At 63.1% G+C, this 57,671-nt stretch carries 52 protein-coding genes (1 of these 52 cut by a window edge); 16 read left to right on the top strand and 36 right to left on the bottom strand.

The window, feature by feature from the left end; all coding sequences use genetic code 11:
- On the top strand, positions 1-281 hold the end of the coding sequence (qcrA, locus tag EKH49_RS07195; RefSeq protein WP_128470288.1) for a cytochrome bc1 complex Rieske iron-sulfur subunit. Its footprint begins 769 nt before the window's first position; 281 of the gene's 1,050 nt are visible here — the last part of the coding sequence; its start codon lies beyond the left edge, outside the window; its stop codon occupies positions 279-281.
- A 2-nt stretch (positions 282-283) separates the two neighbouring features.
- On the top strand, positions 284-1,951 hold the full coding sequence (gene qcrB, locus EKH49_RS07190; RefSeq protein ID WP_128470287.1) for a cytochrome bc1 complex cytochrome b subunit: 1,668 nt from the start codon (positions 284-286) through the stop codon (positions 1,949-1,951).
- Positions 1,952-2,558: 607 nt separating this feature from the next.
- Here the strand turns inward: qcrB and EKH49_RS07185 are convergent.
- From EKH49_RS07185 to EKH49_RS07160, 6 genes are all read right to left on the bottom strand, one after another.
- Positions 2,559-3,341 carry a GntR family transcriptional regulator gene (locus tag EKH49_RS07185; protein ID WP_038991078.1) on the bottom strand — a complete coding sequence of 261 codons (783 nt, stop codon included), beginning with the start codon at positions 3,339-3,341 and terminating at the stop codon, positions 2,559-2,561.
- Between the two features lie 113 nt (positions 3,342-3,454).
- Entirely contained in the window at positions 3,455-3,856 is a 402-nt protein-coding gene (locus tag EKH49_RS07180; protein ID WP_038991079.1) for a cytochrome c oxidase subunit 4, read from the bottom strand.
- Between the two features lie 2 nt (positions 3,857-3,858).
- The gene (ctaD, locus tag EKH49_RS07175) at positions 3,859-5,577 is read right to left on the bottom strand and encodes an aa3-type cytochrome oxidase subunit I (RefSeq protein WP_128470286.1); all 1,719 of its coding nucleotides are present in this window, start codon (positions 5,575-5,577) and stop codon (positions 3,859-3,861) included.
- A 2-nt stretch (positions 5,578-5,579) separates the two neighbouring features.
- On the bottom strand, positions 5,580-6,461 hold the full coding sequence (gene ctaC, locus EKH49_RS07170; RefSeq protein WP_128470471.1) for an aa3-type cytochrome oxidase subunit II: 882 nt from the start codon (positions 6,459-6,461) through the stop codon (positions 5,580-5,582).
- Between the two features lie 214 nt (positions 6,462-6,675).
- Positions 6,676-7,050 (bottom strand): HesB/IscA family protein, encoded by a 375-nt coding sequence (locus tag EKH49_RS07165; protein ID WP_038991082.1) that lies wholly within the window; start codon positions 7,048-7,050, stop codon positions 6,676-6,678.
- Positions 7,051-7,183: 133 nt separating this feature from the next.
- Positions 7,184-8,593, bottom strand: coding sequence for a dipeptidase (locus EKH49_RS07160; protein WP_128470285.1), 1,410 nt, complete (start codon positions 8,591-8,593; stop codon positions 7,184-7,186).
- Positions 8,594-8,662: 69 nt separating this feature from the next.
- On the opposite strand from EKH49_RS07160, the gene EKH49_RS07155 reads away from it, so the two are divergent.
- Complete coding sequence (locus EKH49_RS07155) at positions 8,663-9,256, top strand: DUF3043 domain-containing protein (protein WP_038991084.1); 594 nt, start codon at positions 8,663-8,665, stop codon at positions 9,254-9,256.
- Positions 9,257-9,661: 405 nt separating this feature from the next.
- Here the strand turns inward: EKH49_RS07155 and EKH49_RS07150 are convergent, their stop codons facing one another.
- Positions 9,662-10,726: a quinone-dependent dihydroorotate dehydrogenase gene (locus EKH49_RS07150; protein WP_128470284.1), complete on the bottom strand. Its 1,065-nt coding sequence runs from the start codon at positions 10,724-10,726 to the stop codon at positions 9,662-9,664.
- 60 nt (positions 10,727-10,786) lie between these two features.
- Between EKH49_RS07150 and EKH49_RS07145 the strand changes: the two genes are divergently transcribed.
- A complete protein-coding gene (locus EKH49_RS07145) occupies positions 10,787-11,824 on the top strand; it encodes an alpha/beta hydrolase (protein ID WP_236641070.1) in 1,038 nt (345 codons plus the stop codon).
- A 5-nt stretch (positions 11,825-11,829) separates the two neighbouring features.
- Here the strand turns inward: EKH49_RS07145 and EKH49_RS07140 are convergent, their stop codons facing one another.
- From EKH49_RS07140 to leuA, 3 genes are all read right to left on the bottom strand, one after another.
- Positions 11,830-12,636 (bottom strand): isoprenyl transferase, encoded by an 807-nt coding sequence (locus EKH49_RS07140; protein ID WP_073706233.1) that lies wholly within the window; start codon positions 12,634-12,636, stop codon positions 11,830-11,832.
- A complete protein-coding gene (gene recO / locus EKH49_RS07135; protein WP_066138376.1) occupies positions 12,633-13,382 on the bottom strand; it encodes a DNA repair protein RecO in 750 nt (249 codons plus the stop codon). Before recO ends, EKH49_RS07140 begins: the two co-directional genes overlap by 4 nt.
- 249 nt (positions 13,383-13,631) lie before the next feature.
- On the bottom strand, positions 13,632-15,374 hold the full coding sequence (gene leuA, locus EKH49_RS07130) for a 2-isopropylmalate synthase (RefSeq protein ID WP_128470282.1): 1,743 nt from the start codon (positions 15,372-15,374) through the stop codon (positions 13,632-13,634).
- Positions 15,375-15,671: 297 nt separating this feature from the next.
- Here leuA and EKH49_RS07125 point away from each other — a divergent pair, with 297 nt between their 5' ends.
- The gene (locus tag EKH49_RS07125; protein WP_128470281.1) at positions 15,672-16,844 is read left to right on the top strand and encodes an FAD-dependent monooxygenase; all 1,173 of its coding nucleotides are present in this window, start codon (positions 15,672-15,674) and stop codon (positions 16,842-16,844) included.
- A gap of 42 nt (positions 16,845-16,886) precedes the next feature.
- On the opposite strand, the gene EKH49_RS07120 is transcribed toward EKH49_RS07125, so the two are convergent.
- From EKH49_RS07120 to EKH49_RS07100, 5 genes are all read right to left on the bottom strand, one after another.
- Positions 16,887-17,465, bottom strand: a complete 579-nt coding sequence (locus EKH49_RS07120) for a hypothetical protein (protein WP_128470280.1) — start codon at positions 17,463-17,465, stop codon at positions 16,887-16,889.
- A gap of 209 nt (positions 17,466-17,674) precedes the next feature.
- The gene (gene era, locus EKH49_RS07115) at positions 17,675-18,637 is read right to left on the bottom strand and encodes a GTPase Era (protein WP_128470279.1); all 963 of its coding nucleotides are present in this window, start codon (positions 18,635-18,637) and stop codon (positions 17,675-17,677) included.
- The gene (locus EKH49_RS07110; RefSeq protein WP_201739577.1) at positions 18,630-19,916 is read right to left on the bottom strand and encodes a hemolysin family protein; all 1,287 of its coding nucleotides are present in this window, start codon (positions 19,914-19,916) and stop codon (positions 18,630-18,632) included. Before EKH49_RS07110 ends, era begins: the two co-directional genes overlap by 8 nt.
- Before the next feature lie 4 nt (positions 19,917-19,920).
- Complete coding sequence (gene ybeY, locus EKH49_RS07105; RefSeq protein WP_128470278.1) at positions 19,921-20,394, bottom strand: rRNA maturation RNase YbeY; 474 nt, start codon at positions 20,392-20,394, stop codon at positions 19,921-19,923.
- The gene (locus EKH49_RS07100; protein WP_128470277.1) at positions 20,391-21,419 is read right to left on the bottom strand and encodes a PhoH family protein; all 1,029 of its coding nucleotides are present in this window, start codon (positions 21,417-21,419) and stop codon (positions 20,391-20,393) included. The genes ybeY and EKH49_RS07100 overlap by 4 nt, the downstream gene beginning before the upstream one ends.
- Positions 21,420-21,759: 340 nt before the next feature.
- On the opposite strand from EKH49_RS07100, the gene EKH49_RS07095 reads away from it, so the two are divergent.
- Entirely contained in the window at positions 21,760-22,641 is an 882-nt protein-coding gene (locus EKH49_RS07095) for a GerMN domain-containing protein (RefSeq protein WP_161567467.1), read from the top strand.
- A 269-nt stretch (positions 22,642-22,910) separates the two neighbouring features.
- Here the strand turns inward: EKH49_RS07095 and EKH49_RS07090 are convergent, their stop codons facing one another.
- From EKH49_RS07090 to hrcA, 3 genes are all read right to left on the bottom strand, one after another.
- On the bottom strand, positions 22,911-23,684 hold the full coding sequence (locus EKH49_RS07090; RefSeq protein ID WP_128470275.1) for a 16S rRNA (uracil(1498)-N(3))-methyltransferase: 774 nt from the start codon (positions 23,682-23,684) through the stop codon (positions 22,911-22,913).
- A 3-nt stretch (positions 23,685-23,687) separates the two neighbouring features.
- The gene (dnaJ, locus tag EKH49_RS07085; protein WP_128470274.1) at positions 23,688-24,809 is read right to left on the bottom strand and encodes a molecular chaperone DnaJ; all 1,122 of its coding nucleotides are present in this window, start codon (positions 24,807-24,809) and stop codon (positions 23,688-23,690) included.
- 66 nt (positions 24,810-24,875) lie between these two features.
- Positions 24,876-25,889, bottom strand: coding sequence for a heat-inducible transcriptional repressor HrcA (hrcA, locus tag EKH49_RS07080; RefSeq protein WP_128470273.1), 1,014 nt, complete (start codon positions 25,887-25,889; stop codon positions 24,876-24,878).
- A gap of 127 nt (positions 25,890-26,016) precedes the next feature.
- Here hrcA and EKH49_RS07075 point away from each other — a divergent pair, with 127 nt between their 5' ends.
- The gene (locus tag EKH49_RS07075; protein ID WP_073706225.1) at positions 26,017-26,886 is read left to right on the top strand and encodes a DUF3097 domain-containing protein; all 870 of its coding nucleotides are present in this window, start codon (positions 26,017-26,019) and stop codon (positions 26,884-26,886) included.
- A 91-nt stretch (positions 26,887-26,977) separates the two neighbouring features.
- Entirely contained in the window at positions 26,978-27,379 is a 402-nt protein-coding gene (locus EKH49_RS07070; protein WP_128470272.1) for a DUF4870 domain-containing protein, read from the top strand.
- A gap of 16 nt (positions 27,380-27,395) precedes the next feature.
- On the opposite strand, the gene hemW is transcribed toward EKH49_RS07070, so the two are convergent.
- Both hemW and lepA read right to left on the bottom strand, forming a co-directional pair.
- A complete protein-coding gene (hemW, locus tag EKH49_RS07065) occupies positions 27,396-28,625 on the bottom strand; it encodes a radical SAM family heme chaperone HemW (RefSeq protein WP_128470271.1) in 1,230 nt (409 codons plus the stop codon).
- On the bottom strand, positions 28,626-30,473 hold the full coding sequence (lepA, locus tag EKH49_RS07060) for a translation elongation factor 4 (protein WP_038991100.1): 1,848 nt from the start codon (positions 30,471-30,473) through the stop codon (positions 28,626-28,628).
- 112 nt (positions 30,474-30,585) lie between these two features.
- On the opposite strand from lepA, the gene EKH49_RS07055 reads away from it, so the two are divergent.
- The 5 genes from EKH49_RS07055 to rpsT all read left to right on the top strand — a co-directional run bounded on the left by EKH49_RS07055 (position 30,586) and on the right by rpsT (position 34,125).
- Positions 30,586-31,119, top strand: a complete 534-nt coding sequence (locus EKH49_RS07055) for a type II toxin-antitoxin system PemK/MazF family toxin (protein ID WP_038991101.1) — start codon at positions 30,586-30,588, stop codon at positions 31,117-31,119.
- A gap of 451 nt (positions 31,120-31,570) precedes the next feature.
- Entirely contained in the window at positions 31,571-32,260 is a 690-nt protein-coding gene (locus EKH49_RS07050) for an AraC family transcriptional regulator (RefSeq protein WP_128470270.1), read from the top strand.
- Between the two features lie 105 nt (positions 32,261-32,365).
- The gene (locus tag EKH49_RS16690; RefSeq protein WP_201739576.1) at positions 32,366-32,767 is read left to right on the top strand and encodes an acyl-CoA dehydrogenase family protein; all 402 of its coding nucleotides are present in this window, start codon (positions 32,366-32,368) and stop codon (positions 32,765-32,767) included.
- Positions 32,768-32,818: 51 nt separating this feature from the next.
- Positions 32,819-33,601, top strand: a complete 783-nt coding sequence (locus EKH49_RS16685) for an acyl-CoA dehydrogenase (RefSeq protein ID WP_201739575.1) — start codon at positions 32,819-32,821, stop codon at positions 33,599-33,601.
- A 263-nt stretch (positions 33,602-33,864) separates the two neighbouring features.
- Entirely contained in the window at positions 33,865-34,125 is a 261-nt protein-coding gene (gene rpsT / locus EKH49_RS07040; protein WP_038991103.1) for a 30S ribosomal protein S20, read from the top strand.
- Between the two features lie 178 nt (positions 34,126-34,303).
- On the opposite strand, the gene holA is transcribed toward rpsT, so the two are convergent.
- Genes holA through leuS form a run of 5 tightly spaced genes read right to left on the bottom strand, consistent with a single transcriptional unit; the run spans position 34,304 to position 41,695 of the window.
- Positions 34,304-35,296: a DNA polymerase III subunit delta gene (gene holA, locus EKH49_RS07035; protein WP_073706221.1), complete on the bottom strand. Its 993-nt coding sequence runs from the start codon at positions 35,294-35,296 to the stop codon at positions 34,304-34,306.
- Between the two features lie 34 nt (positions 35,297-35,330).
- On the bottom strand, positions 35,331-37,598 hold the full coding sequence (locus EKH49_RS07030; protein WP_128470269.1) for a ComEC/Rec2 family competence protein: 2,268 nt from the start codon (positions 37,596-37,598) through the stop codon (positions 35,331-35,333).
- Positions 37,595-38,242 carry a ComEA family DNA-binding protein gene (locus EKH49_RS07025; RefSeq protein WP_128470268.1) on the bottom strand — a complete coding sequence of 216 codons (648 nt, stop codon included), beginning with the start codon at positions 38,240-38,242 and terminating at the stop codon, positions 37,595-37,597. Before EKH49_RS07025 ends, EKH49_RS07030 begins: the two co-directional genes overlap by 4 nt.
- A 15-nt stretch (positions 38,243-38,257) precedes the next feature.
- Complete coding sequence (locus tag EKH49_RS07020) at positions 38,258-39,196, bottom strand: DegV family protein (RefSeq protein WP_128470267.1); 939 nt, start codon at positions 39,194-39,196, stop codon at positions 38,258-38,260.
- 9 nt (positions 39,197-39,205) lie between these two features.
- A complete protein-coding gene (gene leuS, locus EKH49_RS07015; protein ID WP_128470266.1) occupies positions 39,206-41,695 on the bottom strand; it encodes a leucine--tRNA ligase in 2,490 nt (829 codons plus the stop codon).
- Positions 41,696-41,982: 287 nt separating this feature from the next.
- Between leuS and EKH49_RS07010 the strand changes: the two genes are divergently transcribed.
- Positions 41,983-43,857 carry an HNH endonuclease signature motif containing protein gene (locus tag EKH49_RS07010; protein WP_128470265.1) on the top strand — a complete coding sequence of 625 codons (1,875 nt, stop codon included), beginning with the start codon at positions 41,983-41,985 and terminating at the stop codon, positions 43,855-43,857.
- 113 nt (positions 43,858-43,970) lie between these two features.
- Here the strand turns inward: EKH49_RS07010 and glpK are convergent, their stop codons facing one another.
- From glpK to EKH49_RS06995, 3 genes are read right to left on the bottom strand one after another with little or no spacing between them, the layout of a single operon-like run.
- On the bottom strand, positions 43,971-45,491 hold the full coding sequence (glpK, locus tag EKH49_RS07005; RefSeq protein ID WP_128470264.1) for a glycerol kinase GlpK: 1,521 nt from the start codon (positions 45,489-45,491) through the stop codon (positions 43,971-43,973).
- A gap of 17 nt (positions 45,492-45,508) precedes the next feature.
- Entirely contained in the window at positions 45,509-46,237 is a 729-nt protein-coding gene (locus EKH49_RS07000; RefSeq protein WP_038991305.1) for an MIP/aquaporin family protein, read from the bottom strand.
- Between the two features lie 59 nt (positions 46,238-46,296).
- A complete protein-coding gene (locus tag EKH49_RS06995; protein WP_128470263.1) occupies positions 46,297-47,976 on the bottom strand; it encodes a glycerol-3-phosphate dehydrogenase/oxidase in 1,680 nt (559 codons plus the stop codon).
- A gap of 106 nt (positions 47,977-48,082) precedes the next feature.
- On the opposite strand from EKH49_RS06995, the gene EKH49_RS06990 reads away from it, so the two are divergent.
- Together EKH49_RS06990 and EKH49_RS06985 are read left to right on the top strand one after the other, a co-directional pair.
- On the top strand, positions 48,083-49,090 hold the full coding sequence (locus EKH49_RS06990; protein WP_128470262.1) for a sugar-binding transcriptional regulator: 1,008 nt from the start codon (positions 48,083-48,085) through the stop codon (positions 49,088-49,090).
- Between the two features lie 10 nt (positions 49,091-49,100).
- Positions 49,101-49,976 carry an alpha/beta fold hydrolase gene (locus EKH49_RS06985; RefSeq protein ID WP_128470261.1) on the top strand — a complete coding sequence of 292 codons (876 nt, stop codon included), beginning with the start codon at positions 49,101-49,103 and terminating at the stop codon, positions 49,974-49,976.
- 15 nt (positions 49,977-49,991) lie between these two features.
- Here the strand turns inward: EKH49_RS06985 and EKH49_RS06980 are convergent, their stop codons facing one another.
- From EKH49_RS06980 to EKH49_RS06945, 8 genes are all read right to left on the bottom strand, one after another.
- Positions 49,992-51,953, bottom strand: coding sequence for a primosomal protein PriA (locus tag EKH49_RS06980; protein WP_128470260.1), 1,962 nt, complete (start codon positions 51,951-51,953; stop codon positions 49,992-49,994).
- Between the two features lie 5 nt (positions 51,954-51,958).
- A complete protein-coding gene (gene metK / locus EKH49_RS06975) occupies positions 51,959-53,164 on the bottom strand; it encodes a methionine adenosyltransferase (RefSeq protein ID WP_128470259.1) in 1,206 nt (401 codons plus the stop codon).
- A 76-nt stretch (positions 53,165-53,240) separates the two neighbouring features.
- Complete coding sequence (gene coaBC, locus EKH49_RS06970) at positions 53,241-54,467, bottom strand: bifunctional phosphopantothenoylcysteine decarboxylase/phosphopantothenate--cysteine ligase CoaBC (protein ID WP_128470258.1); 1,227 nt, start codon at positions 54,465-54,467, stop codon at positions 53,241-53,243.
- A 96-nt stretch (positions 54,468-54,563) separates the two neighbouring features.
- Positions 54,564-54,824 (bottom strand): DNA-directed RNA polymerase subunit omega, encoded by a 261-nt coding sequence (gene rpoZ, locus EKH49_RS06965; protein ID WP_038991115.1) that lies wholly within the window; start codon positions 54,822-54,824, stop codon positions 54,564-54,566.
- Positions 54,825-54,832: 8 nt separating this feature from the next.
- On the bottom strand, positions 54,833-55,399 hold the full coding sequence (gene gmk, locus EKH49_RS06960) for a guanylate kinase (protein WP_038991117.1): 567 nt from the start codon (positions 55,397-55,399) through the stop codon (positions 54,833-54,835).
- Between the two features lie 3 nt (positions 55,400-55,402).
- Complete coding sequence (mihF, locus tag EKH49_RS06955; protein WP_013349055.1) at positions 55,403-55,738, bottom strand: integration host factor, actinobacterial type; 336 nt, start codon at positions 55,736-55,738, stop codon at positions 55,403-55,405.
- A 146-nt stretch (positions 55,739-55,884) separates the two neighbouring features.
- Positions 55,885-56,727 carry an orotidine-5'-phosphate decarboxylase gene (gene pyrF / locus EKH49_RS06950; protein ID WP_128470257.1) on the bottom strand — a complete coding sequence of 281 codons (843 nt, stop codon included), beginning with the start codon at positions 56,725-56,727 and terminating at the stop codon, positions 55,885-55,887.
- Positions 56,720-57,671, bottom strand: a 952-nt coding sequence (locus tag EKH49_RS06945; protein WP_442903502.1) for an ATP-binding protein, incomplete at its 5' end; no start/stop codon positions are given. The genes pyrF and EKH49_RS06945, both read right to left, overlap by 8 nt.

The raw sequence follows: 57,671 nt of genomic DNA, 5'->3' as shown, positions 1-57,671 counted from the left end.
CCGAGGGACGCGAAACCTGGAACGTCGACGGCATCGTCGCCTATTCCAAGATTTGCACCCACGTTGGCTGCCCGATTGCTCTGTACGAGCAGCACACCCACCACTTGCTGTGCCCATGCCACCAGTCGACCTTCGACCTGACGCAGGAATGCAAGGTCATCTTCGGCCCGGCTGGCCACGCACTGCCACAGCTGCCAATCACCGTGGACTCCGAGGGCTACCTGGTCGCCCAGAGTGACTTCCACGAGCCAGTTGGCCCATCGTACTGGGAGCGTGGTTAATCATGGCTACTAACGAGTACCAAGCATCGACCTCCACCGGTCGCATCGCGAACTTCGTGGACACCCGCGTTGGCGCGTCGGCCATGGTCAAGGAATTCGGTCGCAAGATCTTCCCTGACCACTGGTCGTTCATGTTCGGTGAAGTGGCGCTGTACACCTTCGTGCTGCTGCTGCTCTCCGGCACCTTCCTGACCTTCTTCTTCGACCCGTCGATGGCGCACGTCACCTACAACGGCTCGTACGTACCGATGAAGGGCATCGGAATGTCGACGGCTATGGCCTCGACCATGGACATCTCCTTCGACGTGCGCGGCGGCCTGTTCATGCGACAGGTGCACCACTGGTCCGCACTGCTGTTCGTTGCTTCCCTGTCCGTGCACATGCTGCGCGTCTTCTTCACCGGCGCATTCCGTCGCCCACGTGAACTGAACTGGGTTGTCGGCGGATTGCTGCTGATCATGGGTCTTGCAGCCGGCTTCACCGGCTACTCCCTGCCAGATGATCTGCTGTCCGGTAACGGCCTGCGCATTATCGATGGCGTCATGAAGGCACTGCCGATCGTGGGCACCTACCTGTCGATGTTCTTCTTCGGCGGAGAGTTCCCCGGCGACGCGGTTATCCCGCGCCTGTACTCGCTGCACATCATGATCGTTCCTGCGGTCATCATCCTGCTGCTGGTTGTCCACCTGTTCATGGTTGTGACCCACAAGCACACCCAGTACCCTGGCCCAGGCCGCACCAACGACAATGTTGTTGGCTTCCCTGTTGGCCCGGTCTACGCAGCGAAGGCCGGTGGATTCTTCTTCATCATCTTCGGCATCGTGGCATTGATTGCCGGCCTGTTCCAGATCAACCCGGTATGGAACTACGGACCTTATGACCCATCCCCTGTTTCGGCTGGTACCCAGCCGGACTGGTACATCGGCTTCGTCGATGGCGCTCTGCGCCTGATGCCTGGTGTGCTCGGCAACTTCAGCTTCGAATGGATTATTCCATTCCCATGGGGCGACAACACCTTGGTGCTGTCCGTCCTGCTGCCAGCACTGGTTCCTGCCGGCGCACTGTTCGCAGTGATGTTCGCCTGGCCATGGATCGAACGCTGGGTCACCAAGGATGACCGCGAGCACCACCTGCTCGACCGTCCGCGCAACGCTCCATTCCGTACGGCAATGGGCGCGGCAGGCGTAGTGTTCTACTGCGTCATGTGGGCTGCTGCCTCCTCCGACTTGATCGCAACCCACTTCCATGTGTCACTGAACGATGTCACCTACTGGCTGCGTGCGCTGTTCTTCCTGGGCCCAATTCTGGCCTTCTGGCTGACCCGCCGCATCTGCCTGTCGCTGCAGCGCAAGGATCGCGAAATCGTCTTGCATGGCCGCGAAGCCGGCATCATCCAGATGTCGCCTGAGGGTGGCTTCTCGGAGAAGCACGAGGAAGTTGACGTCTACAAGCGTTACCTGCTGACCAACTACGTTGATCGCCAGTACATTCCGGCTCAGCCTGATGCAGCAGGACACGTCTCCGGTTCGGAGAAGCGTCGTGCGGCACTGTCGAAGTTCTTCTTCGAAGACCGCGTCGCCCCGGTAACCCCATCGGAGCTGGAAGCTGCTCATGCAGCCCACGGCCACCATGAAGTCGAAGGCGACAAGCAGGACTCGATCACTAAGTAATAGCGACTCGAGTCAGTCACAAAGGGAGGGACACACCGCAAGGTGTGTCCCTCCTTTGGTTAACCCATCCTTCCTGAGGCCTTGGGCGCACCTCTGCGTCAGCGAAAGCCTCAGATATGGAGTGAGATCGACCCGAGGATCTATCAGGCGCTTAGAACGGCTTCAGGCGCTGTTCCAGTACGCGATGCCTGTGTCTGCATGGGCCTGCTCCCCCGCCACCTTCGGCAACGGCGTTGGTTACCGGGTGCGGAGAAGAACCTGCGGCCGCGGACGCCATTTCTAGTCACGTACGAGGGAAGCGGAATGCCGTCCGCAATTGAATCTGGGCGGGATCCAGCCCAGCCGCCATTCCGGAGCGCGGCAGTCGGATGGCTGCACCGCTCCCCTGGCACATTGTCAGGAAACCCACGACGGCACCGTCGTTGGAGTCGTTACCGGGCACCGTGAGATGGCGTTTCGGAGGTTGGGCTGTTGCCGTGGATGACGGCCATAGACATGCCGGCACGAATAGGCCAGTGGGCAGTACTGTTGGCCTTCAGTGGGCACTATTCGCGGCCGCGGTTGGGCAGAACCCAATGTCCTTGACACCTGAGCCGCAAGCCCAAGCTCAGAACGTGTCCGTGTAGCGTGGCGTGCGAGTACCGACTCGCTGCAATGGAACGAACAGCTTGTAGCGGTCCGACCGGTAGAGCGAGACAGAATAGTCGGCCAACCGATCGCCGATGTAGGCGTAGCGCGTGATCTGCAGGAGCGGGAAGCCGGGGTCTACGCCCAAGAGCACCGCTTGCCTCTTGCTGGCTGCAGTGCTTTCCACTTGATCCTCGCCCCATTCAAGCAAGATGCCGTAGCGCTCGTGCAAGGCTTGATATAGCTTGGACGGCGGCTCGCCGTCCACGAAACCCGGCACGAGATCAGCGGGCATATAGTTCTCGTCCAGGCTCATGGGAATGCCATCGGCGAGCAGCAGGCGCTTGAACTGGACGACTGCTGTGCCCTCCTCCACCATCAGCTGCGCCGCAAGGCTGGCGTTGGCCTTGATCTCCGCGAATTCGAGTACGTGGGCATCCGGAACCATGCCGCGGCGCATCATGTCCTCGGAGTAGGAGTGCAGGCGGACACGGAGATCCAGTTTCTCGGGCACGACGAAGGTCCCAATTCCGACTACCCGCTTGAGCACCTGTTCATCGACCAGCGCGTCGATGGCTTGCCGGATGGTTTTGCGGGCTACGCCGAAGTGCTCAGCCAGCACGCGTTCGGGTGGCAGCTTGTAGCCGGGTTTGCAGGCTTCGCGCGCATGAGTCTTGAGAATCTCGCGGATCTGCCGGTACTTGCTTTGCTTGCTCTGCGGATCAAGGTGCGCCTGAACGTGTGGCTGCGGTGCGTGGCGCATGCTGCATCTCCTCGAACTGGATATCCCGAGGGCCAATTGCCTTCGAAGAACTGTTATTAAAAGACTAACGGGGTGGCAAGCAAAAGTGCTTGCCACCCCGTTAGGGTTGCTGCTTAGTGAGCGTGATCGCCACGGCTGTATTCGTAAACCCAGCCGGTCACACCAACGACGGCCAAGCCGGCGCCGATGAAGAAGACCCACCAGCCGACAGCCAGGCCAAGGAAGCCAACAGCTGCCGCGGATGCCAGGACCAATGGCCACCAGCTCCATGGGGAGAACATTCCGATATCGCCGGCGTTCTCGTGGATTTCGCCATCCACACGGTCCTCCGGGCGGTTGCCAACGCGCTTAGCGGTGAACAGCAAGTAGCCGCCTACCATTGCCGAGAGTCCGACCAGCATGATCAAGGCCAGCAATCCGACCCATTCTTCCCAGTTGGTCATGTAACCGTAGACAATTGCTACCGGGGTGAAGAAGAAGACGCCACCCAGGAAAATCCAGGATTCAACTTTCATCGTTATACGTCCTTCTGGTCAGCCGAGCCGAAGATCTTCGCAACCGGAGTTTCGGGGGTAACCCGTCCGCTCAGTTCCGGGTGGTGCAGATCCAGTGCTGGACGCTCCGAACGGATGCGAGGGATGGAGTGGAAGTTGTGACGTGGTGGAGGGCAAGAGGTTGCCCACTCCAGCGATGCGCCGAAGCCCCATGGATCGTCAACTTCAACCTTCTTGGCGTTTCGGTGGGTTACCCACACGTTCCAGAAGAATGGAATCATCGATGCACCCAGGATGAATGCGAAGACGGTCGATACCTGGTTCATGGTGGTGAAGCCATCTTCAGGCATGTAGTCGGCGTAGCGACGTGGCATGCCCATGACGCCCAGCCAGTGCTGGATCAGGAAAGTGCCGTGGAAGCCGATGAACAGCAACCAGAAGTGGATCTTGCCAAGGCGCTCGTTGAGCATCTTGCCGGTCCACTTTGGCCACCAGAAGTAGAAGCCAGCGAACATCGCGAACACGACGGTACCGAAGACCACGTAGTGGAAGTGGGCCACAACGAAGTAGGTATCCGATACGTGGAAGTCCAGGGATGGAGCCGACAGGATAATGCCGGTCAGGCCGCCGAACAGGAAGGTGATCATGAAGCCAATGCTCCAGAGCATTGGGGTTTCAAAGGTGATCGAGCCGCGCCACAGGGTACCGATCCAGTTGAAGAACTTCACACCGGTTGGAACCGCGATCAGCATGGTCATGAAGCCGAAGAATGGCAGCATGACCGAGCCGGTGACGTACATGTGGTGTGCCCACACGGAAACCGACAGGGCGGCAATTGCGATGGTCGCGAAGACCAGGCCCTTGTAGCCGAAGATCGGCTTGCGGGAGAACACTGGGAAGATCTCAGAGACGATGCCGAAGAACGGCAAGGCAATGATGTAAACCTCAGGGTGGCCGAAGAACCAGAACAGGTGCTGCCACAGTACGGCACCGCCATTGTCCGGATCGAAGATATGAGCGCCGAAGCGGCGGTCTGCACCCAGTGCGAACAGCGCAGCTGCCAGCGGCGGGAAGGCCATCAGGATCAGCAACGAGGTGATCAGGGTGTTCCACGAGAAGATCGACATGCGCCACATGGTCATGCCAGGCGCGCGCAGGCAGATGATGGTGGTGATGAAGTTGACGGCGCCAAGGATGGTACCGAAGCCCGACAGTGCAAGGCCGAAGACCCAGAGGTCGCCGCCGATGCCTGGCGAGAAGGTGGTGTTCGACAGCGGTGCGTAAGCGAACCAACCGAAGCTAGCTGCACCCTGAGGGGTGAGGTAGCCGGCCAGAGCGATAATCGAGCCCAGCGAGAAGAACCAGAATGCCAAGGCGTTCAGACGTGGGAAGGCCACATCCGGGGAACCGATCTGCAGAGGCATCATGACGTTTGCGAAACCAGCGAACAGCGGGGTTGCGAACATCAGGAGCATGACGGTGCCGTGCATGGTGAACAGCTGGTTGTACTGTTCCTTGGTCTGCAGGATCTGCATGCCTGGTTCGAACAGCTCTGCACGAATCAGCAACGCCATCAGGCCGCCGACGCAGAACAGGATGAACGAGCTGATCAGGTACATGTACCCGATCTTCTTGTGGTCGGTCGAAGTGATGTAGTCGACGAATAGACGACCCTTAGACTTCGGCACTACGGCTGGGGCAATCGACTTTACGTCGTCAGTCGCATATTCAAACGTTGTCATGATTACTCTCCTTCCCCGTGCTCTACTACGACGCCGTTAACAGCATTTGGCTGACGGTCGTATTCTTCACCAATGTGGCCATCTTCCAGCTTAGCCAGCTGAGCCTTGAACTCGGACTCGCTGACAACCTCAACGTTGAAGAGCATCTCCGAGTGGTACTCGCCGCAAAGCTCGGCGCACTTACCGTCGTAGCTGCCTTCAACCTGTGGAGTCAGGTAGATGTAGTTGGTCTTGCCTGGGATCATGTCCAGCTTCTGCAAGAAGGCTGGGACCCAGAAGGAGTGGATGACATCGCGGCTATTGAGCTCAAGGGTTACCGACTTGCCTGCTGGCAGGTACAAGGTTGGCAGTTCTTCGCGAACGCCTTCCGAGCCATCGGTGTTCAAGTGAGCCTGTTTACCGGCGAAATACTTCTCGGTGCCCTGGTAGCTGTAGTTGAAGTCCCAGGCCCATTGCTTGGCTCGGACGTCCACTACAACCTCAGAATCAACAGGGGTGTTGATCTGCTTTTCCAGGTTGTTGTTGAAGCTAAAGAAGACTAAAACAAGGACCAAAGGAATGGCCGTGTAGAAGATCTCCAATGGCAGGTTGTAGCTCAGCTGACGCGGGTAACCCGTATCGTTCTTGCGGCGACGGTAGGCAATGACGCACCAGAGCATCAATCCCCAAGTCAATACGCCGATGACAATAACAGCGATCCACGAGTGAACCCAGAAATCCTGGATTGCCCCGGTGTGGTTGGTGGTATCGCGCTCCACGTTTGGGAGCCAACCGCGTTTTGCCTCCGCTGTACATCCCGTCAACAGCAATGCGCCAGTGCCGACTAAAGCCAGTACTTTGGCTTTAGCGGACCCGCGACTGCCGGTTCGGTCTTGCGAACTCACAGACGGCCCTTCCTCTTTGTTGGTGCAGAATGTGGTCTTCATAAGTCACCTCGTGGTTTAAACGAGTTGCACGGTGAGGTGGCTCACGAAGGGAAACATAGTTTTACTACTTAATGTAGAGCTTACCCTCTTTGGGGTCAGAATGCCGAAAAACGCCGCTGTACTAACGAGAAATTTCTTCAACGTTTGAACAGCGGCGTTAGTTCCCTACGGCCTAGTGGAAGGAATCTCCACACGCGCAGGAACCGGATGCGGCCGGGTTGTCGATGGTGAAGCCCTGCTTCGAGATGGTGTCCTCGAAATCAATGGATGCGCCAGCAAGGTAAGGCACGCTCATTTTGTCGACGATGACTTCAACGCCGTCGAAGTCGCGAACCGCGTCACCTTCGAGCATGCGCTCATCGAAATAAAGCTGGTAGATCAGGCCCGAGCAGCCGCCTGGCTGCACTGCGATGCGGAGACGAAGATCATCCCGGCCTTCCTGCTCCAGAAGCGAGCGAACCTTGGCCGCTGCCACGTCGGAAATCTCTACCTCGTGGGTTGGCACCTCGGTTGGGTCGCCCTTGGTCTGGTCAACAGATGCAGTCATGATTTTCCTCCCATACTGCTCGATGCGGTACCAAGCCCCAGGTTTGTTCTGGAGCTGGCACCTCTGTTCTTGCTTCTATCCTACGTCGCTACGCTGAAGATTTCTCCCCTTGTGTCTCTCCCTATGACACGCTTCATAGTCCCTCGGCGTTGATCCTCGCCAGCATCAGTGCTTCAGCCTCAATGGCGTGCTGGAAGTCGCCCAGGTGCAGCGACTCGTTGGCTGAATGCGCACGCGAATCAGGATCCTCGACGCCAGTGACGAGAATCTGGGCCTGCGGGAAGACTTCCAGCAAATCTGCAATGAATGGAATTGATCCACCCAGCCCCATATTCACTGGTACAACGCCCCAAGCTTGTTCCAGTGCCCAGCGCGCAGTGTCATTGGCTGAAGCATCCAAATCGGCCTTGTAGGCGTTGCCCGCTTCCGTAGCCACGAAGTCAACTTCGGCGCCACGCAAGTCAATGCTCTTGACATGTGACTCAAGGGCCTTGAGTGCATCCGCTGGGTTCTGTCCTGGCGCAAGACGCATCGATACCTTGAAACGCGTTGCCGGCAGCAACGTATTCGATGAGTGGTCAACGCTCGGGATATCCATTCCAATTACGCTCAGCGCTGGTTTATTCCACAAGCGGTCGGTGATCTTCCCGGATCCAGCGAGCCGGAAGGAATCCAGGACACCGGAATCCTTGCGGAACTCTGCTTCATCGAAATCGACTTCAGCGGCGTCGTTGGCGACCAAGCCCGCAACGGCAACGGAGCCATCGTCATTGTGGAAGCTGGAAATCAGCTTGGCAGCCAAGACTGGGCCATCGAGGACGGGGCCGCCGAACATGCCCGAGTGGACCGCATGGTTCAGTGAGCGGACGGTGATCTCCGCCGCGCACATGCCGCGCAACGAACTGGTCAGTGCCGGAGTTCCAACTGACCAGTTGGATGAGTCGGCAACGACGATCACGTCTGCCGCCAGCTTTTCCTGATGCGCGTCCAAGAAGTTGCGGAAGGATGGGGAGCCCGCTTCTTCTTCGCCTTCGAAGAAGTAGGTTACGCCGACGCCGAAGTCGCTGACGAGATCCAGCACGGCGCGCATCGCAGCGATGTGCACCATGATGCCAGCCTTGTCATCAGCGGCGCCGCGTCCGTACAGCCGGTCCCCTACCTTCGTGGCTTCGAAGACCGGGGTATTCCAGTCTGCCTCGTTGCCTGGGGGCTGGACGTCGTGGTGCGCGTAGAGCAGCACGGTCGGCTTCCCGGGGGCTGCCTTGCGCTGCGCGACAACGGCAGGTGCGCCCATAGCGCCATTCTGCGCTGGTTCGCGCAGGATTTCCACGGTCTCCATGCCAGCCGACTTCGCCAATTCGGCAACGGCAGCAGCTGATTTTTCCAGGTTCTGCGGGTCGAAGGATTCCCATGCGATGCTTGGGATCGCGACCAGGGAGGTGAGCTCTTCGAGGATCTTCTCGAAGTTCGTTTCGATATGGCTCTTGAGCGCGGCAATATCGACACCACTAGCAGCGGCGTCGAAAGTAGTATTTTCGGTCATGTCTTCAGCCTAGCAATTCCACGGGTATCGAATGTCACGCCGTGGCCGAAACCCGGCTAAGATGGAGGGGTGTTTGGACGTAAGAAGGATGAACCTCAATCCCCCGTAAATGTGGAGCCTGCCCAGCAGGCCCCGGAATCCACCGACGGCCGAAAGACCGGTCCAACGCCCAAGCGCAGTGCGCAGCAGGCGAACCGGCAACGTCCGTTGGTTCCTACTGATCGCAAGGCCGCGAAGGAGGCTGAGCGTCAACGACGCATCGAAGCCCAGAACCGTTTACGCTTGGCGAACGAAACTGGCGATGAACGCTACCTGATGCCGCGCGATAAGGGCGAGCAAAAGCGCTACACCCGGAATTTCATTGACTCCCGCTGGATGTTCGGCGAGTTCATGATGTTCATCATCCTGGCCTTCTTGGTCATCTCGCTGGTATTCCAGAGCAATCTGCAGGTTCAGATGTTCGTGCAGCTGGCCCTGTGGGTCGTGATCGCATTGATCATCGTCGAGGCCATCGTGACTTCCATAATCTTGAAGAAGCGCTTGACTGCCAAGTTCGGCCACATGGAGAAGGGCGTACGCATGTACGCTGCGATGCGCGGCATGCAGTTCCGCAAGTTACGCCTGCCGAAGCCGCAGGTCAAGCGCGGCGAAATCATCGACTAGTCGATCCAGCTAGATCACTGAGGGGCAAGCTCGCATGAGCTTGCCCCTTTTCTAATCTAATTCCTCCATGTGGTACATGATTATAACGTTGTGAACGTGAATACAAGAAGAATGGAGATCTTCATCTACCGGGCAGTTCCAGCAGCAAATTTTCCATACAGCCTTGTATCTGGAGGTGAGTCTCGTGCTTGTGGACGCGGATACAAGGATTCCTGGAGCCTGTCACTCTAAATTTCCAGCTTCTCCCTTGCCTCCCTGGCTCTGGATTCACCACGTGCGCGAGATAGCACACGAGGTCATTGTCGGGACAGCTTCGCAGTAGCTGAACGAGCTTAAAGCTGTACGGCCCCGATTGTGAAAATCGAGGCCGTACCAGAGTGATGAGGGGCTTGCCCGCCCAACGCTCTAGAGCATGCGCTCTAGATCCTTGTTGATGGAACGTGCCCAGAACGGACCCTCGTAGAGGAATGCAGTGTACCCCTGCACCAAGTCCGCGCCCGCGTCCATGCGCTCCTTCACATCCGTGGCATTTTCCACGCCGCCGACGGAGATCAACGCCATTTCGGCAGGAACCAATGAACGCAGCTGGCGAAGAACCTCAAGCGATCGCTGCTTGAGCGGAGCCCCTGATAGTCCGCCGGCACCAATTTTTTCAACCTTGGCAGCATCGCTATTCAAGTTCTCACGACCGATAGTCGTGTTGGTGGCAATGATGCCATCGAGTTCAAGCTCGATGGCCAAGCGCGCGACATCGGCAACGTCCTCATCGCTCAAGTCGGGAGCGATCTTAACCAGTAGCGGGATGTGCCGCCCTGCAACCTTGTCAGCCAGCTGGCCAACTTCCGAAAGCAGCGGGCGAAGAGAATCGACGCTCTGCAGCAGGCGAAGTCCTGGGGTGTTCGGGCTTGAAACGTTCACCACCAGGTAATCCGCGTGGATCGCCAGCTGGCGAGTGGACGACAGGTAATCCGCGACCGCATCCTCCAACTCCACGACCTTGGTCTTGCCGATATTCACGCCAATCACCGGACGGGTTCCAGCGTAATCAGACTTGAGCTCCTGGCGGGCACCCGCGACGCGGGCAGCCACGCGCTCGGCACCTTCATTGTTGAAGCCCATGCGGTTGATAACCGCGCGGTCGTCAACCAGACGGAAAAGCCTTGGTTGCGGATTACCGGGCTGGGCCTGTCCGGTAACCGTTCCGATTTCAACATGGCCGAAACCTATGTCGCTCAACGCCAGGATGCCGGTGGCTCCCTTGTCGAAACCGGCAGCCAATCCAAATGGCGATGGGAAGTCGATACCCATGACGGTGCGATTCAGTTTGGGTGCCGGGGCGAAGAATTTGCGTGCTGCCTTGGTGAGCCCTGCACGTTGCGCAATCTTGATCGCGTTGAAGGCAAAATGGTGAGCCTGTTCAGGATCCATCTTGGTGAAGACGTGCTTGAAGACCAGTGGGTATATGCGCATAGACCTATTTTCCCGCGAAGAGGCCGAAACAGACAACTTGAGGTGGGTAGTATTCAAGATATGAAGCACTTCGTCGTCCCAGAAAGCAGCAACTGGCCCGACTTCATGTCTTCCACCCGCCCGGGGCAATGGGTTGAAGATCCGCTGGGGCCCGATTTCGAGCACCAAACCCTGGATTTCGGAACCGATGCCGAAGGCCCGGTGGTGGCAACGCTGATTCGGTACCGCCCGGCAGGATTCCGGCAACGTCTCGGGCGCAAGACGCAGGGAATCGTGCTGAGCGTGCACGGCTGGAGCGACTATTTCTACAACCGTGAACTGGCTGTTTTCTGGCATCACCACGGATACCACTTCTACGCACTGGATCTGCGCAGGCATGGTCGCAGCTTGAGAGCAGAACATGCCTTGCCCGGATACGTTGACGACTTGGCGGACTTCGACGAAGAGCTTGAAGCGACTTTGGAACTGCTGCGCAAGGAGCATCCGGGCCTGCCAGTAGTGGCCCAAGGGCACTCGACCGGCGGACTGATTCTTAGCTTATGGATTGCGCGCCGGCAACCAGAGATCAAGGCTCTGGTGCTGAATGCTCCATGGCTCGAATTCCAGGGAACAGCCTTCTTGCGCATTCCCATTCATGGCCTGATGGAAGCGATCACCCGCACGAATCCGCGCCGGAAGCTCAGCGGGCCAGAATTCGACCATTACTGGCAATCACTGAGTACCGACAGCCACGGCCAGTGGGATGTTCATCGACTGTGGCGGCCAAGAGTCGCTTTTCCGAATACCGCGGGATGGCTGAAAACGATCTTCGATGGCCATGCACTAGTAGCCAAAGGGCTGAAACTCCAGCAGCCGATCTTCGTGCTCACCTCGGACCGGACCCACATCGGCACGATCTACTCCCCCGATATGCAGCATTGCGATTCGGTACTGGACGTTCAGCAGACTCGCCTGCGGGCGATGAAGCTGGGCAGTTTCGTCACCCTGTCCGAAATTCCCGGAGCAATGCACGATGTGTTCACCTCCGCTGAACCGGCCAGAGCCGCGGCGTATCGCGACTTGAGCCTTTGGCTGCGGATGGTGGGCACAGCGCGCTGAACGTCCTACCCCTGGGGCTTGTCGACGGCTCCACCGTAGCGGCGATCGCGCTTTGCGTATTCTTCCACCGCGGCATACAGCGTCCGCCGGTCGACATCCGGCCACAACTGGTCCAGGAAGACCATCTCCGCGTACGCCGACTGCCACAGCAGGAAGTTGCTGGTGCGCTGCTCGCCACTGGTCCGCAGGAAGAGATCCACATCTGGGAGTTCTGGCGCATGCAGGTACTTGGCAATGGTCTTTTCGCCAACGGAACTGGCGCGAAGCTTGCCGGCAGCGACATCTTGGGCAATTTGGCTGACTGCGTCGCCAAGTTCTGCCCGACCGCCATAGTTCACGCACATGGTCAGCTGGCATCCCAAGTTGTCCTTGGTCAGCTCTTCGGCTTCTTTGAGCTCGTTGATCACTGACTTCCAGAGCTTGGGCTCCCGGCCCGACCAGCGAATGCGCACGCCCCAAGAATTCAACGTATCGCGTTGGCGGCGCAGGACATCACGCGAAAAGCCCATCAGGAAGCGGACTTCCTCTGGGCTGCGCTTCCAGTTTTCCGTGGAGAACGCATAGACCGAAACATATTTGACACCCAACTCCACGGCGCCTGCCATCACATCGAGCAGCGCGGCTTCGCCTGCACGATGCCCCTCGGTACGCGGCAGTCCGCGCTGGTTGGCCCACCGCCCATTGCCGTCCATGACAATCGCCACGTGCTCAGGGATGAGCTCCTGGGGAATGGCCGGCACCTGTGGATTCTCCGGATGCGCAAAGGGAGCAACGGGGCCTCGGCGGCCGGTGATCTTTGGAAGCTTCTTCAATTTCTCTCCACAAGACGTAGGGAATTCACTGCACGCTCTAGGTGCCATTGCAAGTAATTGGCCACGATATCTGCTGCCTGCTTGCGCGCACGGGGTCCTGCCTGTGCCACGGTGGACCAGTCCCCCTCCAATAGGGCCTGCAGATATTCGATGGTGATGGGGTGCGGGGATAATGATCCGGAAGGGCGGCATTCGGGGCAAACCACGCCACCAAGCTGGACGTGCAGTGCTTGATGCGGGCCAGGCTTGCCGCAGCGCACGCAATTGGTGAATGACGGTGCCCAACCAGCGACCGACAGCGCCCGCAGAATATAGGAATCGAGCACGGCCCCGGAATCGACCCTCTGCTTGGAGAGCAGCGCGATCGCACCGTGGAAGAGCTGATATTGCTGGAGCGTTGAATCGCTGTCCGTCTCGAGCAGCCTTTCGGCGATCTCCGACATGGCGTTGGCCACCGTATAGCTCGGGTAATCCATGACCAGCAGCTGGCCGTAGGGGTTGCGCAGCTGGGCCTGCGAGACGATATCGAGGTTCCGGCCCATCACCAGCAGGGCATTGACCTCCATGAAAGGTTCCAGCGTTGCGCCCATCCTCGACGAGGTCCGGCGTACTCCCTTGGCCACGGCACGGACAATTCCGTTGGGGGTCAGCAACGTGATGATCCGGTCGGCTTCACCTAGCTTATGGGTGCGCAAGACCAGACCACGGGTGTGGTAGCTCTTGGAAGCGAAACCTGATCTGGACACAGACAGTATTCTCCCACTTCAACGGCCAAAGTTCTGAATCGATCGAATCCTATGCGCGCCGATTCGCCCGGGGACGTGGCAGCTGCACGAGCAATCCGGCATCTACCGGGCCTGAAGCAAAAGGGTTCAAGGCACCCCTCGGCTTGAACCGGGCAGAAAGGCCGAGAACGCCGTGCAGGACTAAAACGCCACGGCCAGCGGGGAGGAGCTGGCCGTGGCGTCGATCTGGCAACAGGTGCTGCCGGCTGCCTACTTGCTGTCGCGAATTGCGCGGTTGACCGCAGAGACCACGGCCTTCAGCGCCGCGATGTTGGTGTTGGTGTCCAGGCCGATGCCCCAGAGGATGCGATCGCCCACGGCGCATTCGACGAAGGCCGCGGCACGGGCGTTCCCGCCTTCGCTCATGGCGTGCTCGGAGTAGTCCAGCACGCGCAGATCCACCCCATCGTCGTTGAGCAGCTTGACCAGCGCGGAGACCGGGCCGTTGCCCTGGGCGCTGCGCTCATGGGCCACGCCGTCGATGATCAGCTTGGTATCCAGGCGGAAGCTGCCATCCTCTGCCGAAGCCGCGGTGGCCGAGGCGATCTGGTAGTAGCCCCACGAGTTCATTCCCGAATCCTCGCTGACCGGCAGGTACTCGTCCTGGAAGACATCCCAGATGTGCTGCGAGGAGATCTCGCCGCCCTCGGTATCCGTCTTGCGCTGGATGACGCCGGAGAACTCGATCTGCGCGCGGCGCGGCAGATCCAGGTTGTAGTCGTTCTTCAGCAGGTAGGCCACGCCGCCCTTGCCGGACTGCGAATTCACGCGGATTACTGCTTCGTAGGAGCGGCCGATGTCCTTCGGATCGACCGGCAGGTACGGAACAGCCCAGACCAGGTCGTTGATGTCCTTGCCTTCGGCCGAAGCCTTGGCTTCCATGGCTTCCAGGCCCTTCTTGATCGCGTCCTGGTGGGAGCCGGAGAAGGCAGTGAAGACCAGATCGCCGCCATACGGGCTGCGCTCGGGCACCGGCAGCTGGTTGCAGTACTCGACGGTGCGGCGGATGTGGTCCATGTCCGAGAAGTCGATCTGCGGGTCAACGCCCTGGCCGAACATGTTCATGCCCAGGGTCACCAGGTCGACGTTGCCGGTGCGTTCGCCGTTGCCGAACAGGCAGCCTTCGATGCGGTCGGCGCCGGCCAGGTAGCCCAGCTCTGCGGCGGCCACGCCGGTGCCACGGTCGTTGTGCGGGTGCAGCGAGAGGATGATCGAATCGCGGTTGGCCAGATTGCGGTGCATCCACTCGATCGAGTCGGCGTACACGTTCGGGGTGGCCATTTCCACGGTGGCCGGCAGGTTCAGGATCATCTTGTTCTCCGGGCTGGCTTCCAGCACCTCGGCGACGGCCTCGGAAATGCGCTTGGCGAATTCCAGCTCGGTGCCCGTGTAGGACTCCGGCGAGTACTCGTAGGTGATCTTGGTGCCGGTCAGCTGCTCTTCGTACTTCTTGCACATCCGCGCGCCCTGGACGGCGATGTCCACGATGCCGTCCTCATCCTGGCGGAACACGACTTCGCGCTGCAGGATCGAGGTGGAGTTGTACAGGTGCACAATGGCCTGCTTGGCGCCTTCCAGGGCTTCGTAGGTGCGCTCGATCAGGTGCTCGCGGGACTGGGTGAGGACCTGGATGGTGACGTCCTCGGGAATGCGGTTCTGCTCGATGAGCTGGCGCACGAAGTCGAAGTCGGTCTGCGACGCCGAAGGGAAGCCGACCTCGATTTCCTTGAAGCCCATCTGGACCAGCAGGTCGAACATCTTGTGCTTGCGCTCCGGGCTCATCGGGTCGATCAGCGCTTGGTTGCCGTCGCGCAGGTCAACCGCGCACCAGCGCGGGGCCTTGGTGATGTACTTGTCGGGCCAGGTGCGATCGGGCAGATTGACCTCGATCTGGTCCTGGAATGGAACATACTTGTGGATTGGCATGTTCGAAGATTTCTGCATGTTCTGCATTTCTTTGGGTCCCCTAGACAAAAATAGTGCTTACTTTGTGGGGCCAGACAAGAGCTACTCCGCGACGAGGGGTCGGCCTGTAGACCACTAGCGGTCCTTTGGATCCTCGCAGCGGCTGAGTAGTAGTAGAAGCTCGAAATGCACGAGATGAGCATAGCACCGCGCTTCTCAGGCAGGTGAAACTTATTTCGCCTGCGTGTCACATACTGGACATCCCGGTGGCGAACAGCGGTGGACATGAAGGCAGCGCAGGCGAAGAATGGGCACCATCACGCCATAGCCGCAGGAGGTCCAGCAATGAAGGCGATCATCATCGGCGCGGGCATCGCCGGGCTCGTCGCCGCCCGGCAGCTCGGGCTTGCCGGCTGGAATGTGCTGGTGCTCGAGCGGTCGGCTGCCCCGCGCCCCGACGGGTACATGATGGACTTCTTCGGCCCGGGCATCGAAGCCTCCGAGCGCATCGGGCTGTACCCCTATCTGGATCAGGTTGCCTACCGCGTGCAGGCCGCGCAGTATGTGGACCGGCGGGGCAAGCCGACAGCGTCGCTGGACTACTCGAAGTTCTCCGATCTTGCCGGCGGCAAGGTGCTCACCTTGCTGCGGCCGGACATGGAAGCGGCCGCGCGAGCCGCGCTCCAGGATGCCGATCCGTCGCGGGTCCAGCTACGCTACGGGGTTCATATCGACCAGCTGGACATCCATGGCCAGCGGGCCCAGATCCGCATCAAGGGGCACAACCAGCCGGAGCTTGCGGATCTGCTGGTCGGGGCCGACGGCATCCATTCAACGGTCCGGGCAAGGTTCTTCGGTCCGGAAGAGGCGTTCCTGCGCCCCTTGGGAATGCGGGCGGCAGCCTTCATCATCCGGGATCCCGAGCTGAACCGGCGCTTCAAGAACCGCTTCGTGCTCACCGATACGGTTGACCGCACCGCGGGCATCTATGGGCTGCGCAGCGACGAGGTCGCATCATTCCTGGTCTACCGCCATGAACACGGGGCCCCGCTGGGGCCGGCCCGCGATCGGCTGCGCAGTATTTTCGCTGGGTGCGGTGGGCAGGTGGACCGGTTGCTGATGCAATGCCCGGAAGATCCGTATGACGATGCCGTCGCGCAGGTGGTGATGGATTCCTGGCATGCCGGCCCGGTGGTGCTGATCGGCGATGCGGCCGCCGCGGTGTCGCTGCTCGCCGGGCAGGGCGGGGCGATGGCTGTCTGCGAGGCCGCGGCCTTGGGCGATGCCGTGGGCGGCGTTACCGATCCCGGGCAGCTGCAGCCGGCCCTCGCCCGGTACGAGCAGACGATGCGGCCCAAGATCGCCACCGCCCAGGCTTCAGGGCGCCGTGCGGCCAACAGCTTCCTCCCGCGCAACCAGCTGGGACTGTGGATACGGCGAATCATTGTGAACTCCACGCATCTTCCGGGCATGGACCGGCTGGAGGCCCGCCAGATTGTCAAGCGCCTGGCCAAGTAGCGTGCTGCTGCTCCGGGCCCCAGCCAGCGGTGGCGGGGCATCTCAGTCGCGCCGCCACCTGTTCCGGCCGGTGACGGCCAGCCAAACACCTGCGCAGATCATCACGATGCCTGCCGCCAGCATCACCAGTTCTCCCGCCCCGGTGTTCCTGTTACGGTCGCCGAGCAGTGCCATGCCGAGGCCGCCGGCACCGAACAAGGCCACCCCGACACCGGCAAGACGGAGCATGAACGGCGAGCGTCCGTGAGCGAAAAACAACAGCGGCACTGCGGCCAGCAGCAGCGAGCCGGTGCCTACGGCGATCTTGAACATGCGCTGGCCGGGGTCCTCGTCCGCCGTGAGCAGGCAATAGGCGGCGAGTCCTCCGAGGACGATTGTGGGAAGCAGAATCATCATGGTCACTGCCTGTATCGCTGCGATGGCCCGCTGCGCCGCGGCCAGCCGAGGCGAAATATCCAGCCCCCGCTTTCGCCGCCGCGAGCAGCGGACTTCGACGACGATGCAGAAGACCGGCCAGGCCACGAGCAGCAGCAACCCGCACAGGGCGATGAGGCCGGCAGCGAAAGGCCAGAGCTTCGCGAGACCAGCCCCGATGACAAGCAGCAGGGCTCCGGGGACCAAGACGGAGAACAGTCAAGTGGTGGCCATGCAGGTACGCTTTTCCGTTCATTTGCAGGTTGGCCGGCGGTGCCAGCTGCGGGATCGCGGCACGGGCATGTCCGCAGCGCCCCGAACCGGTGGCCATCCTAGCAGCCGACCGGTTCCTGTGGCATGCAGGCGGGCGGGCGGCTCGCGCCGCCCGGGGCGCTGTATCGGTTCGCGGAAATCTGCTAGAAGCCGAGGCGTCCGAGCTGCTTCGGATCGCGCTGCCAATCCTTGGCGACCTTCACATGCAGGTCAAGGTAGACCTTGGTGCCCAGCAGCTTCTCGATGCCGCGGCGGGCATTGGTTCCGACCTCGCGCAGCCGCGAACCGCCACGGCCGATGATGATGGCCTTCTGGCTTGAGCGCTCGACGAACAGCGAGACGTGGATGTCGATCAGCGGGTTGCTCTCGCTGCGGCCCTCGCGCGGCACCATTTCCTCGACGACCACTGCCAGCGAGTGCGGCAATTCGTCGCGCACGCCTTCCAGCGCGGCTTCGCGGATCAGCTCGGCAACCATCTTTGCTTCCGGCTCGTCGGTCAGCTCGCCGTCCGGGTACAGCGGAGGGCCTACCGGCAGGTGCTCGACCAGCACATTGGCCACCTCTTCGACCTGGAACTCCTTGACCGCGGAGACTGGCACGATCGCGGCGAAGCCCTGCTCGCCGAAGTTCTGCGTGCCCATTTCGGCGACGGCGATCAGCTGCTGCGCGAGCTGCTCGCGGTCCACCAGGTCGGCCTTGGTGACCAGCGCGATGATCGGCTTGCGCTGCAGCTGCGCCAGCTGCGTGGCGATGTAGCGGTCGCCCGGGCCGATCTTCTCGTTAGCCGGGATGCAGAAGCCGATCGCGTCCACCTCGGAGAGGGTCTCGGCGACCAGGTCGTTCAGCCGCTGGCCGAGCAGGGTGCGCGGACGGTGCAGGCCGGGGGTGTCGACCAGGATCAGCTGCGCATCCTTGCGGTGCACGATGCCGCGGATGGTGTGGCGGGTCGTCTGCGGCTTGGCGGAGGTGATGGCCACCTTCTGGCCCACCAGCGCGTTGGTCAGCGTGGACTTGCCGGCGTTCGGGCGGCCTACGAAGGAGGTGAAGCCGGAGCGGAAGCCCTCGGGCCATCCGCTGGAGGCGAGCAGGTTCTGGTTTTCACTCATCTGAGGAATCCTCGTCGTTCTCAATATGGTCGGATGCGTCTGTTTCCAGGCGCTCTACATGGATTTTGCCGATGCGGTTGCGGCGGCCGGCGAGGGCCACCACGGTCAGGCGCAGGCCGTGCACATCAGCGGTGGAACCGAGTACCGGCACCGATTCCAGGGCCTTGGAGAGCAGGCCGGCGACGGTATCGACGTCCTCTTCATCGATGTGCATGCCGAAGTGGTCGGCCACATCGTCAATGGATGCGGCGGCCACGGCGAAGATCGAACCGTCGGGGTTCTCGATCAATTCGGCCCGCGAACGATCATACTCGTCGTCGATCTCGCCCACGATTTCCTCGAGCAGGTCCTCCAGTGTCACCAGGCCTGCGGTGCCGCCGTATTCGTCGATGACGACTGCCAGATGGATGGACTCCTGCTGCAGTTCCTGCATCAGCTCTGCCGCCGACTTGGATTCGGGAACGAAGCGGACCTTGCGCGCAAGGTCGGCCAGGGACTGCGCCTGCTGCAGGCCGTGGATTTCGCGGATCAGGTCCTTGAGGTAGATGATCCCCTGGATGTCATCGGTATCCTCGCCGATCAGCGGGATGCGGGAGAAGCCCGAGGCGATGAACAGGTCCATGGCGCTGTGGAATGAATGATCAGCATCCAGCACCACCATGTCGGTGCGCGGCACCATCACGGAGCGGACGCTGGTCTCCTCCAGGTCGATCACCGAGGAGATCAGTTCGGCCGATTCCTCGTCCAGGTCCTCGCCTTCGGAGGCGCGATCCACCAGATCGCGCAGGCGTTCCTTGCCCAGATAGCCTTCGCCGTCCGCGCCGCCGGGGCTCAGCGCCTTGGCAATGGATGCCAGCCAGTTGGTGACCGGCCCCAGGACCAGGCGCAGGAAGCGGACCAGGGTGGCGGTGGACTGCACGACCTTCTGCGCGTTGGACCGCCCGTAGCGCCGCGGGGACACGCTGACCAGGACGAATCCCAGGGCGGCCATGGCAATTGTCGAGATCATGCCGATCAGCCACACATTCTCGATCCACTGGGAAACGAGCAGAGCCACGGCGACCGCCGAAGCGGTCTCGAACCAGATGCGCCAGAACTTTACCGCCTGGGCGTGGCTTTCGGCCTCATCCAGGATCGCGGAGAGCGGCTTGGAATTGGATTCGGCGCGCAGGCGTTCAGCCGCGTGCCGGGATAACGCGTAGAAGGCCGAGTCGACAGCGGTCAGCACGGCCGAGAAGGCCATGAAAACCAGGGCCAGGACCAGCAAGATGATTTCCACCGGGTTATTCCACCGTTTCCTTCGGTGCTGGGCGGCCAGTGTAGGATTCCAGCAGCTTGCGCTGCAGTGCGAACATCTCTTCCTTTTCTGCTGGTTCCATGTGGTCGAAGCCCATCAGGTGCAGCAGGCCATGGGTGGTAAGCAGCAGGATCTCGTCGTGCGTGCTGTGCCCGCCGGCCTTGGCCTGGGCTTCGGCGACCGTAGGGCAGATCACGATGTCGCCGAGGATGCCGTTCTCCCCCGGCGCGCCGGCGGTGCCCGGACGCAGCTCATCCATCGGGAAGCTCATCACGTCGGTGGGGCCTTCGAGGTCCATCCACTCGACATGCAGGGCGCTCATGGCTTCCTCGTCGATGAAAACGATGGACACCTCGGTTTCCGGGTGCAGGAACATGGCCCGCATCACCGATTCGGCCAAGGCGTTGACGTCCTTGAGGTCGACGTCGTACTCGGTTTCGTTATTTACTTCGATGCTCATTTGCTACGGCGTCCCCGGTTGTGTTCTTTGCGTCGGGTGTCATCCCAACGGTCGTAGGCTGTCACGATGTCGGCAATCAGGCGGTGGCGCACCACATCCGAAGAGTCGAGCCGGCAGATGCTGATGTCGTCGATGCCGTCGAGGACATCGCTGGCCATGCGCAACCCGGAGGTGGCATTGTTCGGCAGATCCACCTGGGTGACATCGCCGGTTACTACCATCTTCGAGCCGAACCCCAGGCGGGTGAGGAACATCTTCATCTGCTCGGTGGTGGTGTTCTGCGCTTCATCCAGGATCACGAAGGCGTCATTGAGCGTGCGGCCGCGCATATAGGCCAGCGGTGCAACCTCGATGGTTCCGGCTTCCAGAAGCTGCGGAATGGTTTCCGGGTTCACCATGTCGTGCAGGGCGTCGTAGAGCGGACGCAGGTACGGGTCGATCTTCTCGGTCAACGAGCCGGGCAAGAAGCCCAGCTTCTCCCCCGCCTCAACCGCAGGACGGGTCAGGATGATGCGGTTGACCTGCTTGTCCTGCAGGGCGGCGACGGCCATGGCCATGGCCAGGAAGGTCTTTCCGGTGCCGGCCGGGCCGATGCCGAAGGTGATGGTCGAATCCTCGATGGCGTCGACATAGCTCTTCTGGTTCACGGTCTTGGGCCGGATGGAGCGTCCGCGTCCCGAGAGGATCTTCAACCCCAGGACGTCGGTGGGCGCATCCGGGTTGCCGGCGCTGAGCATCTTGATGATCTGCTCGATGGTTTCGGCGCTCATGCGCGAGCCGCGGGTAGCCAGGGCACGCGCTTCCTCGGTGACGCGCTGGGCCTTGCGGACTTGCTGGGGGTCGCCGACCAGGGCCAGGGCTTGGCCGTTGGGGCGGAAGCTGACCTGCGGGTAGGCTCCGGAGAGGATCCGCAATAGCTCGTCATTGGGGCCCAGCGTGGCAATCATGAGCTCAGCCGTATCGAAACTGATGGTGAGCGATGCGGATCCGTTCTCCGCGGTCGCTTTATTCTGTTCAACCTGCATGCAGTGCGCGGCGCCCCTTTGCGAGCTTCGTAGTGTTCGAGAATTGTTGTGCTTGCCATTCTATCGAGTCGCAGGCCAATCCGGAGAAAATTCAGGTCTCAGCGTAAGCAGGAATACCTGAAAGTACTCTTGAATGATGCTAATAGGAGCATGTGGCGAACATATAGATTTGGTTACGGATTAGTAAGTTGGGCCATTTTTAGCCAGGTAGCGGCCTCGAATATGGCAAGCTTGAGAGCGGTTCCGCAACTGCCGCGGACCGAAACAGCAATAAATCACCACGGATTGGTTCGCAGTGCAATCAAGGATCTTGCGGAAGATTCCACGTCGATTCGGCGTTTTGGGAATCACTGCCGCTCTCGTCGTCGCCGCAGGCTGCGGTTTGACGAATCGCGAGAGCTCCTATGAGATGCCTTCGACCCCTGCGGCCGCATCGCTGAACCTGCCGAGCGCCACCGACGCTGGCGAGGATGTCGGCATGGCCGCCAGCCTGCCGGTCTACTGGCTGGAAAACACGGACACCGGCGTGTACCTGTACCGCGAGTACATCCAGGACATCCGCCATCAGGAACCCATTGGCGATGCGATCTGGACGCTGCTCACGGCAGACCCGATGAAGCCGAAGCGCTATACCCACCTGAAGCCAACCGATGAAATCGGCGTTTCCATCAGCAACGCGAATGTCATCACGCTGGATCTGCCAGCCAAGGTGTTCAGCGCCCGCCTGGATCAAGGCCTCTCCGAGCGGGCCATCCAGCAGCTCGTCTTCACCGCCACGGCAGCTGCCGCCAGCGCTGGCCTGGTTGTCGGGGACACTGCCCCGACGGTCCGCATCCTGGTGGACGGACAGGCCAACGCAACAGTTTTCGACGGCTTCCGGCTCAAGGATGTCTACGCACGCGATGCCGATTTCATTGCACCGATCTGGATCATTGATCCGCAGTTCGGCGCGACCTTGAAAAACGGCTCGATCAAGATCAATGGCCGAACCACCCAGTTCGACATTGGCACCTTCTACTCCCTGCAGCGCAAAGACGCCGATGGCAAGCTCACGGTGATGACCGCCCAGAAGCAGGTCAATCCCGGGCAGATCAAGGACGACGGTTCCTTCACCCTGACCACCGATCTGCGCGCAGGATCCTACCGGCTGACCTTCTGGGGACTTGAAACCGGATCCGAGCATCTGGTCGGCAAGGTCGTCAGCGACTTCCGCGTCGAATAGCGCATCCCCGCTGCAGCGGCCCCGACCTGGTCGCGGAAGTACTCCAAAGGCAGCGATTCCTGTCCCCAGACAGCAGCTATCAGCGCGATCGCGCCGAATTCTCCCGCTTCAGGCTGCCCGCGGAACTGCCTTCAAAACCATGAGATGCACTGCGGCGAACGACGATTCTGTACGCCCGCCAAAAGCAGAATTGCTCCGCACAAGCCGAGCGCGCAGGCGCACCCTAGGCTTGTGCGGAGCAATTTCGATGCCCGCAAGATTGCATGAATCTAGATCTCGCCGATCAGATGGCGGATCAAGACCAGTGCCGCCGGACCGGCGGTCGAAGCGCGCAGCACGTGCTGGCCGAGCAGGGCTGCACGCGCACCGGCATCCACGAAGGACTGCAGTTCCGTGTCCGATATGCCGCCTTCCGGACCGACGATCATGATGACCTCCTGGCCGGTCTGGGCCTCGGCGAGCCACGTCTGCACGTGCCCCGCGACCGAATCCGCAGCCTGCTCATGCAGGACCAGGACCAGAGCGCCGCGCGCGGCATCCTCGGCAATGGTCTTGGCCAGCTCCTTGGAGCCCACGGGGTCCAGTACCTCTGGCTCATAGGCGCGGCGCGACTGCTTCTGCGCTGAGCGCACCTGGGCACGCCACTTGGCCATGGCCTTCTCGACCTTGGCCGCGTTCCAGCGCACGATTGACCGGTCGGCCTGCCAGGGGCGCACCGCCAGGGCTCCAAGCTCGACGGCTGCCTCAACGGCCTGCAGGTCGCGGTCCCCCTTGGACAGGGCCTGGACCAGGGTGACCGGGTGGTCGCTGACGGCTTCCTCGGTGCGCCGCAGGACCTTGACGCGCAGCAGGTCCTTGGCGGTGGCGACGACCTCTACGGTCAGGCGTAGCCCCTGGCCATCGAGCAGGTCCAGGTGCTCGCCGGCGGCGGCCCGCTTGACGGTGACCGCGTGGTGCGCCTCAGGGCCGTCGAGTTCGAGAACATCGCCGACAGAGGCATCCTGGCCCTGCTGGGCGTCGATGACGAAGCTGTGGTTGCTCATGGCCTAGCGCTGGTTCAGCTTGTCGCGCAGGCGGGAGAACATCCCGCCGGAATGCTCGACACGGCCGGCCGTCATTTCCTCGCCACGCAGCTTGGCCAGCTGCTCGAGCAGCTCGCGCTGGGTGGCATCCAGCTTGGTCGGGGTCTCCACCTGCAGGTGCACGATGATGTCCCCGCGCTTGCCTCCGCGCAGGCGCGGCACGCCGAGGCCCGGCAGGGTCACGGTGTCGCCATCCTGGGCGCCCGGCTCGACATTGATGGCCTGCTCGCCGTCGAAGGTTTCCAGCTTCAGCTCGCAGCCCAGAGCCGCGGCGGTCATCGGCAGGCTCATCTTGGCGTGCAGGTCGGTGCCGGAGCGTTCGAACACCTTGTGGCGGCGCACGTCGACCTCGACGAACAGGTTGCCGTTCGGGCCGCCGCCCGGACCGGCTTCGCCCTGGCCGCGCAGCTGGATGCGGGTGCCGGAGTCGACACCTGCAGGAACGTTCAGCGACTTGGAGACGTGCTCGCGCACCCGGCCTTCGCCGTTGCACTCCAGGCAGGGGTCCGGGATGGTGGTGCCGAAACCGCGGCAGGCAGCACAGGTTTCCACGGTCATCATCTGGCCCAGGAAGGAACGCACCGGACGCTGCACCTGGCCTGCACCATGGCAGATGTCGCAGGTGACCGGGCTGGTGCCCTCGCGGGTGCACGAGCCGTTGCAGGTTTTGCAGGTGACGGCGGTTTCCATCTCAAGCGGGTACACGGTGCCCTTGACTGCGTCCTCAAGGTCGATGGTGATGGTGATCAGCGCGTCGCGGCCCGGCTGGGTGCGCGATGCCGGGCCCTGGCCCTGGCCGCCGCCGAAGAACTGCTCGAAGATGTCGCCGAAGCCGCCAAAGCCCTGGCCGCCGCCGAAGCCCGGGTGGCCGTTGCCGTTCTCATCGCCGGTGGCGTCGTAGTTGGCGCGCTTGGTCTGGTCGGAAAGTACTTCATAGGCTCGGGTGACCAGCTTGAACTGCTCTGCAGCTTCATCGCTCGGGTTCACATCCGGGTGCAGCTTACGTGCCAGCTTCCGGTAGGCACTCTTGATTTCCTGCGGGGTCGCGTCCTTGGCTACACCCAGGGTCTCGTAATGCGAGCTCACGTTATTCGCCGTGTCCTTTCCTAAGACTCTTAAACTTCATTCGTGCCGGGCTGGCGCCCAGCGAGGCTAGTTAGCCAAAATCTTCGACAGGTACCGTGCCACCGCACGCACCGAGGCCATGGAGGTCGGATAGTTCATCCGGGTGGGGCCCAGGACCCCGAGCTTGTTGCGCACATCGGCGCCGTAGGTCGTCGCGACCACCGCTGCATCGGAGAGCTGGCCAAAGTGGTGCTCGGTGCCAATCGCCACGGCCACGCCGCGCGAATCGGCTTCCAGCTCCGAGAAGAGCTTGAGCAGCACCACCTGCTCTTCGAGTGCTTCGAGCACCGGGGTGATGCTCAGCGGGAAGTCCCCCTCGACGCGGGCGAGGTTGGCGGTGCCGGCCATGATGATGCGCTGGGCATTGGCTGCATGGGCCATTTCTTCCAGCGCGCCGATCACATGCTCCACCAACGGGTCGGCCTGCTGTGCCGGGCTGAGCTCCATGCGGCCGAGCCGGCCGGCCAGCTCCGCCAGCTGCACTCCCCCGAAATTATTGAGCAGCCACGACTTCAGCTCGCCCAGCTCGTCATCGCTGTAGGAACGCTTGACCGGCATCATCCGCTGGTCCACCGTGCCGTTGGAGGCGATCATCACCATCAGCACCTGGGTTGGGCCCAAGCCCACCAGGTCGAGGTTCTTCAATGAAGCGGTGTCATAGTGCGGCACCTGGATCATCGCCACCTGGTTGGTCAATCGTGCCAGCAGGCGCACGGTGCTCTTGAGCATCTCGTCGAGGTCCGTGGAATTATCCAGGATCTTGTTGATGGCGTCGCGTTCTGCCCGCGACAGCGGCTTCAGTTCGCCGATCTCGTCCACGAAGCGACGGTAGCCCTTTTCGGTGGGAATGCGTCCGGAGGAAGTATGCGGAGCGGCAATCAGCCCCTCCTCTTCCAGCAAAGCCATGTCATTGCGGATCGTCGCGGCGCTGACGCCGAGGTTGTGGCGGTCGAGGAGCGCTTTGGAACCCACCGGCTCACGGGATTGGACGTAGTCCTCCACGATGGCACGCAGAACGTCCAAGCGTCGTGGCTCCGACATGACAGCACCTCCTTGGATTCCCTGTGCCCAGCCTTGGCACTCTAACCTGTCAAGTGCCAAGTCTAATACGTTCAGCTGTTGCTAGCATTGGATTTCGAGCGTATTCGATCACAGCGAAAGGCAGTACGTGGCTAATTACTCCTGGGGACCACGAGATCTCAGTGCACCGGCACCTCGAAAACTCCGCCAGGTCCCCGTGGAACGTGGCATGATCCTGGAAGATGCCACCTCAGGTTGGGTGGGAGAAGTCATCCGTACCGAAAAGTCCGGCGGCATGCGCGTGATCATGCTCGAAGACCGCCACGGCAAGAGCCGTTCCTTCCAAGCCGGCTTCGGGTTCCTCCTCGAAGGCGAACCGGTGGAAATTGTCGAGCCCGTCGCCAAGGCCGCGGCGCCGAAGAACCTGGTTTCCGCTTCGGGTTCGCGTGCCGTAGCGGGGCTGAAGGCCCGGGAGGCCAGGGCCAGCCGCATCTGGGTTGAAGGCAAGCACGATGCCGAGCTGGTTGAAAAAGTCTGGGGACACGACTTGCGTGTCGAAGGCATTGTCGTCGAACCGCTGCATGGCGTTGACGATCTGGCCGGCGCCATCCGCGACTTCGCCCCGTCGCCGCAGCGTCGTCTGGGAATCCTGGTCGACCACCTGGTCGCTGGCAGCAAGGAATCGCGTATTGTCGCCGAGGCGATGCAGGTTCCCGGTGCGGCCGATAACGTGCTGATCCTCGGCCACCCCTACGTTGACGTATGGCAGGCGATCAAGCCTGCGACCCTGGGCATCAAGGCGTGGCCGGTCATCCCCAAGGGGGTCGACTGGAAAACCGGAGTGCTCAAGGCCTTTGGCTGGCCGCACGCCACGGCAGAGGATATCGGCATCGGATGGCAGCGTCTGCTGTCGACGGTGCAGCATTACGGGCAGCTTGAACCGCAGCTGCTGGGCCGAATAGAAGAATTGATCGATTTTCTCACGACCGAAGATTACGGTTTCCTAACGATTGACTAATAGTTGGAGATTAGTCGGCGAATCTCCCCGTCCGCTCAGCCGCGGTCGCTATGATAAGAGGAACCACACTTAAGCAAGACAAGGATTAATAGTGACATCACGCCAGACGAAGCCATCGGAGAATTCCCGCTTCGAAGGTTCCCGGACCTCTGCGCTGCCGCTGACTCCTTCAGAAGACCGCCAGTGGGCCACGATGGCCCACTTCGGCGCCATCTTGGGTTGTGTTCCATCGGCAATCGTCTTCGCCGTATTCCGTGACCGCGGCCCATTCACGGCACAGGAATCCAAGGAAGCGTTCAATTTCACATTCCCGCTGACCATTCTGGCCATCGTGTTCAACGTGCTGATGATCTTGCCGGTGATCGGCTGGCTTTTTGCCGTTCTGGCCGTGGCCCTGTGGGTCTACATGACGGTCTCCGGCGCCCTTGCCGCCATCCAGGCCAACAAGGGACGCCCCTACCGCTATCGATTCAATCTCCGGCTGATGAAGTAGCGCCAGCTACCCAGTCTCAGAAATCAAGCAGTTCACGCACCACGAGGTCGGCCAGGAGCCGGCCTCGCCGCGTTAACACCAAGGTCCCGGAGATTGCTGCCTTGGCGTCAATCAGCTCGTCTGCGATCAATCCGGCAATCTTCTTGCGCCCGGTCTCATCGAGCTCGCTGATCTGCATTCCAGAGCTCAAGCGGGTCAGCAGCATGGTACGTTCCAGCTGCACGGCTTGGGCATCCGGGTACTCGCGGCCGTGTCCCGGTGAAATTCCGGCGTCGATCCGCTGCTGATAGGCGGCTGGATGCTTCACATTCCACCAGCGCAGACCGCCAACGTGCGAATGCGCGCCGGGGCCTGCACCCCACCAGTCGCCGCCCTTCCAGTAGGCGATGTTGTGCTGGCACGCATTGGCCGGGGTCTTGGCCCAATTGCTGACCTCGTACCAGGAGAAACCGGCCGCGGCAAACATCTCATCGGCCATCTGGTACTTTTCGGCATGATCGTCATCGTCGATGTTCGGCACCTGGCCGCGGCGGATCTGGGCCGCGAGCTTGGTGCCCTCCTCGATGATCAGCGCGTAGGCCGAAATATGATCAGGCTCGTAGCTCAGCGCGGCTTCGATACTGGTGCGCCAATCCTCAAGGCTCTCCCCCGGTGTGCCATAAATCAGATCGACACTGACATCCAGGCCGGCTTCGCGCGCCCAGGCAACCGCTTGCGGAACCCGCTTCGGATCATGGGTGCGCTCCAGCACCTTGAGCACATGCGGCACCGCCGACTGCATGCCGAAGGACACCCGGGTGAAACCGCCATCGGCCAGCTCCTGCAGGCTCTCGCGGGTCACCGAATCCGGGTTGGCCTCGGTGGTGATTTCTGCGCCTGGCTTCAGGCCGAATTCGTTGCGGATCCTGCCGAGCACCGAAACCAGGTCGCCGGCGGGCAGCAATGTGGGAGTGCCGCCTCCGAAGAAGACTGTCTCGATTTCGCGGTCCGGCTGGCCCGAACGGTCCATCACCTCGCGGGCGAAGCTGATTTCCTTGCTGACTGTGGCAGCATAGGTCGCTTGGCTGGAGCCGGAGCCCAGCTCCGTGGCGGTGTAGGTGTTGAAATCGCAGTAACCGCAACGGACGGTGCAGAACGGGATATGCACATAAAAGGACATGGTCCGCTCCTGTGCCTCATGCGCGCATGAGGCAGGGAGCAGACCATCGGCCGGAGCCGGATCGCCGTCAGGCAGAACTGAAGGCATTTACTTCTTTTTCGGCTCGTCGGTGGACAGCGCTGCAATGAAGGCTTCCTGCGGGACCTCCACGCGGCCGACCATCTTCATGCGCTTCTTGCCTTCCTTCTGCTTTTCCAGCAGCTTGCGCTTGCGGCTGATGTCGCCGCCGTAGCACTTGGCAAGCACGTCCTTGCGGATGGCGCGGATGTTCTCGCGGGCAATGATGCGCGAACCGATGGCTGCCTGGATCGGCACCTCGAACTGCTGGCGCGGGATCAGCTCGCGCAGCTTCGTGGTCATCATGGTGCCGTAGGCGTAGGCCTTGTCGCGGTGGGTGATCGCGGAGAACGCGTCCACCTGGTCGCCCTGGAGCAGGATGTCGACCTTGACCAGGTCTGCCACCTGCTCGCCGTCGGCCTTCCAGTCCAGCGAAGCGTAGCCGCGGGTCTTGGACTTGAGCTGGTCGAAGAAGTCGAACACGATCTCGGCCAGCGGCAGGTGGTAGCGCATTTCCACGCGGTCCTCGGAGAGGTAGTCCATCCCGCGCATGGTGCCGCGGCGGGACTGGCACAGCTCCATGACCGCACCAATGAATTCGCTCGGCGCCAGGATGGTGGCGGCGACCATCGGCTCATGCACCTCGAGGATCTTCCCATCGGGGAATTCCGAAGGGTTGGTCACCGTCATCATCTGCTTGTCTTCGCCCATGACCTCGTACACCACGTTCGGCGCGGTGGAGATCAGGTCCAGGTTGAATTCGGATTCCAGGCGCTGGCGGGTGATTTCCAGGTGCAGCAGGCCCAGGAAGCCCACGCGGAAGCCGAAGCCCAGTGCGACGGACGTTTCCGGCTCATAGGTCAGTGCGGCATCGTTGAGCTGCAGCTTGTCCAGCGCATCACGCAGTGCCGGGTAGTCGGTCCCGTCCATCGGGTACAGGCCGGAGAAGACCATCGGCTTGGCTTCTTCGTAGCCGCCCAGGGATTCGCTGGCCGGCTTGAGCGAGTTGGTGACGGTATCGCCGACCTTGGACTGGCGCACGTCCTTCACGCCGGTGATCAGGTAGCCTACCTCGCCGACGCCCAGGCCCTTGGTGGGCTCGGGGTTCGGCGAGGATACGCCGATTTCCAGAAGCTCGTGGGTGGTGCCGGTGGACATCATCTGGATCTTCTCACGAGGAGTGAGCTTGCCGTCGACCACTCGGACGTAGGTGACCACGCCGCGGTAGGTGTCATAGACGGAGTCGAAGATCATCGCACGGGCCGGTGCGTCGGCTTCGCCGACCGGCGGCGGCAGCTGCTTGATGACTTCGTCGAGCAACGCCTCGACGCCTTCGCCGGTCTTGCCCGAAACCTTCAGCACGTCTTCGGGCTCGCAACCGATCAGGTTGGCGATCTCGGCGGCGTACTTCTCCGGCTGCGCGTTAGGCAGGTCGATCTTGTTCAGCACCGGGATGATCGTCAGATCGCCCTCAATCGCCAGATACAGATTCGCCAGGGTCTGGGCTTCGATGCCCTGGGCGGCGTCGACCAGCAGGATCGCGCCTTCGCAGGCGGCCAGCGAACGCGAGACTTCATAGGTGAAGTCGACGTGCCCCGGGGTATCGATCATGTTCAGCGCGTACGTCGTGCCGTCCTCGGCGGCCCAGGGCATGCGCACGGCCTGGGACTTGATGGTGATGCCGCGTTCGCGCTCGATGTCCATGCGGTCGAGGTACTGGGCCTTCATGTCGCGGGCAGCAACAACGCCGGTCAGCTGCAGCATCCGGTCGGCCAGGGTCGACTTGCCGTGGTCGATATGGGCAATAATGCAGAAATTACGGATGAGCGACGGATCGGTCGCGGCAGGCACCTGAGCGGTGCGGGCCAATGGAGACACCTAAACAGACCTCACTAGCTGACTAAAAGACATAGTTGGATTAGCTTCCATTCTGTCATGATTTCCGCGTCATCACATATTTCGACAGCCTCGAACTGGTAGTTTGTCGTGCATGGCACTGAATCCGCAGAAGATATTTAGCATCGTCATGCGCGTGGTCAAGGAAATCAGCCGCGCGCGGACGACCGGGCAGCAACCTCGCCCCACGTCCAAGCCGACTCGACGCGCAGGCGCTGCGGCGCAACGCACAGGTGCCGGCTATCCCGGCGATTACCGCGGAGCGATCAACTACGAGTACCGCCCGTCGCTGGACGGGGATGCTGATCCCGGCGAGATCGTCTGGGGATGGGTGCCCTACGAGGAGGACCATTCCCAGGGCAAGGACCGCCCGGTGCTCATCGTCGGCCGTGACCAGCGGTGGCTGCTGGGTGTGATGCTCACCAGCAAGGACAAGAACAATTCCAGCCACCGCAACGCCGATTACCTCGATATCGGCACGGGCGACTGGGACCGCCAACGCCGTCCGAGCGAGGTGAAGCTGGACCGCATCATCCGTATCGCACCGGGTTCCGTGCGCCGCGAAGGGGCGATCCTGGATCAGGACCGCTTCTCGGCAGTTATCGACGCACTCTCCCGCCGCAACTAGCTACCCGCCCAGGCCTCCAGCCGTCACTGCAAGCCGGAATCGGCTGTCCGGCCGGGCCGGATAACCCTGATCCCCAAGCCATGACGGCTGGCGTCTGGTGCACTTTATTTAAGTGTGGCGGCGATCACTTGCCGTGGGACAAATGCGGTTCGGCACCACGGACACCGCTTCTGGACGTTGGGGGCAACATGGGGCTTTGGGATGGAACTGGCGTTCCGATTCGAGAGCAATTCGACTACTGGCAGGATGTCATCTGCCGCGAATTCGTGCCCTTGGCTGCTGTCAATACGGGTGCCGAGCCCGGTTTCGCTTCAACGGTTGAAACATCTGCGCTTGGTTCGATGAACCGCGCATCCATCAATTCCAAGGCCCAGATCACCAGGCGCCGCCGCCGGGAAATCGCGGTATCGGACGAGGCGTACTTCTTCGTGAACCTGCAGCTTGCGGGCAGATGCCTGGCCACCGTGAGCGGGAAGTCTTCGCGGTGGTCGAGCCCGGTGATTTCATGGTTGTCGACACAACCGAGCCCTATGAATTCGAATTCAAGGGCGACTGGCGGATGCTTTCATTTCGGGTGCAGCATGATCGCATCACCCATAGGCTCTCGGCCTTCCGCAACCGGTTGGGCACTTCGATCGGCTCGGAGGGCGCCGGCTCGGCTGTCACCGCCCTGATGACCAGCTTGAGTTCCCTCGCTGACGACGTGCCGCCGGCTGCCGCGGACGCCTTGGTCCAAGCCTTCGAATCCGCAGTCGTCGGAACGCTGGCCGCGACTCCGGCCCCAGCAGATGACTGCAACCGTTCCAATCCCCTGCAAGCCGCCGTGCTGGAGTTCGTGAAGCGGAACTACGGGGATCCGGAACTGAACGCTGACCGGGTCAGCCGCGTGTTCGCGATTTCCCCGCGCACCGTTCATGCCCTTTTCGAAGGCACGGGCAGCTCATTCGCAAGGACGGTTCGGCAACTTCGGCTCCAGCATGCCTTCGATGTGCTTTCCGATCCTGCATCATCGATTTCGGTGACTGAGCTGGCGCGGCTCTCGGGGTTCTACGACCCCAGCTCATTCTCCAGGGCCTTCCGGCAGCACTTCGACGTCAGCCCGATGGAGCTTCGGCGTTCGCATGGTGCGCAAACTGCATAGTCCCGCTGCGCAAATTGCATAGCGCTTGCCGGCGAAACCTAGTGATATGGATCTCAGTACCAATTCAATCGGGCTACCATCGCCCAAGGAACTTGAGAGAGCATCATGGCTATTTCGTTTACGCTCACCAATGAACAAGAACAGCTGAAGCAGGTCGCGCGCAGCTTCGCACGCGAACACCTGCGGCCACTGCTGGCGGCTGCCAGCCAGGAAACCGACCCGCTGCAGCGTGCACTGCTGCTTCGCCCAGTGATGGAAAAAGCGGTCCGGGCAGGGTTCCTCAAATCCCTGATCCCCGCTCCTTTCGGCGGCATGGCCAGCAGCGGGGTGGATGCCGCGATTTTCATCGAGGAGCTGGCCTCCGAGAGCCCGGACTTCATGATCTCGATGGCCGGTCCGCTGATCGCCTTGGCCCCTGTCTATGAAGTGGGCACCCCCGAGCGGATCACCCGTTTCGTGGCTCCCTTCCTGGCCGACAAGGGTGCGCCGCTGGCGGCCATGGCCTAAAGCGAACCCGGCGGCAGCGCGAACTTCGATGCCGAAGCGCCGGCCGAAGGCGTGCGGACCCGCGCCGTGCTGGATGGCGATGAATGGGTGATCAACGGTTCCAAGGCCTGGGCCTCGCACCTGGGCGGTTGGGACGGCGACGGGCCGGATTTGATGACCATTGCCTGCCGGACGGACAAGGGCGTATCACTGATCGTTGCCGAACGAGAACACCTGCGGGGGCATATTGACGTCGACGAGTACTACGACCTTCCCGGGCTGCGCGGCTGCCTCACCACGCGGGTCACGTTGCGCGATCTGCGGGTTCCCCAGGGCAACCTGCTGGGAACCGAAGGCGATGGAGTGCGCCTGACGCGTAATGCCTTTCAAGCCAGCGGCGCTTCCATCGGGACCTTCTCGGTGGCAGCCATGCGGCAAGCCTTTGGCATTGCCTTGCGCTTCGCCCAAGCGGAGAAGCGCGGCGGCCTGCTCCCGATCATCGAGCACCAGGCGGTCGCGGACATTCTCGCCGATGCCAAGGGGAAGCTCGAAGCGGTACGCCTCCTGTCCTGGTCTGCGCTGGATGCCGTGATCTCCGGCCGGCCAGGGGCCAGCGAATTGGCGCTGCATGCGAAGATCTTCGGCTCCGAGACGGGGCTCGACGTGATCAACGACCTCATCAAGGCGGTCGGCGTTACCGCCTACGACACGAATTTCCCGATGCTCCGGCATCTGATGGACGTGTTGGCCTACCCGATCATCGAGGGCGGCGACGTTGGCGTGCGCCGCCGCCAGCTCCAGGCAATGATGAGCGATCCCGCCTATGATCCATTGGCAGCGTCCGAACTCTCCTAGCCGAACCTTGCAGCAAGGCATGGGCCCGATTCCGCTGCGGCAGCAACGCAGCTCCATCAGTGTGCATTGCATGACGCATTCCACAGCGGCTGCCAGCTATTTGCGGGGGCTGGAATCTGGTAGGATTGATTCTTGTGTGCCGCGCAGGTTGGGCGGCACGCCCCCTTCGGGTCGCCATAGGTGCCCCACACCGCTCAGTCGATGGCCTGGAGGATGAACCCTCTACCGACCGTATAAAACGATAAACGAGAGAGTTTATTAAAGTGGCTAACATCAAGTCCCAGAAGAAGCGTAACCTGACCAACGAGAAGGCACGTCTGCGTAACGTAGCTGTCCGTTCCGAGGTCAAGACCGTGATCCGCAACGTCAACGAGGCAATCGCCGCCGGCGACAAGGACAAGGCAACCGAGGCGCTGCGCCTGGCTGGCAAGAAGCTCGACAAGGCTGTAAGCAAGGGTGTTCTGCACAAGAACAACGCTGCTAACCGCAAGTCGGCCATCGCCAAGAAGGTTAACGCCCTCTAAGCCGAGCTTAGACTTCATCAACTCCCCCGCGCTCATCGAGTGCGGGGGTTTTGTTTTGCCCAAAACTGCTTTTCGCGGCTTTCCCGGATCAGGGACGCGTGGCAGGCTTCGCGGAAGCGGCCGCAGTGGAGGGCGCGCACGAATGCATCGTGCGCGCACCCACTGGATCTGAACGGGCTCAGCGTCCAGGCGCCTTGCCGGCTATGAACATGATGGCGTGTTCCAGGGCATAACCGGGTGAACGGCTGCCGCCCTTGACCATGCGGTCGGTATTCGCGATTTCCTCGACGCACAGGGCCAGATCGCCGCGCTTCCAGCCGCGAGCCTGCTGCTGCGCCTGCTGCACCTGCCACGGAGCCATCCCCAATTCGGAGGCCAAGGCAGCAGCAGGTTCATTCACGCCCGCGACCTTGGCGATCTGGCGGACCTTCATCGCCAGGGTGGCCACAATGGGAATCGGATCGGTTCCGGTACCCAGCGCATGTCGCAAGGTGCGCAGCGCCAGCTGGGCATTGCCCGAAATCGCCGCATCGGCCACCTTGAACGCGGTCGCTTCGACCCGGCCCCCGTAGTACTTGTCAACGGTATCCTGGTCAATCGTGCCCGTGGTGTCGGCGATCAGCTGGGAGCAGCTCGAACCGAGCTCTGCCAGCGAATTGCCGACTGCGGCAACGAGGGCCTTGACCGCGTCATTGGTAATCCGGCGCTTGGCTGCCTTGAATTCGGACTGGACGAAGTCGATCTTCTCGGAGTCCTTCTTCACCGGCTGGCAGTTGACGACCACCGCGCCGGCGGCCTTGATCGCGTCTATCAGCTTCTTGCCGCGGGTGCCGCCGGAGTAATGCATAATGAGCACGTTCTCTGGTGCCTGGTCCTTCAGGTAGGCCATCGCGTCCTTGAGGAAGTACTCGTTCATGTGCGCCAGTTCGTGGACCTCGACCAGATTGGCGGTGGAGAACAGCGAGGAGCTGGTGGCCATGAGCAGCTCGCCCGGCTCGTACTTGGCCGCGTCAAGACGCGTGTGCTGGATGTCGTCCCGCTGGCCGGCTTGGGAGCGCAGCAGCTCGAAGGCGCGTGAAGCGAGGTAATCTTCTGAACCGGTCAACAGGATCAGCGGTTGCGGGCGCAGTTCCCGCCATGAGATTCCCGGATTTGCTTGGGCGCGTGCCATCGAGCTCCTTAGTGCATCGGTCGATATATTGATCCTACCGAACCGGAGTACCCAGGGAGGTACCACGGATGCCCTGGCCGGTAAATGTGAGCAGTACGGTACCGGATTGGTCGGTGCGCAGCACTGTCGCGCCGATCCGCTTCGCCATTTCCAATGTTTCCGGGTGCGGGTGGCCATAGGAATTGTCCTTCCCGGCGGAGACCAGCAGGATCTGCGGATGGATCTGCTCAATGATCTGTGTGCCGCCGTTGCGCGCGCCATGGTGCGAAGCCTTCAAGATCGCGGCCTGGCCTTGCGGATGCAGCCGCAGCAGGCGATCCATGGCCTCGGTCTCCATATCCCCGGCGGCAAAGAAATCGACGGTACCACTCTGGGTGGAAAAGCTGAACCGGATGACCAGCGACGTGTCGTTGGGCTCGGCGTATTGCGCGTAACGCGCCTCGGGACCTACGACTTCGAAGCTCAACTCCCCCGCAGTTTGCCGCGTACCAGGCTCCAGCACCCGAGCCCCGGGCCAGAGTTCCAGTTCGAATCCGGTCGAGACCAGGCGGTCCCCGATCCGCACTTTCGACTCCTCCAGTTCCCGGATGGCGCCGAAATGGTCGCTGTGCGTATGCGTGATGAAGACCTTGCCCAGGGTGGTGATGCCCAGCCGGTCCAGGCACAGCAGCAAACCGCTATCCGGCGGCCCGGTATCGATCAGCCAGCCTTCGGCATCCCCCAGGTTGATGACGAACGCATCGCCCTGCCCCACATCGCACATGGCGATGCTCCAATCCGTGGCAACATCTTCCCGATAGAACAGGGTTGCAGGCACAATGAGCGCCACGGCGAAGACCATGATCGCGCCCAGCACACCGAGAGAGACCTGGCGCACGCGCAGCCGTTCGGTTTCACGGCCCAGCACCAGCAGCGAGCACAGCGCAAGGGACAGCATGACCGCCAGCAGGATTCCCGGCAGTCCTTCGGGCCATGGACGGGCAGCACCTGGCAGCCCGGAGACGAGATGGGCAACTTTGCCGATGGCTTCGGCCGGGAGCCCGGGCACCCAGATCAGCACCGATTCGAATCCCGGCCATGGGGTGCACAGCAGCAGGCAGATCATGCCGAGCGCGGTAATCAACGGCAGCAACGGCGCCACCAGGAGATTCGCGGGCAGCGAGTACAGGCTGAAATCCGAATTCAATGCGATCACCACCGGCAGGCAGGTGAATTGCGCTGCACAGCAGATGGCGGTCAGCTGCGCCAGCCAGGCCGGCATGATGTGGAGCAGGATTTCGGTCAGCGCCGGCGAGAGCATGATGATGCCTAAGGTCGCCAGCACCGACAGGGCAAAGGCCGGTTCGGCGCCCAGGCTTCGATCGATGGCCAGCAAGGCTGTTCCGCTCAGGCACAGGATCCCCAATGAGCCCTGGCCGCGGCCGAGCAGTACCGAAACCGCCGCAATGCTGCCCATCAGGCTGGCGCGCAGCACGCTGGGATCCGGCCCGACGAACCAGGCGAAAAGCCCGACTACGCCAATCATCAGGATCGCGCTGGGGGCGCGCGGAACGGAGAACAGCCGGAACAGGACCAGCACGATGGCCCCGATCAGGGCGATATTCGATCCGCTCACGGCGGTGAGATGGCTCAGCCCGCTGGATCTCATCGCCTCGCCCAGTTCTTCATCCTGCCCGGAGCGGTCGCCGTAGAGCATGCCGGGCAGCAGCGCCTGCGCATTGCCGGGCAGGTCGCTCAGGCTGAGGGTGAAGCGTTCCTTGAGCAGGTCGGCGGCAGTCGGTTCCGCCCACGAACTGACCTGCGGCTCGCTGGCGGCCTGCGCCCACCAGTCGAAGGATCCGGCATCCGCGGCGTCGAGATCGAGGATGGCCTCGAACTGCCCGGCGTTGGCAGGCAGCCCGAAATCCACGCTCAGGTAGACCGGCACCTGGCATGCCACCCATTGGCCATCGTTCCAGTAGCGCTGGATTTCCGCCCGGCCCGCGGTGCTTCCCTGGCCCTGCGCGCTGGCCAGGTCCTCGAAACGCACGACCGCGCGCCGCTGCTGCTCGGGAGCGCCGGGCAGCTGGCATTGGGGGTCGGTGAACGACAGGCTGCTGACCGCGACCATTCCCAGCAGCAGGATGATCGGACCGGTGAACCACGGTGCGGCGTAGGCGCGGTCGTGCCGGGGACGCAGGAGCAGGAACAGCAGAAAGGCGAGCAGCGCCGACAGCAGCCACAGCAGCCAGGCCGGGAGGCTGAAATAGGCGGCGGTCCAGGCACCGGCCAGCAGCCACAGGCCCCGGAAATCGGTGTTCACGGGACCACCAGCTCGCTCAGCTGCCCCAGCAGCGCCGGGCCGATGCCGGAGACGGCATCCAGCTCCTCTACGGAGGTGAAGGGGCCGTTCTCGGTGCGGAAGCCGATGATCCTGCCGGCCAGGGCCGGGCCGATCCCCGGAAGCTCCTGCAGGGTCTGCGCATCGGCGGTGTTCAGCGAGATCTTCCCGCCGGCCGTGGCGCTCGGAGCCGTTGGGAGGTCCTTGCCGGTTTCGGTGCCGGGAAGGATGACCTGCTGGCCGTCGACCAGCTTGGCTGCCAGGTTCACCAGCTGCGCCTGGGCGCCCTTGGCCAGCCCGCCGGCGGCCTCGACCGCATCGGTGATCCGCGAATCCGCGGGCAGCGTGTAGACGCCGGGCTTCTTCACCGCGCCGACCACATGGACCGTGACCTCGGGACCGTCCGGGCTCGGGGACAGCTGGTCCCCCGGAGCCGACGCGGAGGGATCGGACACCAGCGGAACCGTTTCAAGCTCCTGGGCTATCGGCGGGGGTGCGAGCAGGATGGAAATGGCGATCCAGGCGAGCACTACGATGACCAGCACCAGCACGGCCACGCGCGAGATCGCAAACCTCAAGCGGCCGGGACGTGGCGCGTACTTGCTGAAGAAGTCGTGGCGGCCCATGGGCCACAGTCTGGGCTATGGCGCCGGCGGGCTGTCCAGAATTGATTCCGGTTGTGGATTCAGCGGAGCGACGCACACGGCGATCACGCCCATGCCGGTATGCGCGGCCAGCACCGCTGGCAGGGATTCGACCACGACCGGCTCGGCGCTGAACGGGGCCAGTTCGGTGGCGATCTCCTCGGCCAGTTCCTCGGCGCCGAAATGCATCACCCCCAGGCGCACCTCGCCCTTCGCGCCGCGGGCATCGCGCAGGGCCAGCGAGACCAGCCGCGCGGTGGCGCGCGCGAAGGAGCGCGGCTTTTCCAGGGCGGCGATCGCGCCATCGGCAATCCCGAGGATCGGCTTGAAGTTCAGCAGGCTGCCGAGAACCGAGGACAGCGCGCTGATCCGGCCGCCACGGCGCAGCTGCTCCAGGCTGGGCACCGCGAAGTACACGGAGTTGGCGGTGGCGGTGCGGGCGATCTGCTCGAGCATTTCCAGCGGGGCGCCGGCGTCGCGCGCGGCCAGCACATCGGCCACGGCGAAGCCCTGGGGCAGGCAGACGGTGCGCGTGTCGACCACCGCGATGGGTGCATCGAGGCAGCGCGCGGCCAGGCGGGCGGCGTCCACGGTGCCCGACAGCGCCCCGGACATGTGGATCGAGATGACCGATTCGCAGCCGGCGTCCAGCAGCTGCCGGTAGGCGCGTTCGAACTCGCCCGGTGCCGGGCGCGAGGTCTTCACAGCCTTGCCCATGGCCAGGCCCATCATCAGCGCCTGCAAGTCCTCGCCCTGCACATGGTTGTCCACGATGATCGGGATCGGCACTTCGATGAAATCGGCATGCCGCGCGAAGGCCTCGGGCAGGCAGGACGCCGAATCGGAGACCACCCCGATGCGGGTACGCGAAAGCCCGCGCGGGGCCAGCCACTTGGGCAGCCAGCCCGCGCGCGAGCTTTTCTGGCGTTCAGTCATGAGCTGAGCTTACGGGGCGGGGACCACGTTCACCAGCTTCGGCGCACGCACGATGACCTTCAGCGGCTCCTTGCCATCGAGCATCCGGATCACCGACTCGTGGGCCAGCGCCTGCTCGCGCAGCTCATCCTCGGTAATGTCCACGGGCACTTCCAGTCGCGCGCGTACCTTGCCCTTGATCTGCACGACCGCGGTGATGGTGTCATCGACCAGCAGGGACTCATCGACCTGCGGCCACGCGCTGGTGACCACGCTCGGGGCGTAGCCCAGCGCTTCCCACATGTCCTCGGCGGTGTACGGGGCGAACATGCTCAGCAGCTGGGCGAGAACCGTAGCGGCCTCGCGCACTGCCGGGTCGGCCGCGCCGGCACCGGAGTCGATGGTCTTGCGGGTCGCGTTGACCAGCTCCATGGCCTTGGCGATCACCACGTTGAACTTGCCCGAGTCCAGCAGCTGCGCGGCCTCGTGCACGGTGCGGTGGGTGACCTGGCGCAGCGCCTTGTCCCCTCCCGCGTAGTCCACGCCCGGTTCGCTGGCCACGTCCTGCGCGATGCGCCAGGCACGGGCGAGGAACTTCTGCGAACCCGATGGCGAGACATCGGCCCAGTCCACGTCGTCCTCCGGCGGGGAGGCGAAGACCATGGTCAGGCGCACCGCGTCCACCCCGAACTTGTCCAGCTGCTCGCCCAGATCCACGCCGTTGCCCAGCGACTTGCTCATCGCCTTGCCGCCGTTGAGCACCTGGCCCTGGTTCAGCAGCGCGCTGAACGGCTCGGTCGCGTCGATCAGGCCCAAATCGTGGATGACCTTGGTGAAGAAGCGCGAGTAGAGCAGGTGCAGGATCGCATGCTCGACGCCGCCGACGTACTGGCCGACCGGCATCCAGTCGCGCACCGCCTTCGGGTCGAAGGGGCCTTCGGCGTAGTTCGGGGAGACGAAGCGCAGGAAGTACCAGGAGGAGTCCACGAAGGTGTCCATGGTGTCGGTGTCGCGCTTGGCCGCTCCCCCGCACTTCGGGCAGGGAACGTTGACCCAGTCCTCGGCGGCGGCCAGCGGGCTGGTGCCCTTCGGGGCCAGCTGCTCGCCGCGCAGGTTATCGGGCAGGCGCACCGGCAGCTGGTCCTCGGGAACCGGGACCTCGCCGCAGTCCGCGCAGTGGATGATCGGGATCGGGGTGCCCCAGAAGCGCTGGCGGCTCAGCAGCCAGTCGCGCAGGCGGAAGTTCACGGTGTGCTTGCCGGTGCCGGCAGCCTCCACGATCTCAATGGCCTTGGCGATCGCCGCACTCTTCTCCAGTCCGGTCAGCTCGCCGGAGTTCACCAGCTGGCCTTCCCCGGCGGTGGCGGCACCGGTTTCGTTCGGGTCCTCTTCACCGGTGTCCACGACCACGCGCACTGGCAGGTCGAAGGCGCGGGCGAAGTCCAGGTCGCGCTGGTCGTGCGCAGGCACGGCCATGATCGCGCCGGTGCCGTAGTCGGCCAGCACGTAGTCGGCAGCCCAGATCGGCAGCTTCTCCCCCGACAGCGGGTTGATCCCGTAGCGCCCGGTGAACACACCGGTCTTCTCGCGCTCGGTGGACTGGCGCTCGATCTCGCTCAGCGCCTTGACCTGCTCCTGGTAGGCTTCCAGCGCTTCGCGGTGCTCATCGGTGACCAGTTCGCCGGCCAGGTCGGCATCGGCGGCGACGACCATGAAGGTCGCGCCGTACAGGGTGTCCGGGCGGGTGGTGAAGACCGGGATCTTCACCGCCTGCTGATCCTGGTGCGCCTCGATCTCGAAGGTGACCTCGGCGCCTTCGGAGCGGCCGATCCAGTTCTTCTGCATCAGCAGCACGCGCTCGGGCCAGTGGCCCTTGAGCTGGTCCATGTCCTCAAGCAGGCGGTCGGCGTAGTCGGTGATCTTGAAGTACCACTGGTTCAGCGACTTCTTGGTCACTGCGGTGCCGCAGCGTTCGCACGCGCCGTTGACGACCTGCTCGTTAGCCAGCACGGTCTGGTCCTTCGGGCACCAGTTCACCGGGTGGTCCTTGCGGTAGGCCAGGCCCTTCTCGTAGAACTTGTTGAACAGCCACTGGGTCCAGCGGTAGTACTCCGGATCGGAGGTGTGCAGGCGGCGCGACCAGTCCGCGGAAATCGCGTAGCGCTTGAAGCTGGCGGCCTGGGTGTCGATGTTCTTGTAGGTCCACTCCGCAGGGTGCGCATTGCGCTTGATCGCGGCGTTCTCCGCCGGAAGGCCGAACGAGTCCCAGCCGATCGGGTGCATCACGTCATAGCCGCGCAGGCGCCAGTAGCGTGCGACGACGTCGCCCATGGCGAAGGCCTCGGCGTGGCCCATGTGCAAATCGCCCGAGGGGTAGGGGAACATGTCCAGCACGTAGCGGCGTTCGCGGCTGCCGTCATCGGCGGGCTTGAACACCTGTAGCTCGTCCCACACCGGAAGCCACTTGGACTCGATGTCCTTGAAGTCGTAGGTCCTGGGTTCGTTCGTCGATGATGTCACGCTGCTCTTCTCACACGCTTTGCGGAAAAATTTCCGATAGGAAAATTTGCTCTTGGTTCCAGACACAACAAAAGCCCCCAAATTTCCACTCGGGGGCACGGCCATCGGGCCGCGCTTACACTAGGTTGCGCTTAGGATTCATATCGCGATTCTATCGCATCTGCCCTGCCCACGCGCGCATCGGTGAAGCGCAAGATTGTTCACAACCGCCAACGGGCCGCCCGCGCTTATCCACAATTGGCGGCAACGCCGACGCGCAGGCCGATCCAGCGCCCGATCATGGAGCCATGAACGCCCCTGTCCTGATCGCCGCTCTGCGCACCGCATGCCAGGTCCCGCTGCACCTCGAACCTGCATTATCCGGTGCCATGCTGCTGCGCCTGGGCTACCTCTGCCTGGCCCTGTACACGGCGCTGGGCAAGCTGGTGCACGGCTCGGGCGACCCGCGCCTGGTCCTGGCGCATCTGCAGCTGGCCGAACGCTTCGCCCAGCAGATCCATGGCGACCAGCTATCCGGCGCGCTGCAGGCCGAAGCCACCGGCGCCCGCGCGTTGTCCCTGGAGGGCTATGCCGCGCTGCGGGTGCCCGCCGATGACCCCGACGCCATCAGCGATGACCTGTTTGCCGGGGAGCCGGGCATCGTGCCGGGGCGCTGCTGCTACAAGGACACCGCTGAGCTGCTGGCCGCCTGGCTGGGGCTGGGCTACTTCGAAGCCCGGCAGCGCCTGGCCGACGCGCACCTGCTCATCGGGCGCCGCGCCCCCGATGGCGGCATTTGCGCGCCGCGCTTCCCCCAACTGGCAGGGCTCTATGCCAAGGGCACTGGCGACCGCCGGGCCATCGCCTCGGCCGCACGGCGCCTAGACCGGCTCGAACCGCAGGACACCACCTTTGACGGCGTGCCCCTGAAATTGCAGGCCTACGGCACCGATGGCCGCACCCTGGATGAATCCGCGGCCGAAGCCCTGGGCGAGCTGGGCCCACGGGCAGCGCAGAAGCGGATCAGCGCCGAGATCAGGACCTACAAGGAACTGCATGGCAAAAAGCTGCCGCCGCGACTGGGCTTCTTCATCGGCCCGGTGAAGGACGGCGTGCATTTCTTCTCGCTGCGCACCGATGCCAGCGACGCGCAGCTGCTGAATTCGATGGCCGCCCAGGCCGGAAATCCGCGGACCAAGTCAGGCCGCGCCGACCGCGAAGCCGAACAGCAGCGCACGCCGGAATCGGGCTCCGGCACCGGAAACCCCGATGACCAGGACCAGGAACCCCAGGCCGACCGCGATTCCACGGCCACCCAGGACTCGGATGCCGAGCCGCAGCCATCAACCGAGCAAGAAACTGCACCGCAGGCGCCTTTCTGGCTGCGCAGCGAACACCCCATGCCGCCGTGGGCCGAAGACGAAGCAGAACCCGGCAACGGGTGTGCTCCGGAGCCCGGAAACACCGAAGCGCAGGCAGATGGCGATGCGGCACACGACGAGCTGCGAAACGACGAGGCCACCGAACAGCCGGATCTGCACCGCCGCCGGCTCAATGCATTCATGGCGTTGCTGCGGGCCCCCTTCACCGGCGGAAAAAGAAAGGTCGTCACCCCGAAATTCGTGGTCTACCTGTGGCTCGCAGACTTGCAAAACCTGGCCGATGCGCATGGCATGACCGCCAACGGCGTCGATATCCCGCCCGGCGAGCTGCGGCGGCAACTGGCCAGGGCGAACATCATCCCGATCGTGCTCGGAGGCAACAGCCAAGTGCTGGATATGGGGCGCAAGATGCGCTATCACAAGGGTGCGATCCGCGAAGCCATCATGGCCCGGGACCGAGGCTGCATCGTGCCTGACTGCACCGCGCCCCCGGACCAGGTCGAAACCGACCACTACCTGAAACCCTGGTCTGACGGCGGGGAAACCAGCGTCTGGTCAGGGGCCGGACTGTGCACGGGCGATCACCACAAGCGCCACGCCGGGCAGATCACGGTGATCGATGTCGACGGGCTGCCGCACGTGCTCATGCCGGAGCATGTCGACCCGGAACGAATTCCGCGCCGCAATACCTATTGGGGTGCCCGGCAGGCAGGCGAATCCCCCACCCGCCACGCACCTGCCGCACCGGACACCAAGCCGCCGGGCAAGGAAGAAACCCCTGATGCAGGGCGGGAAACCTGAGCGACCCAACGTGTTGACAGGGCCGTCTTAAACGGGCAGCGCCCGAACCACGCCAATGGGCGGTTCGGGCGCTGCCGGTGTCCGGAACGGTTCCGGCCAAGCCGCAGTCGGGCTCAGGCCTTGGTATCTTCGTCGACCCAGTCGAAGGTGCGGGTGACAGCCTTCTTCCACAGGCGAAGGCTGCGCTCGCGCGATGCCTCATCCATGGTCGGCTCCCAACGCTTGTCCTCGGCCCAGTTCTGCTCCAGCTCGCCAAGGTCCTTCCAGAAGCCAACGGCCAAGCCGGCGGCGTAGGCCGCACCCAGCGCGGTGGTCTCGGTGACCTGCGGGCGAACCACCGGCACGCCGAGGATGTCGGCCTGGAACTGCATCAGGGCTTCATTGGCCACCATGCCGCCGTCGACCTTCAGTTCGGTCAACGGAACCTCAGCGTCGGCGTTGACCGCGTCCAGTACTTCTCGCGTCTGGAATGCGGTGGACTCGAGCGCCGCGCGGGCAATGTGGTTCTTGTTCGCATAGCGGGTCAGGCCGACGATCGCGCCGCGGGCATCCGAACGCCAATAGGGCGCGAACAAGCCGGAGAAAGCCGGAACGATATATACGCCGCCGTTATCCTCAACCTGGGCCGCCAGCTGTTCGACTTCCGGGGCGGTGGCGATCATGCCGATGTTGTCGCGCAGCCACTGGATCAGGGAACCGGCAACGGCGATGGAACCTTCCAGGGCATACACCGGTGCGCTCTCGCCCAGCTTGTACGCCATCGTGGTCAGCAGGCCGTTGGACGAATTCACGATCTCCGTGCCGGTGTTGAAGATCAGGAAGCAGCCGGTGCCATAGGTATTCTTCGCGGTGCCCGCGGTGAACGCGGCCTGGCCGAAGGTTGCCGCCTGCTGGTCGCCCAGGATACCGGCAACCGGCACCTCGCGCAGCAGCTGGTTCGTGTGCACCGTGCCGTACACCTCCGAAGACGAACGGATCTCCGGCATCATGGACAGCGGCACGCCGAAATCGGCCAGGATCTTCTCGTCCCATTGGAGGGTCTTCAGGTCCATGAACAGCGTGCGCGACGCGTTGGTCACGTCGGTGACGTGCACGCCGCCGTCCACGCCGCCGGTCAGGTTCCACAGCACCCAGCTGTCGGTGGTGCCGAACAGCAGGTCTCCTGCTTCTGCGCGTTCCCTCGCGCCTTCGACATTGTCCAGGATCCACTTGATCTTGGTGCCCGAGAAGTAGGTTGCCAGCGGCAAGCCGACGGTCTGCTTGTAGCGGTCCAGGCCGCCATCACGCGCCAGCTCGTCGACGATGTCCTGGGTACGGGTGTCCTGCCAGACAATCGCGTTGTAGACGGCTTCGCCGGTGTTCTTGTCCCACACCACCGTGGTTTCGCGCTGGTTGGTGATGCCGACGACCTCGATGTCGTGGCGGGTCAGGTTGGCCTTGGACAAGGCCTGGCCGATCACTTCGCGCACATTGGTCCAGATTTCGGCTGGATCATGTTCGACCCATCCAGCGGCCGGGAAGATCTGCTCGTGCTCCTTCTGGCCTACCGAGTGCACCTCGCCGGCATGGTTGAAGACGATTGCACGGGAACTGGTGGTGCCTTGGTCAATGGCGATGACGAATTTTTCACTCATGATTCACTGCTCTCTTTCTAGAACATTGGCGCGGCGGCAAGTCCGCCAAGGATACCGCCGATAGCTGGACCGACCAACGGAACCCACGAATAGGACCAGTCGGAAGAGCCCTTGCCCTTGATCGGCAGGATGGCGTGGGCGACGCGTGGACCCAGGTCGCGGAACGGGTTGATGGCGTAGCCGGTGGCGCCGCCCAGGGACAGGCCGATGGCGACAACCAGCAGGGCCACGGCCAGCGGGCCGAGCTCATGCGGGGTGTGGCCCAGGCCGGCGATCACGAACACCAGGACAAAGGTGCCGAAGATCTCCGTGACCAGGTTCCAGCCGTAGGAGCGGATGGCCGGTCCGGTGGAGAAGACACCCAGTTGCTGGCCCGCGTTCTGCGGATCGTCCAGATGCTTCTTGTAGGCAAGCCAGGTTCCCACGGCACCGAGGAAGGCGCCAATGAACTGCGCCAGGAAATACAGCATCGTGTTGGCGAAGGTCTTGGCGACCCCTGGGGCGTATTCGGCGGCATCCGGGTTGACCAGCAGGCCAAGGGTGACCGCCGGGTTCAGGTGGGCTCCGGAAATTCCGGCGATCCAGACGCCGCAGTAGACGGCAAAGCCCCAGCCGAAGCTGATGGCTACCCAGCCCGCGGCGCTGCCGAGGGTGCCTTTCAGGGCGACGTTGGCGCAGACGCCGCCGCCCATGAGCAAGAGTATGAAAGTGCCGGCTAATTCGGCGAGAAACACGTGAGTGGACAACGTTGACCTCTTAGTGGTTTCGATTGCCGGAGGCGACTTGCCGCCGGCCAAGATGCAGCTTAGACCAGGGTGACACCGTGGGCTTCTGCAAGGACCGAGAGCGAATGGTCGATCTCGGCTTGGATCTGGGACTTATCCCATTCCATCGGGTCAGCGAGGCAATTAGCTGCCTCGATCACCAAATTCTTCGTGACCAGGCCGCGGAAGGCCAGATTGGTGCGGCGGATGAAGACGTCGATCAGGCGGCCCACCTGCTCATGCTTGGCCATGTAGGCCAGCTCCTGGCAGGACAGCTCGTTGGTGTGCTCGAGCATGGTTTCGCTGCCGCCAAGGGCTTCGAGCACGGCATCGGCCCCGGTGCCGTAGCGTTCCAGCAGCACACGCAGGCGTTCGCGGCTGGTCTTGGACTCGCGGGCCGCATACCAGGCGGCCAGTTCGCCGTCATTGGCCGGGAAGTTCTTCCCGCCGCCGATGGCTACTCCGGCAGTGGTCCTGACCTCGCGGGCGCCGAGGAAGGCCAACGCCTTGCCACCGAGGTTCTCGCTCAGTGCGCGGAAGGTGGTCCACTTGCCCCCGATCAGCGAGAGCATGGTGGTCGCGTCGGTCAGGCGGGTTTCCTTGATCTGGTAGTCGCGGGACACGAAGCCGGGCGCGGTGTCATCGTGGCTGGGCAGGGGGCGCACGCCGGAGAACTTGTAGACGATCTGTTCCCTGGTGACCTTGATGCCCGGGAAGACGTGGTGGACCAGGTCAAAGAAGTAGTCGACTTCCTCATCGGTGCAAACCGCTGGCTCGTTCATGTCGTGCTCGAGATCGGTGGTGCCCACCAGCACGCGGCCGAGCATCGGGTAGATCAGCACGATGCGGCCGTCTTCATGCTCGAAGAAGATTTCGCGACCGCCGGTCGCGGCGAGCAGCTCAGGGTGGTCCAGCACGATGTGCGAACCCTTGGTGCCGCCGGTCCATTTGGTTTCGCGGCCCAGGTCCTTGTTCGTCAGGTCCACCCATGCGCCGGTGGCGTTGATGATGACATCGGCCTGGAAGTCGAATTCTTCGCCGGAGAGCACGTCGCGCAGCTTCGCGGTGCCACCATCGACACCGGCCAACTCAACGTAGTTGCTGGCGCGAGCTTGGTCGTTGGCGTTCAGGCCCTCGCGCAGCACATCCAGGGTCAGCCGCTCCGGGTTGTGCACCGAGGCGTCGAAGTAGGTGGCGGTGTACTTGACGTCATCGCGCAGTGCAGGAAGGTCCTGGCGGGCAGCCTTGCCGGCCTTGAAGTTGTGCCATGGGGTGTTGCGTCCGCCGATTCCGGCGAACACGTCGTACATGATCAGGCCGGCCTTGATCAGTGCGGCACCGCGTTCGGTCGGCTTGCCCGACTTGTGGGTCAAGAAGCGCATTGGCGCGCTGAGCATTCCGGAGAACGTGGAGAAAATGGGGATGGTGGTCTGCAGCGGTTTCACGTAGTGCGGCGCGATCTGGAGCAGCGAGTTGCGTTCCTGCACGGATTCGTGGACCAGGCGGAACTCGCCGTTCTCCAGGTAGCGGATTCCGCCGTGGATCATGTGGGAGCTGGCACCGGAGGCGCCCTGGCAGTAATCGCCGCGCTCGACCAGGGCGACATCGATCCCCTGCATGGCCAGGTAGCGGAAGGTGGCGACGCCGTTGATGCCGCCGCCAACAACCAGAACCTGCGCCTGCGGACGTTCACGCAGTTTGGCTAGCTGTTCCCGAATCACGATTTGTGCCCCTTGTGTAATAAATGGATGAGTCTGAAGCTAGTCTTGTTACAGAACGGCAAAGCGGTCAAACAAAATGCACAAACGTGCAGAAGTGGTCTGAATCATGATGAAATCCTCCCCCCGGGGCACCTACAAGCGGGCAACGAATGGCACATCCGTGCACAGCACTCCCAAGGCCAAGGACGCGCTGCGCGCCGCCCAGCTGTACTACCTGCAGGACATGAAGATGGAAGCGATCGCCAAAGAGCTGGGAACCTCGCGTTCGACGGTCTCCCGCTTGCTCTCCCACGCTAAGCGCACCGGCATGGTCTCGATCAGCATCTCGCCCAGCGCCAACATGTCGGCGCTGCTGGGCAACCAGCTCTCCGAGCACTACGGGATCAGCTTCAACGTCGTGCCCACCGACGGCAACATGGACGACTCCGAATTGCTTTCCCGCGTCGCTGCGCACGCGGCCTATCTGCTCGGCGGCATGGTCTCCTCCTCGATGACCGTGGGCGTCGCATGGGGGTCGACGATGCAGGCGGTGTCCATGGCCCTGGGCTCGCACCCCACCCATGACACGAAAATCGTGCAGCTCAACGGGGCGGCAAACCCGGTGACCAGCGGAGTGCGCTACGCCAGCGACATCCTCACGCGTTTCGGGCAGGCCTTCACCGCACGCACCGAGCAGTTCCCGGTCCCGGCCTTCTTCGACCGGGCATCCACCCGCGAAGCCATGTGGCAGGAGACGTCGATCCGACGGGTGCTGCAGGTGCAGAAGGAGATGAACCTCGCGGTGTTCTCGCTGGGCTCGGCCGGTTCCGCTGTCGCCTCGCAGGTGTACCGCGGCGGCTACTTGACCAAAGACGAAGCCCAGGAACTCAACGAGATCGGTGTGGTCGGCGACGTGGCCACGGTGTTCTTCGACAAGAACGGCACCAGCTCGAACATTTCGCTCAACGCCCGTTCCACCGGGCCAGCCCTTGATGCCCTGCGCAAGGTGCCGACCCGGTTCTGCGTGGTGGCAGGGCGCGGCAAGCTGCAGGCGGTGCGCGGTGCGCTTAAAGGCGGGCTGATCACCGATCTGGTGATCGACGAGGGCACGGCCCTGGCGCTGCTGGACGGGTAGGGTTAAAGCCATGGCCCCACGACAGCAGCTAGCGACCACCCACCATTTCAACGGTGCCGAAATCCGCGTCTACACCCACCCGGCCCAGAAGCCCTCGCGCGGCGTGATCTACGCGGTGCACGGATTCCGCGGCGACCACCACGGGCTGGCGCGCATCGTCTCGCATCTGCCGCACTACACGGTGGTCGTCCCCGACCTGCCGGGTTTCGGCTCCTCGACGTCGATGCTGGATCTGGACCACGATGTCGACGGGTATGCGGCGGTGCTCAACCAGCTGGCCGAAGAACTGCAGCTGGGTCCTTCGGTGCACCTGCTGGGGCATTCCTTCGGATCGATCGTGGCCGCCAAGCTGGCCACCGTGCGCAGCTTCGCCTCGTTGCTCCTGTTGAATCCGATCTCGGAGCTTGCCTTGGAATCCGACCAGGCGCTGCTGTCCAAGCTGGCCAGCGGCTACTACGAGGCATGCGCCAGAATTCCGGCGGGCATCGGCGAAGCGCTGCTGCGATCCAGGCTGTTCAGCGATGCGATGAGCCTGGTGATGACCAAGAGCAAGAACCCGGACATCCGGGCCTACGTGCGCGAGCAGCACCGCGCCTATTTCGGCGGCTTCCATTCGCGCGCGACCCTTGCCCAGTCCTACCGGGCGTCGATCAGCTCGACCGTCGGGGACTACTCCCCTGACCTGGGACTGCCCACGCTAATGGTCGCCGGCAGGGAAGACGAATTGGGCACCCCACAGACGCAGGAAACGCTGCGGGCAAGCTTCGCCGACGCGCAGCTGGTGATGCTCGAGAACGTCGGGCACCTGATCCACTATGAAAAGGCCCCGGAAACCGCGAAGGCCATCGACCGCTTCCTGCAGCAATTAGCAGCTGGCCAGGAATAGGGCCGCGGCAGGTTCCTAGAGCGCGTCGTCCGGGTCGATGGCGATAGACACGACCGGGTCCTTGGCCGCGGACATGGTTGCGCGCAGCTGGCGCAGCGCCGTGGTCACCGCGGTTCCGTCGGCGTAGGAGAAGAAGAGCACGTAGCGGTGCTGGGCCGGGGGCCCGTCAATTACCGTCGGGCCGTGGATTTGCACGCGCGCACGAGTCTCTGGATCCAGGCTGGCGACCAGCCGTTCGGCGCCCAGCCCTGAAATGACCGCGCTGCGCACCGCCGGCGGCAGCCCCACCTCCCGGCGCTCGGCCAATTCGCGTTCGGCAAAGCTCGCCGGGTCATAGCGCACCAGCGCGGCCCCGGCAGGGCTCGGATTTCCGGTCAGCACCACGACACCGTCAGCCCGCGCCATCGAGGCCGCGGTGAACCAGCGGGCGATGACTTCCTCGGCGTTGCGCAGCGAATCGTGGGCCATCATCCTGTCGGCATCGAGCAGCAGCACCGCGGCGTAGCCGGATTCGGCAAATGGTTCGACCCCAGGGGTCGCAACCACCAGCGCCGGCTTGCCGCCGATCCTGTCCACCGGCTTTGCTCCGGTGGAAGAAATAACGCTGACCTTGGGGAAGGCCAGGCCGAGTTCTTCGGCGGTGCGGTCGGCGCCGATGCTGGCCGCCCGGATCCGCGGCGAGGCGCAGTGCGCGCAGCGGTAGTCGTGGTACTGCTCGCCGCACCAGCGGCAGGCCACATGCGAGCCCTTGCCGGCGATGTGCAGCGGGCCTTGGCAGGCGGGGCAGCGCGCAGGGGTCCGGCAATCCTGGCAGGCAAGGGCAGGCATGAACCCGGTGCGCGCCACCTGCACCAGCACCGGACCGGTTTCCAGCGCCTTGGTGGCTTCGCGCCAAGCCAGCGATGGGATGCGGGCCTTAGCCAGCACCGGGTCGCGCTCCAGCTCGAAATCATTGGTGGTGGCCACGACGCGGGCGGTGTGCGCACGCAGCAGCTCGCGCGGCACCTTCAGCTCGATGGCCCAGCCGGTGTCCACCAGGCGCTGGGCTTCGACCGAGCGCGATGGCGCGGCGATCAGCAGGGAGATGCCTGCCTGCGCGCTGCGCAGCAAGGCCACTTCGCGGCTGTGCTGGTAGGGAGCGCGCTGTTCGCGGTGCGAGTGGTCCGCGTCCTGCCACACGATCATCAGTTCCAGCCCGGGCACGTGGCACAAGGCCGCCGAGCGGGTGCCGATGACGATCTGAACGTGCCCGCCGATGGCGCGCAGGAAGTTGCGGTAGCGCGGTGTCGGCCCGTCGTCGGCCTGCAGCCGGGCATAGGACTCGGCCCCGTAGTGCTCGTCGAGGTAGCTGCCCAGCAGGCGCAGGTCGCGGGCATCGGGCACGACCAGCAGCACCCGCTGGCCGCGCTGCAGCACCGGACGGGCGGCATCCATCAGGAAGCCGGGCCAGGATCCGTGGAAATTCGGCACCCAGGTGGCCACTGCCCGCAGGGTTTCGCCACTGCCCCAGGCCGCCAGTGCCTGCTCCCCGTGCTCGTAGTGGAGCAGCTGGTTCGGCGCCTCGGGCAGCTTTGGGGCGACGGTGGCCAGTTCCTCCTTTTCGACCTTGGCGGCGCGGGCTGGCACGGCCAGGCGCACCACATCCCACAGGGTGCCGGCGTAGCGGGTGGCGACCTCCTGCGCGGCGTCCACGATCGCCGGGTACAGCGCCACCTGGGTGCTGACCAGCTTGGCCAGCGGCCTCAGCTTCATTTCCGGGGCGTAGTCCTCAAGCACGGCAACGATGAACCCCGAGAGCAGCTGCGGGCCGAAATGCACCTTCACGCGGACTCCGGCTACGGCGTCCTCGGCCATCGAAGGCGGAATCTCGTAGTCGAAGAAGCGGTCCAGATGCGGGACCGAAGAATCAATCAGCACCCGGGCAACCCGCTTGATGCGGGCCGGCTCGGGTGCTGAGATCAGGGCGTCTTGCTGCACGGTGGCTAGGCGTTGAACCAGCTGCGCAGAGCGTCGACGCGGTCCAGCTTCTCCCAGGTGAAGTCGTTGTCCTCGCGGCCGAAATGGCCGTGGGCAGCGGTCTTGCGGTAGATCGGGCGCTTGAGGTCCAGGTCCTCGATGATGCCCAGCGGACGCAGGTCGAACACCTCGTTGATGGCCTTGGTGATCTTCGCCGGGTCAACGGTCTCGGTGCCGAAGGTCTCCACGTACAGGCCCACCGGACGGGCCACGCCGATCGCGTAGGCCACCTGGACCTCGGCGCGGCGGGCCAGGCCGGCGGCGACCACATTCTTGGCCACCCAGCGCATGGCGTAGGCTGCGGAGCGGTCGACCTTCGATGGATCCTTGCCGGAGAACGCGCCGCCGCCGTGGCGGGCGAAGCCGCCGTAGGTATCGACGATGATCTTGCGTCCGGTCAACCCGGCATCGCCGACGGGGCCGCCGATGATGAACGGGCCCGAAGGATTCAGGATGATTTTCGTGTTCGAGGTATCCAGGCCCGAACGCTCCAGGATCGGGGTGACGACCTCTTCGTGCAGGTCGGCCTTCAGCGTTGCCAGCTCGTATTCGGCGGCGTGCTGGCTGGAAACGACCACGGTGTCCACCGAGACTGGCTTGTCGCCGTCGTAGCCGATGGTGACCTGGGTCTTGCCGTCCGGGCGCAGCAGCGGCATGCGGCCGTTCTTGCGCACCTGGGTCAGGCGTTCGGACAGGCGGTGGGCCAGGAAGATCGGGGTCGGCATCAGCGAGTCGGTCTCATCCGAGGCGTAGCCGAACATCAGGCCCTGGTCGCCGGCGCCCTGCATGTCGCGCGGGTCCTTGGCGGTGCCTTCGCGGGACTCCAGCGAGTTGAAGACGCCATCGTGGATTTCCTGGGACTGCTGGCCGATCGACACGGACACGCCGCAGCGCGCCCCGTCGAAGCCGTTGGCCGAGGAGTCGTAGCCGATGTCCAAAATGGTCTTGCGGACGATCTCAGGGATCTCCACATAGCCGTTGGTGGTCACCTCGCCGGCCACGTGCACCAGGCCGGTGGTGGTCAGCGTCTCGACGGCGACCTTCGAGTCCGGATCCTGGGCCAGCATGGCGTCGAGGATCGCGTCCGAGATCTGGTCGCAGATCTTGTCGGGGTGGCCCTCGGTCACGGATTCCGAGGTGAAAAGACGAAGTTCAGGGGTTGTTGAAGTCACCGTATAACTCTATCTGGTCTCTGGGACCGGTAAGCAGAACTAGGACATTTCGTGAACAAGCACCATATGGCGCGGCTCACTTTGTTACAGCTGCATGACTTTTTGTGGCATTCAAAATCTGCTCGATGACCACGCGGGCCACCTCCAGCTTGCTGCCCGAGGCTTGCACCGCTTTGGCGTGATCGGCGAAGAGGACGTGGATGCTGTTGGTTTCCTGCCCGAAGGTCAGCGTCGCGCCCACCTCATTGACCACGAGCATTTCGCAGCCCTTGCGCTCCAGCTTGGCCTGCCCGTACTCGAGCACGCTGCCCTGCTCGTCGCCGGTCTCGGCGGCAAAGCCGACGATGAACTTCGGCAGGTCCGGGTTCTGGCTGCGGGCGGAAACCAGTTCGGCGAGGATATCCGGGTTGCGCACCAGCTCGATGACCGGTGCCGAATGCTCGTCGCGCTTCTTGATCTTCGAGTTCTCGATGCGTGCCGGACGGAAATCGGCGACCGCCGCGTTCATGATCAGCACGTCCTGGCCCAGAGCGTTCTCGAAGACCGCCTCGCGCAGCTCCAGCGCGCTTGAAGCGTGCACCAGCTTCACGCCATGCGGCGCGGGAACTTCCAGATGGGTGGCGATCAGCGTGACCTCGGCCCCGGCATCACGGGCGGCCTGCGCCAGCGCGACACCCTGGCGGCCCGAGGAGCGGTTGCCCAAGAAGCGCACCGGGTCCAGCGGTTCACGGGTGCCCCCGGCGGTGATCAGGACCTTGGAACCAGCGAGCACCGGCTCGGAGAGCAGGTCCTGGACTGCCGCGAAGATCTCATCTGGTTCCGGAAGCCGGCCCGGTCCCGAATCCTTTCCGGTAAGCCGCCCCGATGCAGGTTCGATCACCCGCACGCCGCGATCGCGCAGGGTCTGCACATTTGCGACGGTGGCCGGGTGCTGCCACATTTCGGTGTGCATGGCCGGGGCCATCACAACCGGAGCCCGGGTGGCAAGCAAGGTGCCGGTGAGCAGGTCGTCGGCCAGCCCTGCGGCGGCCTTGGCCAGCACATCGGCGGTAGCCGGAACAATCAATACCAGATCGGCCTGCTGGCCGAGGCGCACGTGGTTGACTGTATCGACCGCATCGAAAACATTCGAGGTCACCGGATTTCCAGACAGGGCCTCCCAGGTGACATTGCCCACGAAGTTCGCGACGTTCTGGGTGGGGATCACATCGACATGGTGGCCGGCTTCGCGCAGCAAGCGCAGCAGTAGCACGGATTTGTAGGCGGCGATGCCAGCTGAAACGCCTAGGACAATTCGCTTCACGAAGTACTTCCTCGAGGATTCGGTGCGGTGATGAGGTGGGTGGAAAAGGGGCTTAACGAAAAAGAAGGCGCCCGCTGCGGGGCGCCGACTTTTCGATTAGTCCTCGATGGCCTCGGCCGGAGTGACCTTCAGCAGGCTGTCATCCAGCTCGCGCAAGGCGATGGTCAGAGGCTTCTCGTTCAGCTTGGTTTCCACCAGCGGGCCGACATACTCGAACAGGCCTTCGTTGAGCTGCGCGTAGTAGGCGTTGATCTGGCGTGCGCGCTTGGCCGAGTTCAGCACGATGGCGTACTTCGAGTCGTTGGTCTCAAGCAACGAGTCGATCGATGGGTTGATGATTCCCTCTGGGTTGGACACAGGACTCCCTATTTGTCGTTCTTTAGCCCCATGAGGGCTACAAGCTCTTCGGCGGCACGTGCGACATCGTCGTTGACGATGGTCACGTCGAATTCTGATTCCGCTGCAAGTTCTAGTTTAGCGGTTTCCAGGCGGCGCTGCTGTTCCTCGGCCGTTTCAGTGCCGCGTCCCACAAGCCGGCGCACCAATTCGTCCCACGATGGCGGGGCGAGGAAGACGAATTTTGCCTCGGGCATCGACTCCTTGACCTGGCGCGCACCCTGCAGATCGATTTCCAGCAGGACCTTCTTGCCCTGTGCCACTGCATTTTCAACCGTGGAGCGAATCGTGCCGTAGCTGTTCTGGCCATGGACGACAGCCCATTCCAGCATCTGGCCTTCCTCAACCAGGGTTTGGAAGCGCTCGGGGCCCACGAAGAAGTAGTGGACTCCATCCTGCTCCCCCGGCCGGGCGTTGCGGGTCGTTGCCGACACCGAGAGCCAGACATCTGGATAGTTATCGCGGATGTAGGTAGAGACGGTGCCCTTGCCTACTGCCGTGGGGCCGGCTAGAACAGTTACCGACGCTGCGGTCATTGACTACACTTTCGTTTTTGGCGGGCTTTGCTTGAAGTGCTCGGTGATTGCGGTGCGCTGCTTGCGTCCCAGTCCGCGCAGACGGCGGGATGGGGAAATCCCAAGTCGCTCCAGCAAGTTTGCCGCGCGTACTTCACCTACGCCCGGTACCGATTCCAGAAGGTCCATGACACGCATGCGTCCCACGGCTTCATCTTCGTATACCAAGTCTAGTACCTCGGTGATGGAAATTTTTCCGGCACTGAACTCCGCCTTGATTTCTGCACGACGAGTGCGTGCGGCGAGTGCCTTGGCGCGGGCCCGGATACGATCTTCGTCAGAGAGTTCTCGCAGTACCATCGTTCAGCCATCCTTCAGTTGTAGTGGACTAAGGCTTATGTTGAGAAACATAGCGAGGTAACGCTGCTTTTGCAAGACTAAACGCGTTGTGGCTACTAGAAACTCTAATAGCCACAACGCGTCTATGCCACTTATTCGAATTTTTGCTAGCTAGCTGCCAGCAATTCGTCCCGGACCCTCAGAGCCTTGTCGCGGAGCGCGGTCTTGTCCGGCCCCGCTTTGAGGATGTCCCGGCTGCTCGTGCCCAGCACTTGGCCGTAGCTGGAGGCGAATGACTTGGCAATATCCGCCGCCGTGGCGCCTTGCGCGCCAAGTCCCGGAGTGAGCAGCGGAGCCTTGGAGGCCGCCAGATCGATTCCGAGCTTGGCCGGCGCATCGCCGATGGTGGCGCCGACGACCAAACCGACATGACCTAAATCTTCTGCACTTGAATTTTCCGCAGTGACTTGGTCAATAATCGTTTTAGCAACAGAGTTTCCTCCGCCGACGTGCTGCACAGACGGCCCCTCCGGGTTGGAAGTCAGCCCGAGAACGAACACTCCCCTGCCGGTGGCAGCAGCTAAATCCAGTGCCGGTCGCAGCGACTCGTAGCCCAGGTAAGGGCTCAAGGTCACCGCGTCTGAGGCCAGCGGGGAAGCGTCATCGAGCCATGCGGTCGCGTACGCGGCCATGGTCGAACCGATATCCCCGCGCTTGGCGTCGGCCAGCGTGAGCAGCCCGGCGGCCTTCGCGGCGCTCAAGGTGTCCTCCAGCGCGGCAAATCCCTTGGACCCGAAGCGCTCGTACAGGGCGACCTGGGGCTTGAGGATGGCCGCCGCACCGGCCATCGCTTCCACGACTGCCAGTGAGAAAGATCGCACGCCATCGGCGGTATTCTCCAGCCCCCAGGCTTCCAGCAGCGCCGGGTGGGGATCAATCCCCACGCACAGCGGGCCGGAAGCCTGCATGGCCGAACGAAGCCGCTGGCCGAATGGAATCGGCTCAGGCATTGCGTGCCGCGTTCAGGTTGGCGTCGTGCACCTGCAAGCTGGTGACATCCCACTCGTACTCGCGCAGGGCATCGATTGCCTGGACGGAGGCGTTGAATTCCGCGACGGTGGTGATCACCGGGGTGCCGACCGAGGTCGCGGCGGCGCGGATCTCGTAGCCGTCGCCACGCGCATCCGAACCCGACGGGGTGTTCAGGATCAGGCCGATCTGGCCGGCCACGATCAGGTCGACGATGGACTCTCCGCCTTCGTGCAGCTTGCCCACCACCTGGGTCGGGATGCCGTTGCGGCGCAGCACCTCGGCGGTGCCGCCGGTGGAGATGATCTCGAAGCCGTTGTCGGACAGGTGCTTGACCGGCATCACGATCGAGCGCTTGTCGCGGTTGGTGACCGAGACGAACACCTTGCCGGCGGTGGGCAGCGGGTTGTTCGCCGCGGCCTGCGACTTGGCGAAGGCGGTGTCGAAGTACTTGTCGAAGCCCATGACCTCGCCGGTGGAGCGCATTTCAGGGCCGAGCAGCGAGTCGACGACCTTGCCTTCCGGGGTGCGGAAGCGGGCGAACGGCATGACCGCTTCCTTCACCGCGATGGCCGCGGCTTCCGGCAGGTGCGCTCCATCGCCGGTGGCCGGCAGGTAGCTGCCGCGCAGCTCGGCCAAGGTCTTGCCGACGCCGATCAGCGCGGCGACCTTGGACAGCTGCACGCCGGTGGCCTTCGAGGTGAACGGCACGGTGCGCGAAGCACGCGGGTTCGCCTCGATCACGTACAGGATGTCGCTGGCCAGCGCGAACTGGATGTTGATCAGGCCGCGCACGCCCACGCCTTCGGCGATCGCCCGGGTGGCCTGCTTCACGCGCTCGCGCACGTCAGGGCCCAGGGTGATCGGAGGCAGGGTGCAGGCCGAGTCGCCCGAGTGGATGCCGGCTTCCTCGATGTGCTCCATG

Origin of the sequence: Glutamicibacter sp. HZAU, from assembly GCF_004100365.1 — a bacterium.
Taxonomy (GTDB): domain Bacteria; phylum Actinomycetota; class Actinomycetes; order Actinomycetales; family Micrococcaceae; genus Glutamicibacter; species Glutamicibacter nicotianae.
This window is presented reverse-complemented; position numbering and strand designations above follow the sequence as displayed.

Coding starts and splice junctions, on each gene's coding strand:
- hemW (WP_128470271.1), bottom strand. CDS start 28,625: ATGCCTTCAGTTCTGCCTGACGGCGATCCGGCTCCGGCCGATGGTCTG.
- mihF (WP_013349055.1), bottom strand. CDS start 55,738: ATGGTACTGCGAGAACTCTCTGACGAAGATCGTATCCGGGCCCGCGCC.
- EKH49_RS07010 (WP_128470265.1), top strand. CDS start 41,983: ATGAACGCCCCTGTCCTGATCGCCGCTCTGCGCACCGCATGCCAGGTC.
- EKH49_RS07145 (WP_236641070.1), top strand. CDS start 10,787: ATGAAGCACTTCGTCGTCCCAGAAAGCAGCAACTGGCCCGACTTCATG.
- EKH49_RS06985 (WP_128470261.1), top strand. CDS start 49,101: ATGGCCCCACGACAGCAGCTAGCGACCACCCACCATTTCAACGGTGCC.
- leuA (WP_128470282.1), bottom strand. CDS start 15,374: ATGCAGAACATGCAGAAATCTTCGAACATGCCAATCCACAAGTATGTT.
- EKH49_RS07160 (WP_128470285.1), bottom strand. CDS start 8,593: ATGACCGAAAATACTACTTTCGACGCCGCTGCTAGTGGTGTCGATATT.
- hrcA (WP_128470273.1), bottom strand. CDS start 25,889: ATGTCGGAGCCACGACGCTTGGACGTTCTGCGTGCCATCGTGGAGGAC.
- EKH49_RS07125 (WP_128470281.1), top strand. CDS start 15,672: ATGAAGGCGATCATCATCGGCGCGGGCATCGCCGGGCTCGTCGCCGCC.
- EKH49_RS07025 (WP_128470268.1), bottom strand. CDS start 38,242: ATGGGCCGCCACGACTTCTTCAGCAAGTACGCGCCACGTCCCGGCCGC.
- gmk (WP_038991117.1), bottom strand. CDS start 55,399: ATGACCGCAGCGTCGGTAACTGTTCTAGCCGGCCCCACGGCAGTAGGC.
- EKH49_RS07185 (WP_038991078.1), bottom strand. CDS start 3,341: ATGCGCCACGCACCGCAGCCACACGTTCAGGCGCACCTTGATCCGCAG.
- qcrB (WP_128470287.1), top strand. CDS start 284: ATGGCTACTAACGAGTACCAAGCATCGACCTCCACCGGTCGCATCGCG.
- EKH49_RS07165 (WP_038991082.1), bottom strand. CDS start 7,050: ATGACTGCATCTGTTGACCAGACCAAGGGCGACCCAACCGAGGTGCCA.
- pyrF (WP_128470257.1), bottom strand. CDS start 56,727: ATGCCTGAGCCGATTCCATTCGGCCAGCGGCTTCGTTCGGCCATGCAG.
- era (WP_128470279.1), bottom strand. CDS start 18,637: ATGAGTGAAAACCAGAACCTGCTCGCCTCCAGCGGATGGCCCGAGGGC.
- EKH49_RS07180 (WP_038991079.1), bottom strand. CDS start 3,856: ATGAAAGTTGAATCCTGGATTTTCCTGGGTGGCGTCTTCTTCTTCACC.
- ybeY (WP_128470278.1), bottom strand. CDS start 20,394: ATGAGCATCGAAGTAAATAACGAAACCGAGTACGACGTCGACCTCAAG.
- EKH49_RS07050 (WP_128470270.1), top strand. CDS start 31,571: ATGCCTGGCCACCGTGAGCGGGAAGTCTTCGCGGTGGTCGAGCCCGGT.
- EKH49_RS07150 (WP_128470284.1), bottom strand. CDS start 10,726: ATGCGCATATACCCACTGGTCTTCAAGCACGTCTTCACCAAGATGGAT.
- holA (WP_073706221.1), bottom strand. CDS start 35,296: ATGGCACGCGCCCAAGCAAATCCGGGAATCTCATGGCGGGAACTGCGC.
- EKH49_RS16690 (WP_201739576.1), top strand. CDS start 32,366: ATGGCTATTTCGTTTACGCTCACCAATGAACAAGAACAGCTGAAGCAG.
- EKH49_RS07055 (WP_038991101.1), top strand. CDS start 30,586: ATGGCACTGAATCCGCAGAAGATATTTAGCATCGTCATGCGCGTGGTC.
- glpK (WP_128470264.1), bottom strand. CDS start 45,491: ATGAGTGAAAAATTCGTCATCGCCATTGACCAAGGCACCACCAGTTCC.
- EKH49_RS07090 (WP_128470275.1), bottom strand. CDS start 23,684: ATGAGCAACCACAGCTTCGTCATCGACGCCCAGCAGGGCCAGGATGCC.
- EKH49_RS07100 (WP_128470277.1), bottom strand. CDS start 21,419: ATGCAGGTTGAACAGAATAAAGCGACCGCGGAGAACGGATCCGCATCG.
- EKH49_RS07020 (WP_128470267.1), bottom strand. CDS start 39,196: ATGACTGAACGCCAGAAAAGCTCGCGCGCGGGCTGGCTGCCCAAGTGG.
- EKH49_RS06990 (WP_128470262.1), top strand. CDS start 48,083: ATGATGAAATCCTCCCCCCGGGGCACCTACAAGCGGGCAACGAATGGC.
- ctaD (WP_128470286.1), bottom strand. CDS start 5,577: ATGACAACGTTTGAATATGCGACTGACGACGTAAAGTCGATTGCCCCA.